This is a genomic window from Microbacterium esteraromaticum (assembly GCF_014084045.1).
In the GTDB taxonomy this organism is placed as follows: domain Bacteria; phylum Actinomycetota; class Actinomycetes; order Actinomycetales; family Microbacteriaceae; genus Microbacterium; species Microbacterium esteraromaticum_D.
Genome location: NZ_CP043732.1, coordinates 620,886 through 675,591, shown reverse-complemented (window position 1 = coordinate 675,591; position 54,706 = coordinate 620,886). Strand labels below are relative to the sequence as shown.

Sequence of the window (54,706 nt, the reverse complement as noted above, 5' to 3'; positions counted from 1 at the left end):
GTCGTCGATGACGCTGTCGCGCGGACGCGCGCGCTCGAACACAGTGGTGCCCATGGGTGTCGTCTCGTTTCAGTGGGACGCGGCGCTGCGGATCAGCGCGTACCCCAGTTGTAGAAGTCCTTGTGCAGACCGGCGTAGATGAGGCACTCGGTGTGCTCGACGCCCGGGATGGCGCGCACGCGGGTGGCGACGAGCTCGAGAAGATCCTCGTCGCTCTCGCAGACCGCCTCGGCGAGCACATCGAAGGTGCCGAGGGTCACGACGAGGTAGGCGATCTCGTCGAACTCCTTCACCGCCTCGGCGACCTCACGCGGGTCGCCGGAGGTGCGGATGCCGATCATCGCCATCCGTGAGAAGCCCATCTGGCGCGGGTCGGTGACGGCGACGATCTGGATGACCCCGGCGTCGGTGAGCCGCTGCACGCGCTGGCGCACGGCTGCCTCGCTGAGCCCGACGGCGCGTCCGATGTCGGCGTACGGGCGCCGGCCGTCCCGTTGCAGCATCTCGATGATCTGCTTCGAGACATCGTCCAGCGCGGGGGTCTTCGCCTTGTCGCTCATGTGCTGATCCTGGCATGCTGATACGGCTTTCGCAACCGTATTCGTAGAAGATCAGCGAGAAAACTTCTGAATCCGCAGGAACCCTGGTTAGATGGCCGCATGGCAACGACGCTGCAGAACCACATCGGCGGATCCCGGCGGGACGCCCACGGCACCGGCACCCTCGACCTCATCGACCCGGCGACCGAAGAGGTGTACGGGCGCATCCCATTGTCCGACCAGCACGACCTCGACGCGGCATACGCGGCCGCAGCCGCCGCATTCCCCATCTGGCGCGACAAGACGCCCGCCGAGCGGCAGCTCGCGCTGTTCCGGATCGCGGATGCCATGGCATCCCGCGCCGAGGAGTTCGCAGACCTGGAATCGAGGGACACCGGCAAGCCCCGCGCGACACTCGTCGTCGATGAGATCGAGCAGTCGATCGACCAGCTGCGCTTCTTCGCTGGGGCCGCCCGCAGCCTCGAAGGGCGCGCCGCCGGCGAGTACGCCGCCGGGCACACCTCGTACGTGCGCCGTGAGCCGATCGGCGTGATTGGCCAGGTCACCCCGTGGAACTACCCGCTCAACATGGCGGTCTGGAAGATCGCGCCCGCGCTCGCCGCGGGCAACACCGTCGTGCTCAAGCCCGCCGAGTCGACCCCGCTCTCGACGCTGCTGCTCGCCGAGATCGTCGCCGAGCACACCCCTGCCGGCACGCTGAACGTCGTGCTCGGCGCCCGCGACACCGGGGCAGCCCTCGTCGCCCACCCCGTGCCGCAGATGGTCGCCATCACGGGGTCGGTGCGCGCGGGCATGGCGGTCGCGTCGTCTGCGGCTGACGACCTCAAGCGCGTGCACCTCGAGCTCGGCGGCAAGGCGCCTGCGATCGTCTTCGACGACGCGTCTCTCGACAAGGCCGTGGAGGCCATCGTCACCGCGGCGTTCTTCAACGCCGGGCAGGACTGCACCGCCGCGACCCGCGTGATCGCGCATTCGTCGGTGCACGACAGGCTCGTGAGCGCCCTGGTCGAGCGCACCAAGACGCACGCGCGCACCGGCGGACCGCACGAGGAGGGCGTGCTGTACGGACCGCTCTCCAGCGCCGCGCAGCTGGCTCAGGTGCAGGGCTTCGTCGATCGACTTCCCTCGCACGCGAAGATCGAGACCGGCGGGAAGCGCCAGGGCGAGAAGGGATACTTCTTCGAGCCGACCATCGTCTCGGGCATGCGGCAGGACGACGAGGCCGTGCAGAACGAGGTCTTCGGTCCCGTGCTCACCGTGCAGTCGTTCGAGACCGACGACGATGCGCTCGAGATGGCCAACGGCGTGCGCTACGCGCTGGCCGCGTCGGTCTTCACCCGCGACCACGTCCGCGCGATGCGCTTCACTCGCGACCTCGACTTCGGCTGCGTGTGGGTCAACACCCACATCCCGTTCGTGTCGGACATGCCGCACGGCGGGTTCAAGCACTCGGGGTACGGCAAGGACCTCTCGCAGTACGGCTTCGACGACTACACGCGCATCAAGCACGTGATGACCGCGCTCGACTGATCCGTCTGCTGTCGTCCTCGCCCCTGTTGGCCGTCGTCGCCCCTGCTCAGCTGCGTGAATGAGCAGGGGCGGCGGCGCTGAACAGGGGCGAGGGTGACAGGGTCAGTCAGTCCAGGCGCTTCACGTGCCGCAGCTCGTGCAGCACGAGGCCAGGGCGCTCGTCGACCTTGCGGGCGCCGTCGGATGCCCAGCCGTGGCGTTCGTAGAACCCGGCGGCGCGCTCGTTGCCCTCGAGCACCCAGAGGTAGGCGATCTCGTGGCCGTCTGAGCGCAGGACATCCTCCACAGCGGTGATCAGCGCGTGGCCGACGCCGGTCGACCAGGCATCCGGATGCGCGTAGATGCCCCAGAGCTCACCCGACCCGGGCGCCTCGGCATCCCTCGCGGCGCCGAAGCTCGCCCAGCCGGCGACCGCGCCGTCGCGCTCGGCGACGATCGTCTGGGAGGGGCGGTCGGGTTCGGCGAGGATCCGCGCCCATCCGGCCTCGCGGTCGTCGATCGAGAGGTCGTCGAGCACGGCCTGCGGCATCAGTCCGCGGTATGCCTGCTGCCATGCGCGAACGTGCACGACGGCGATTGCGCCGGCATCGTCTGAGGTCGCAGGGCGGATGTCCATGGCTGCTCCTTCTCGGTGGCGTCGCTGCGGGTGGCGGCGGCGCGCGCTCGCTCGCGATCGGATGGTTCCGATCCGTCCGATTCTGCCGTGTCCGAGAGCTGAGGAGAGTCAGATGTCGCGGCGTGGACCGTCCGAGGGATGCACGGTGAAGACGTGCGGGGCGGCGAAGCCGGCATCCGCGAAGGCGCGCGCCACGGCATCCGACACCTTCTCGACATCGTCATGGGCGACCAGGGCGATCGCGGCGCCGCCGAAGCCGCCGCCCGTCATGCGGGCGCCGATGGCGCCCTGCGCGAGGGCCGTCTCGACCGCCAGGTCGAGCTCGGCGACCGAGATCTCGAAGTCGTCGCGCATCGAGGCGTGCGAGGCGACCAGCAGGTCTCCGATCATGCGCGGCCCGTGCTCGGCGAGCGTGCGGACGGTGTCGAGCACCCGCTGATTCTCGGTGATCACGTGCCGGACACGGCGCAACGTCACGTCGTCCATCAGCTCTGCCGCGCGCGGCAGGTCGGCCTCGCTCGCGTCGCGGAGCGACCGGATCCCCAGCAGCGCCGCCCCGCGCTCGCAGGCCTCGCGGCGCTCGCGGTAGCCGCCGGTGGAGTGCGAGTGCGTCACCTGCGTGTCGATCACGAGCACCTCGAGTCCCTCGCCGGTGAACCCGGTCGGCACCGACTCAGTCGCGAGCGAGCGGCAGTCGATGAAGGTCGCGGCGTCGGGACGGCCGAGCATCGACGCCATCTGGTCCATGATCCCGGTGGGAGCTCCGACCGCCTCGTTCTCGGCTCGGCGACCGACCTGGGCGAGGGCCACCGGGTCGAGGCCGAGCCGCCAGAGGTCGTTCAGGGCGGATGCCACAGCGCCTTCGATCGCGGCCGACGACGAGAGCCCGGCACCGACCGGCACATCGGACGCGATGGCGATGTCGACGCCGCGGGCCGGGGCGTCTCCCGCGGCCGCCAGGAGGGCCCAGGCGACTCCGAGCACGTACGCCGACCACTCGGGCACGGCCGGCTCCGCGCCGGGGGCGGTCGGGAACAGGGCGTCGAGGTCGGTCAGCGCGACCTCCACCCGCTCGTCCGCGAAGGTCGACGCGACCCGGATGCGGTCGTCGTCGCGCACTCGCGCGGCGGCGAAGGTGCGGTGCGGGATCGCGAACGGAAGCACGAATCCCTCGTTGTAGTCGGTGTGCTCGCCGATCAGGTTCACCCGGCCAGGGGCCGACCACACGCCTTCGGGCTCGCGTCCGGTCAGCTCGGCGAACAGGGCGCGGGCTGCATCGAGAGCGCTCATGCGGTGGCCTCGGGGACGGACGCGATCGCGTCGCGCAACCGCGACGCGGCGACCTCGGGGAGGATCTCGGCCGTCCAGCCGCCCATCGCCGCCTCGGATCCGGCGAGGAACTTCAGCTTCTCCTCGGCGCGCCGAGGGCTCGTCAGCTCCAGGCGCAGACGCACGGTGTCGCGACCGGCATGCACAGGGGCCTGGTGCCACGCGGCGATGTACGGCGTGGGGGTCGAGTACAGCGCATCCACCCCGCGCAGCAGTCGCAGGTACAGCGGCGCGAGCTCGTCGCGCTCGTCGGCGGTCAGCGCGGCGAAGTCGGGTGCATGCCGGTGCGGCATGAGCTGCACCTCGAGCGGCCATCGGGCGGCGAACGGCACGAAGGCCGTCCAGTGCTCGCCCTGAAGCACGACGCGGTCGGATGCGCGCTCGGATTCGAGCACGCGTGCCATCAGGTCGGGCACGGTGCGGTCGATGCTCTCGAGCAGCCTCTGCGTGCGCGGGGTGATGTACGGGTAGGAGTAGATCTGCCCGTGCGGGTGGGGGAGGGTGACGCCGATCGCCTCGCCGCGGTTCTCGAACGGGAACACCTGCTGGATGCCAGGCAGGGCCGACAGGGCGGCCGTGCGGTCGGCCCAGGCCTCGATGACGGTGCGGGCGCGGGTGGGGGTCTGGGTGCCGAACGATCCCTCATGGTCGGGGCTGAAGCAGACGACCTCGCAGCGGCCGACGCTCGTGCGGGAGCGGCCGATGCCGAGCTCAGCGAGGTCGTCGAGTCCGCGGGTGGGGTTCCTGGCCGCGGGCGCGCCGCCGATCGCCTCGGCGAGCGCGGGGCCGAAGGCGGGAGAGCGGTTCTCGAACACGGCGACGTCGTAGAGCGACGGCACCTCGGACGGGTTGGCCGGGCTCTGCGGTGCCAGCGGGTCGGCGTCGGCGCCCGGCATCATGACCCGGTTCTGGCGCGTGGTGGCGAACGTGATCCAGTCGCCGGTGAGGATGTCCTGCCGCATCGTCGCCGTCTCGGGCCGCTCATCGAGCACGCGCCCGTCGACCGCCCGTTCGGGGCCGAGGGCGGTGCCGGGATCGTCGTAGTAGAACAGCTCACGGCCGTCGGCCAGGCGCGTCTCGCGCTTGATGACGCCCGCACCGAGCTCGGTGGTTCGCAACTCAGGGGATTCGGCCGTGTTCACGTAAACACGGTAGCGCGCGAACCGTGATAACGTCAACATTCCGTAGAGGTGACCGAAAAACCAGGAGATCGGATGCCCAAGTCGAGGCGCGTGTCGATGTCGATGGTCGCCGAGCGCGCCGGGGTGTCGGGCCAGACCGTATCGCGCGTCGCGAACGACAGTCCCAAGGTCGACCCCGAGACCCGCGCCCGCGTCGAGAGGGCGATGGCCGAGCTCGGCTATCGTCCGAACCGCGCCGCCCGCGCGCTGCGCACCGGCCGCAGTCAGACCCTTGGTCTCGTCGCGCAGACGCTCGCGACGGTCGGCAACTCCCGCATGCTGCAGGCCGTCGCCGAGTCGGCTGCATCCCGCGGCTACGCGCTGACCGTCCTCACCCTCGGCACCGGCGCCGACATCGTCGACGCCTTCGATCGACTGCGCGATCAGGGCGTCGACGGCGCCATCGTGCTGAACGAGGCCACCGCCCTGGCTCGCGACGCGGCATCGGCGGGACTGAGGCTCGTGGTCATCGACTCCCCGCCAGACGAGCGCTTCACCGTGGTCGGCACCGATCACGCCGCCGGGGCCCGCTCGGCGACGGAGCGGCTGCTGGCTGCCGGCCATCGCACGGTGCACCACGTCGCAGGCCCCGCCGGCTCGTTCGCCGCCGCCGAGCGCGAGCGCGGCTGGCGTCAGGCGCTCGCCGCCGCAGGCATCGAGGCGCCCGTCGTCGCACGGGGCGACTGGAGCGGTGCATCCGGATTCGAACTCGTCAGGCGGATGCCCGCGGCCGACGTCACCGCGATCTTCGCCGCCAACGACCAGATGGCGCTCGGGGCGCTGCGCGCCCTCGCGGAGTCTGGCCGCCGCGTGCCTGACGATGTCGCGGTGATCGGGTTCGACGACATCGCCGACGCGGCCCAGTTCCAGCCGCCGCTGACCACTGTGCGACAGGACTTCGACGCTCTCGGCGAGCAGGCCGTCGGTCGACTGGTGGCGTGGATCGAGGGCGAGCGGCCAACCGACCTGCTGCTGGCACCGACGCTCATCGCCCGCACCAGCGCCTGACGCCGACCCGGTTCCAGATGGTCGTGCCGACCGACCGGATCGGGCACCCGGGTAGGCTGAGCGCGTGAGCCCCGACCGCAGATTCCCCCGTGCCGTGTTCGGCCGGGGCGACGAGCCGGATGTGCGGTTCTCGCTTGCCAACGAGCGGACTTTCCTGGCCTGGACGCGCACGGCGCTCGCTCTGATGGCGGGCGGCGTGGCGCTGGAGGCGCTGGCCCTCGACCTGTACGCACCGCTGCGTCTGGCCGCATCGCTCGTGCTGATCATCACCGGGATCGTGCTGCCGGTGATCGCCTGGTTCGAATGGGCGCGCGTGGAGCAGCGGATGCGCGAGGGGCGTCCGCTGCCGCATCCGCCCACCGGGATGGTGCTGGCGGTCGCCGTCGTCGCCGCCGGCGTGCTGGTGCTGCTCGCGATCCTGCGATGAGCCACCCCGAGCGAGGGACCGGCCCGTTCGACCCCGGGCTGCAGCTGGAGCGCACGTCGCTGTCGTGGCGCCGCACCGCGCTGTCGGTCGCGGTCGGCTCTCTGGTGTCGCTGCGGCTGCTGCCCGACTGGCTGGGCGGCGCCGGATGGGTGATCCCCGGGATGGTCGGGCTGCTGCTCGCCGCCGTGCTCTGGGCCGTGTCGAGGCGGCGTCACCACACGTTCATGCTCCGATGGTCCCTCGGCCACGAGCCGCGCGTCGGCGGGGCGCTGGCGCTGATGCTGATCGCCGCCGGCGTGGCATCCGCAGGTCTGCTCGGGCTGATCGCGGTGCTCTCCGCGCAGCCGGGATGAGTGATCCGTCGACGAGGCTCTGACCGCGCGCGGTCAGAGCGCGACGGTGCGGAATCCCGCGTTGCCCATCGATGAGTCGGGCGTGTTCTGCGAGCGGGCCGAGTTGCGGTAGCGGTTGCAGTACGAGATGTGGCACAGATAGCTGCCGCCGCGCAGGACGCGTGCCTGTCCGCCGGCCGGCCCTGCGGGCGCCTCGGCGGGCGAATCCCGGTAGTAGTGCGGGTCGAACCAGTCGGAGGTCCACTCCCAGACGTTGCCGACCATCTGCCAGAGGCCATAGCCGTTCGGCTCGAATGTGCGCACGGGCGCCGTCGTCAGCCAGCCGTCGTCGAGCGTGTTGGCACGGGGGAAGTCGCCCTGCCAGATGTTGGCACGCCATCCGCCCGCGTCGACCTCGTCGTCTCCCCAGGGGTACTTCCTGCGGTCCAGTCCGCCGCGGGCGGCGTACTCCCATTCGGCCTCCGTGGGCAGACGGCGCCCCGCCCACTCGCAGTACGCCTGTGCGTCGTTCCAGCTGACGTGCACGACGGGGTGGTCGTCCTGACCGTCGATGCCCGACCGCCGTCCACCCGGATGCCGCCAGTCGGCGCCCTTGACGCCGAGCCACCACGGGGTCCCCGGCGGGCGACCCATGACGTCGGCGTCGTCGGCGGCGAGGGCGAGGTGGAAGACGGCCGAGAAGCCGAAGAGCTCCGCCTCGGTCTGGTAGCCGGTCGCGTCGACGAAGCGGGCGAAGGCGTCGTTGGTGACGCTCGTCGCGTCGATCGAGAAGGCCTCGAGCGTCACGGGATGCTGCGGAAGCTCGCCGTCACCGGGATTCCGGTCGCCGGACGAGTCACCCATCACGAAGGTGCCCGCGGGTACGAGCACCTGCTCGACCGCGTGCTGTGCCGCACCCGCGGGTGCTGTCGCTCCGGGGCGCAGCGGGATCGAGCCGAACGTGCTGCGTGATGGAGTTCCGCACCCGCATGAGCAGTCCGCGTCCACGGTGATCCTTTCCCGGCGCCGCCGCGGCGCTCTGCTCCGAGCCTATCCGGCGGGCTCCAGCATCACCTTGATCGCACGGCGCTCGTCCATCGCGCGGTACCCCTCCGCGGCCCGGTCGAAGGGGATCGTCTCGTCGAACACCGCGCCGGGGTCGATCTCGTCGTTCATGATCGAGTCGATGAGGTCGGGCAGGAAGCGCCGCACCGGTGCGGGTCCGCCGTGCAGGTGGACGCCAGAGTAGAACAGCTCGCGGCCGTCGAGGCTCACGTCGTGCGACACCCCGACGAAGCCGACGTGGCCGCCGGCGCGAGTCGAGCGGATCGCCTGCTCCATCGCCTCCTGCGTGCCGACCGCCTCGATGGTGGAGTGCGCGCCGTACCCGCCGGTCATCTCCCTGATCGCCGCGACGCCGGCATCCCCTCGCTCCTCGACGATGTCGGTCGCGCCGAACCGGCGGGCGAGCGCCTGCCGGTCGGCGTGCCGTGACATCGCGATGATCCGCTCGGCACCCAGTCGCGACGCGGCGAGTACGCCGAGCAGGCCGACGGCCCCGTCGCCCACCACCGCCACCGTCTTGCCGGGCCCCGCCTCGGCGGCGACGGCCGCGAACCAGCCTGTGCCCAGCACGTCGGACGCGGCGAGAAGGCTGCGCCGTCGCTCGGGGGTGATCTCGCCGGCGACCTTCACGAGCGTGCCGTCGGCCCACGGGATCCGCGCGTACTCCGCCTGCGTGCCGATCGACCCCATGCCGACGACGTGGATGCATCGCGACTGATACCCGGCCAGGCAGATCTCGCAGGTGTTGTCGGATGCCATGAACGAGCCGACCACGAAGTCGCCGACCTCGATGTCGCGCACCTCGGCGCCGATCTGCTCGACCACGCCGATGTACTCGTGTCCCATTCGCACGGGTCGCTTCAGCGGCGAGATGCCGCGATACGGCCACAGATCGGAGCCGCAGATGCAGGCCGCGTCGACGCGGATGATCGCGTCCGTCGGCTCGACGAGCTGAGGGAAGGGGACCTCTTCCACCCGGACGTCGCCGGGCGAGTGCATGATGACTGCGCGCATGGCTCTACTCCATCACGGAGTCCGCGGGATGCGCGAGCGCGATCTGTCAGCGCGCCGGGTCTCGTGCGGGAGGTGTCGTCTCGAGCGGGGAGGCCGGATCGAAGACCGTGCTGCCGCCGTCCGGCCAGGTGATCAGGTCGCCGAGCACAGTGGGCGGATGCCCGGCGGCGGCGGGTTCGCCCAGCTGGATCCCGAACACATGCCACTCCCCGGCTGAGGGCGCGACCGTGATCCACGGCACCGCGGTGCGGCCCTCGAGCGGTGTCACGTCGTCCTGTTCGCGCACTCCGGAGCTCAGGGAGGCCGTGCCACCGAGTGCGACCACCCGCGAGGCCAGTCGGGCGCTCGTCGCCCATGCCTCCCCCGTCGCCGTCGCATCCGGCGCGGTGAGCGCCCAGCCGCCGATCCGCAGCACGTCGGTCGGCTCGAGCCCCTCGCCGTGCACCCTCACGAAGCGCACCTCCCAGGCGCCGCGCACGACCGACACGGTGTCCACCTCGGGCCCGAGCAGGGTGCGGCCCTCGTAGTCGCTCACGCCGTGGTCGGGGACGAACGAGAAGTCGACAGGCCAGTGCGCGCGAGACCGCGACGAGCCGGTGATCGTGGACTCATCCAGGGCGAGCACCGGCCCTGCGATGAAACCGGAACGGTGGCTGGGAAGCGCCTCGCGCAGCAGCGCGACCGTGCCGTCGAGGGGAGCGCTGACCGACGCCGCGTCGAGGGTCGGTGCGGTCGCGGTCGAGTATCCGAACTTGGCGTACACGGCCGCATCGGGTTGCGTCGTGCCCTCGACGCGGTGATCGGTGCCGTGATTCACGATCCGCACCACGCCATCGGCGGTTCCGGCCGCCAGCCAGCCCGGTGCGCTGATCGCCCGGGTGAAGGGCCCGCGGTCGATCGGAAGCGGTTGCTCCGGCGCCGTCCAGGCGGCGTGATCGGGGGGAAGGGCGATGCCGAGCATGCCTTTCGACGCCCAGTAGGGCGAACCGAGACCCGAGTAGTTCTGCGCGATTCGCCGCCACTCGCCATGCCATCCGAGAGTGAGGATCCCGTCGGCATCCGGAGCTCCGCGATCAACGAAGTGCCGCACCTGCCCGCTCGCCGCGCGCCGCAGCAGACCCGGGTCGTGCCGGGAGGTGCCGTGGAAGGCCGCTGCCCACGCGGGGGCGGCGGTGGCGAAGCGGTAGGTGAGGCTGCGGCCCTGGATCAGCGGCCCGCCGTCTGCGCCGATCAGGTGCAGCGCGTCATCGAGGTAGTCGTCGAGCCGCCTGCGGTAGCGCGCGACGCGCTCTGCGTACTGCGGGTCGCCCTCGACGAGCTGCGCCCAGATCATCGGGTAGAACGGCAGCGCCCAGCCGCAGTAGTGGTCGAAGTTGCGGCCGACTCCGTCGACGCTCCACCCACCGGGCAGGTCGAACGAGTCGAGCAGGGCGAAGTCGTCGGCGCGGTCCTCGAGCGAGAACGGGCCGCCGACGCTCTCGAGGAGGTGCGACACGATGATCCGGAACCACACCCAGTTGTTCGGCCAGTAGTGCGCGCCGATCGAGGTGGAGAGATAGTCGATGGTCTGCTCGCGAGCGCGCTCGTCCAGTCGTGCCCAGACCGTGTCGCGGGTGAGATGAAGGCCGACGGCGAGCGCCGCCGCCTCGACCTTCGCCTGAGGGTGCTCGTCGAGACGCGTCCACCGCTCGGGATGGTGCCGGTCGACGCCTGAGGCGATGCCCCGCGCGTATCGCTCGGCGAGCGGCTGAGTGCCCTCTGGTTCTCCGGCGATGCGGAATGCGGCGAGCATGAACGTGCGGGTGAAGCCCTCGAGGTGGTCGATGTCGCGGCCGAGTCCCCCCGGCGTGCCCGGATAGCGGATCAGCGACTGCGAGGGGCTCGCGTGCCTGGCTGCGCCGTCGAGTATCGCGTCGGCCACGGCGATCCAGTGATCGCGGGTCCAGCCGGTGTAGGGGGAGAGCGTGCGGTCGTCGTCGGGCAGCGTGATCATGCGCTGATCACGAGCTCTGCCTCGGAGACCGGATGCCCGGCCGGTGCGCCTGCGATGTATGCCGCCAGCTCGTCGAGGGCTGCATCGGCGAGGCGACGGCCCTCGGTTCCGAGCGACCCTGCGAGGTGCGGGGTGATCGCGACGTTGGGCAGCCGACGCAGTTCGGAGTCGGCGGGCAACGGCTCGGGCTCGGTGACATCGAGAAGGGCGTCGAGCCGGCCGGTGCGGCACTCTGCGAGCAGGGCGTCGTGGTCGAGCAGCGCGCCGCGGGCCGTGTTGATCACGGTGGCGCCGTCGGGCAGGGCGGCGAGCTGCGCGTCGGCGATCATGTGCCTGGTCGCGGGGAGCGAGGGGGCATGAAGCGAGAGCACGTCGACCTGCGGGAGCATCTCGTCGAGCGGCAGCAGCGTCCCGCCGGCCGCGGCCACGGCATCCGCGTCGGCGAACGGGTCGGAGACGAGGCAGCGGATGCCGTCGAACGGCCGCAGCAGCTCGACCACGCGGCGGCCGATCCGCGAGAAGCCGACGATGCCCACGGTGCGGTCGACGTTGCCGATCCGCCGTGCGGTCCAGGCGTTCCAGCCCGCGTCGTGCGGTGCCTGCAGGTGCGTGAAGGTGCGCTTGCCCGAGAGCAGGATGGCGCCGAGGGTGAACTCGGCCACCGGAACGGCGTTGGCGTCGGCTGCGGAGGTCAGCCGGATGTCGCGGGCCCAGAACTCGTTCGAGACGAGCCACTGCACGCTGCCCGCCGCGTGCAGCACGGCGCGCAGACGGGGCATCCGCGCCAGCCGGGCCGCATCCAGGCGGGGAGCGCCCCATGAGGTGACGAGCACTTCGGTGTCGGCGAGCAGCGGGTCGACGGACGGGTCGTCGAGGTCGGTGATCAGCATCCGTCCCGCCGTATCCGCCATCTCGGCGAGGCGCGCCTGACGCGTCTCGTCGAAGAGCAGGGCGAAGGCGTCGGCGTCCATCACGGCGTGGGCGCGGGGGCGTGCGGCGGTCATGAGAACGAGGGTAGTGCCGTGGAGGAATAGTTGACCGGAAGCAATGGTTGAGAAATATCAACTAATCATGTATCGTTGACGAAGATCAACCATCTTCCAGGAGCGTTTCCCCTTTGACTTCCACCCCATCCGCATCCGCCGAGGCAGTCCGTTCACCCCGAGAGGTCTTCACCGCCATCTCGGGGCTCATCGTCGGCATGTTCGTCGCCGTCCTCTCAGGCACGGTCGTCTCGACCTCCCTTCCCGTCATCGTCGCCGACCTCGGCGGAACCCAGGCGCAGTACACCTGGGTGATCACCGCCAGCCTGCTCGCGACCGCCGTGTCGACCCCGATCTGGGGCAAGCTCGCCGACCTGCTCGACCGCAAGGTGCTCGTGCAGCTCTCGCTCGTGCTGTTCACCGCGGGCACCGTGGCAGCCGGGTTCGCCCACGACATCGACATGCTCATCGCCATGCGCGTGGTGCAGGGGCTGGGCGTCGGCGGTCTGATGTCGCTGGTCATGGTCGCCGTCGCGCTGATCATCTCGCCACGCGAGCGCGGCAAGTACATGGGCGTCGTCGGCGGCATCATGGCTCTCGCCACGATCGGCGGGCCGCTGCTGGGCGGGTTCATCACCGACGTCTGGGGCTGGCGCGCGAACTTCTTCGTCGGCGTCCCCTTTGCCGTGCTCGCGCTCGTGCTGCTGCAGGTGACCCTGCATCTGCCCAGGCCGCAGACCGTGAAGGTGTCGATCGACTACCTCGGCATCGTCCTGCTCGCGGTGGGCGTCTCGGCGCTGCTGATCTGGGTCTCGCTGGGCGGTCAGCAGTTCGACTGGGACTCGGGCACGAGCTACGCGCTCGGCATCGGCTCCGCCGTGGTGCTGATCGCCTTCGTGGTGGTCGAGCTGCTGGTCAAGGAGCCGATCATCCCGCTCACCCTGTTCCTGAACCGCACCTTCACCCTCTCGGTGATCGCGTCGATCGCGATCGGCGTCTCCATGTTCGCCACCTCGGTGTTCCTGGCGCAGTACTTCCAGCTCGCCAGGGGTGCCACGCCGACCGAGTCCGGCCTGATGACCATCCCGATGATCGTCGGCCAGATGGGCGCGTCGATCATCATCGGCCAGCTGGTCAGCCGGTTCGGCAAGTGGAAGGGCTGGATGATGCTGGGCTCCGTGCTCACCGTCGCCGGCGTCAGCCTGATGTCGACGCTGCGCTACGACACCCCTTTCGTGCTGGTCGCGACGTACATGTTCGTGCTGGGCGCGGGGCTGGGCATGGTCATGCAGAACCTCACGCTGATCGTGCAGAACGACACCCCGCCGCAGCAGCTCGGCGCCGCGTCGTCGGGGGTCAACTTCTTCCGCACGATCGCCGGAACCATCGGCGTGACGATCATGGGCTCGATCCTCGCGACCAACGTGAGCGAGTACATCAAGAGCGGATTCGCGGGCTTCACCCCGGCCTCGGCCGATGAGGTCGAGGCGCTCAAGGCGCTCGGCTCGGGCAACGTGCCGAAGATCGCCGACCTGCCGGGCGCGATCCGCACCGTCGTCGAGTCGGCGTACGGACACGGCATCGCCGACGCCTTCATCATCGCCATCCCGCTCGCGGTGATCGGCGTGATCGCCATCGCGTTCATCCGCAACAAGCCGCTGTCGACCATGAACTCCGCAGAGCAGCTGCGCGAGCAGGCGGAGGAGTCGGCGATCGAGGTCGCCGGTGCCGAGGTCGGTGCGACCACGGGCAGCGTGCGGGTCGTGCGTTGAGATGACCGCGCAGCAGGCGGTCGATGCCCTGGGCGTCGATGATGCCCAGGGCGTCGACGATGCGCTGGCCGACTTCCAGGGTCACCTGAACCTCATCTTCGCCCGCGCGAGGACGCTCTGGAAGGAGTCCGCGGCCCGCGTGCATCCCGAGCTGCAGCCGTCGGGCTACAAGCTGCTGGCGTACGTCGCCCGCACGGGCGATGCGAATGCGCACCAGCTGGCCGAGCTGTTCGGCATCGACAAGTCGATGGTGAGCAGGCAGATCCGGATGCTCGAGGACTTCGGCCTCGTCGAGTCGCGCCCCGACGAGCGCGACGGGCGGCTGCGCGTGCTCACGGCAACATCCGAGGCGCAGCGCACGCTGGCGACGCTGCGCGCCGAGAACGCCGGACGCATGCGCGCGGTGCTCGCCGAGCTGACGCCCGACGAGGTCAGGGCGGCATCGAAGGCGTTCCGGCTGCTCGCCGAGATCTGACGCGCGGTCGTCCGCTCGTCCCTAGGGTGCGCTTGCCCGGGGCGTCCGCCTGAGATCCGGAACTTCGCCTGAGATCCGGAGGCCTGCACGGCGTTCGTCCGGGTTTCGGTCGGGCGTGCGGATTTGGGATGCCTGCGTCCCGGGGCCCGCGCTGTGCCTGCAGCCTTGCGTTGCGCCGGGGACTTCGCGCTGTGCCGGGGCCTCGCCTGAGATCCGGAACTTCGCCTGAGATCCGGACGTCTGCTCGGCGTTCGTCCGGCTTTCGGTCGGGCGTGCGGATCTGGGATGCTTGCGCCCCGGGCCCCGTGCTGTGCCCCTGGTCGCCTGAGATCCGGAACTTCGCCTGAGATCCGGACGTCTGCACGGCGTTCGTCCGGGTTTCGGTCGGGCGTGTGGAACTCGGAAGCCTGTGCCCCGGGGCCCGCGCTGTGCCTGGGGCCCGCGCTGTGCTCTGGGGCCCGCGCTGTGCCTGCAGCCCCGCGCTGCGTTGGGGACTTCGCGCGGTGCCGGGACCTCGCCTCAGATCCGGAACTTCGCCTGAGATCCGGAGGTCTGCACGGCGTTCGTCCGGGTTTCGGTCGGGAGTGCGGAACTCGGATGCCTGCGTCCCGGGGCCCGCGCTGTGTACCGGCGCCTGAGATCCGGAACCTCGCCTGAGATCCGGACGTCTGTCCGGCGTTCGTCCGGGTTTCGGTCGGGCGTGCGGAACTTGGATGCCTAGAGGTACGGCCCCGCCTGCGCGGCGCCCCGCCGTTAGGCTGGCGTGATGAGCGATGCACCGCCCGTGAGCGACGACGCCCTCGACGGCGACGCGCTCGATGAGGCCGTGCACCGCGTCGAGCGGGAGCTGGGGCGGCTGTTCGCGCGCATCAGGGTCGGGTGGCGTGAAGCTGCGGCGACCGTGCATCCGGATCTGCAGCCCCTCGGGTACCAGGTGCTCGCGGCGATTGTCAGCGGGCACGTGACCACGGCGGGCGAGCTGATCGAGCGGCTGCAGACCGACAAGTCCGCGGTGAGTCGGCAGGTGCGCCAGCTAACCGAGCTCGGCCTGGTCGACAGCATCCGGGACCCCGATGACCGCCGCGCGCGGCGCCTGGTCGCCACCGAGCTCGCGACCGAGCGCGTGACCGCCGCGCGGGCCGCGTACGAGGGGCGGCTCGCCGAGCGGCTGCGCCGCTGGTCGGCCGAGGACCTCGACCGCGTCGCCGATCTGCTCGACGAGCTGGGGCGCTGACGCGGTCGGTGTCACCGCGGTGACTGACTGAACCGCTGTCTCTGGTCGCCCCAGTCGGGAGCTGTCATCGACCGGGAAGCGCCGTCGGAGAGCGTCGAGCTGCCCCGTGAGCAGGACAGCGTGCTCTGCTGCAGCGCTCGCGACAAGCGCTGATCTGCGTCTCCCCAGCGGCTCTGCCCCTTCGTCGGAGGACGGAGGGGCAGAGCCGTCTCCTTCGTCATCCGGGGTTGCGGCGTTCGCATCCGCGTGCGATGCTGGGATTGGGAAAGCGCTTACCCGCGGCATTCGCAGCACCGCGTACCCGTTCCGACCGACTGACAGACAGGACCACCATGACCGACGTGCGTGAGATCGGCATCATCATGAACGGCGTCTCCGGACGCATGGGCTACCGGCAGCACCTGGTGCGCTCGATCCTCGCGATCCGCGACCAGGGCGGCATCGAGCTCTCCGATGGCTCGAAGGTGACGGTCAAGCCGATCCTCGTCGGCCGCAGCGAGGAGAAGCTCGCCGAGCTCGCAGCGAAGCACGGCATCGACGACTACACCACTGACCTCGACGCGGCGCTCGCCGACCCGAAGTGGGAGATCTACGCCGACTTCCTCGTCACCAAGGCGCGCGCCACCGCGATCCGCAAGGCCATCGCCGCAGGCAAGGCCATCTACACCGAGAAGCCCACCGCAGAGTCGCTCGAAGAGGCGCTCGAGCTCGCGCACCTCGCGAAGAGCGCCGGAGTCAAGACGGGCGTGGTGCACGACAAGCTCTATCTGCCCGGTCTGCAGAAGCTGAAGCGCCTGATCGACTCCGGCTTCTTCGGACGCATCCTCTCGGTGCGCGGCGAGTTCGGCTACTGGGTGTTTGAGGGCGACTGGCAGCCGGCGCAGCGCCCCAGCTGGAACTACCGCACCGAAGACGGCGGCGGCATCATCAGCGATATGTTCCCGCACTGGAACTACGTGCTCGAGAACCTCTTCGGCGAGGTGAAGAGCGTGTACGCGCAGGCCGCCGTGCACATCGCCGACCGCTGGGATGAGAAGGGCGAGCACTACACCGCCACCGCCGAAGACGCGGCATACGGCATCTTCGAGCTCTCCGGCGGCGTCATCGCCGAGATCAACTCGTCGTGGACGGTGCGCGTGAACCGCGACGAGCTCGTCGAGTTCCAGGTCGACGGCACGCACGGCTCAGCCGTGGTCGGCCTGTTCGGATGCAAGATCCAGCCTCGGAACGCTACGCCCAAGCCGGTCTGGAACCCCGACCTCGAAGACACGCACGACTACGACGCCGACTGGCAGAAGGTGCCCACGAACGACGTCTTCCTCAACGGCTTCCGCCAGCAGTGGGAGGAGTACCTCGAGTCGTACGTGCTCGGCACCGACTACGCATTCGACCTGCTCGCCGGCGCGCGCGGCGTGCAGTTCGCCGAGGCGGGCCTGACCTCCAGCGCCGAGGGCCGCAAGGTCGCGATCGAGCCGCTGAGCATCTGATGACCGCGCTTCGCCTGCTCTCGGCATCCGGAGATCTCTCCGACGTCGCGCTCAACGACTCGGGCGCGTATGCGCGCCCGACGTCGCCGCTGCGCTCCCGCGTCGCCTACGCGGCCGCGCACGTCGTGCCGAAGCCGCACGCCGACAACACCCCCGGCCGGCCGGCCGACATCGACTGGGACGCGACGCTCGCTTTCCGCCGCAACGTCTACTCGTGGGGGCTGGGGGTGGCGGATGCCATGGACACTGCCCAGCGCAACATGGGCCTCGATGCGGCGGCGACGCGAGAGCTGATCGCGCGCAGCGCCGAGGTCGCGCGCGAGGAGGGCGGATCGGTCGTCGTCGGCGTCAACACCGACCACATCGCCGAGACCCACATCTCGCTCGACCAGGTCGTCGACGCGTACGTGTCGCAGCTCGAGTTCGCCGAAGAGCAGGGTGCCGCGCCGGTGCTCATGGCGTCCCGCCACCTCGCCCGCGCCGCCGCCTCGCCCGACGACTACCGCCGCGTCTACCGCGCGGTGCTGTCGAAGGCGACCACCCCGGTCGTGCTGCACTGGCTCGGCACCGCGTTCGACCCCGAGCTCAAGGGCTACTTCACTTCGACTTCGCTCAGTACAAGCGGCGCGGACGACTGGCAGACGGCATCCGAGGTGCTGCTCGACATCATCGCCGAGGACCCGTCGAAGATCGCCGGGGTCAAGATGAGCCTGCTGAACGCAGAGAGCGAGATCTCGGTGCGCGAGCGCCTTCAGTCCGATGAATCGACGCAGGGCGTGCGCATGTTCACCGGCGACGACTTCAACTACGTCTCGCTGATCGACGATTCCGAGCGCGGGCACTCCGACGCGCTGCTCGGCGCGTTCGCCGCCATCACGCCGGTCGCGTCCGCCGCGATCCAGGCGCTCGACGCCGGAGATCCCGAGGCGTACCGGCGCATCCTCGGCCCGACCGAGGAGCTCAGCAGGCAGGTGTTCGCCGCACCCACGTTCTACTACAAGACGGGCGTGGCCTTCCTCGCATGGCTGAACGGCCACCAGCCGGCCTTCCAGATGGTCGGCGGCCTGCACTCCGCGCGCAGTCTGCCGCACCTCTCGCGCATCGTGGAGCTGGCGAACTCGTCGCTCGCCCTCGAGAACCCCGAACTCGCACGGGAGCGCTGGCACGGCATGCTCCGGGTGAACGGATTCGAGCTGTGAGCGCCGCGGACTCCGCACAGATGTCGGCGCAGCGCACGGATGTCGGTCCGGATGCCGTTGTTTCCCCCGGCATCCGTGATCCGCGCCGACATGTGTCGGCGGATCCCCGCCTCTCCATCAACCAGGCGACGATCAAGCACGCCGACCTCGCCACCGCTCTGCGGGTGACGGCGGATGCCGGCATCCAGGCCATCGGACTCTGGCGCGAGCCGGTGAACGAGGTCGGGCTCGACACCGCCGCGAAGATGCTCGCCGACTCGGGACTGCGCTTCACGACCCACTGCCGCGGAGGGTTCTTCGCCCTTCCTGCCGGGCCCGAGCGCGACGCCGCCCTCGACGACAACCGTCGCGCGATCGACGAGACCGCTGCGCTCGCCGCGGCGGGCGCCGACGGCTCGACGGCCGTGCTCGTGCTCGTCGCGGGCGGCCTGCCGGAGGGATCGCGCGATCTCGATGGCGCGCGCGAGCGGGTCCGGGATGCCATCGGCACCCTCGCGCCGTATGCGCAGAGCGCCGGGGTGACCCTGGCGATCGAGCCGCTGCATCCGATGTTCGGCTCCGACCGGTGCGTCGTCTCGACGCTGGGTCAGGCGCTCGACATCGCGGCGGACTTCGCCCCCGGCGTCGTCGGTGCGGCGGTCGACACCTTCCACATCTGGTGGGACCCGCAGGTGCACGAGCAGATCGAGCGCGCCGGACGCGAAGGCCGCATCTCGACCTACCAGGTGTGCGACTGGAAGACGCCGCTCCCCGCCGACGTGCTGCTGTCGCGGCACTACATGGGCGACGGGATCATCGACTTCGCCTCGCTGACACGTGCCGTCGTCGCGACCGGATACGACCGCGACATCGAGGTCGAGATCTTCAACGCCGACATCTGGGCCGATGCGCCCGACGTCGTCGTCGCGCGCACAGCCGAGGCGTTCGCCGCGACCGTCTCGCCTCACCTCCCCGGTCGTTGAGCCGCAGGCCGGCCGGTTGACCACAATGGAGACATGCCCATGATCAGACCCGGACTCTGCTCGGTGACCTACCGCCGGCTCGCACCAGAGCGGGTGGTCGAGCTCACGAGGGATGCCCGGCTCGAGGTCATCGAGTGGGGCGGCGACGTGCACGTGCCGCCGGGTGACGTCGCGCGCGCGGCCGAGGTGGCGGCGGCGACGACGGATGCCGGACTCGCGGTGTGCTCGTACGGCTCGTACTTCCGCAGCGGCGCCGACGAGCCCCTCACGCCGATCCTCGACAGCGCCGAGGCGCTCGGCGCAGACCGTGTGCGCATCTGGGCCGGGAGCGTCGACTCGCGCGACGCGACGCCCGAGCAGTACGCGCAGATCGTCTCCCGGCTCCGGGATGCCGTCGACGAGGCCTCGGAGCGGGGCATCGCCCTCGCCCTCGAGTTCCACCGCCGCACGGTCGCCGACACCCCCGAGGCCACGCTGCGCCTGATCGGCGACGTGCCCGGCCTCACGACGTACTGGCAGCCGACCGTCGACGCCCCCGACCGGGTGGCGCTCGCCGAGTTCGACGCGCTCGCCGCGCACACCAGCGCCGTGCACGTCTTCTCCTGGTGGCCGTTCGACCAGCGCCTCCGGCTCGACGAGAGGGACAGCCTCTGGCATCCGCTGTTCGCCGCGGCGGCCGCGCAGCCGGCGCCCCCGCGCGACGCGCTGATCGAGTTCGTGCCCGACGACGATCCTGCCGTGCTCGCCTCCGAGGCGGTGACCCTTCGTCGCTGGATCGCCGGTGGATAGGCTTCCGACATGACCGACGCATCACCGCGCACCTCACCGCCCACGCTGCACGATGTGGCGCGCGCTGCAGGAGTCTCGCTCGCGACCGCTTCGCGGGTGCTGAACGGGTCGGAGCGCAAGGTCGCCGAGTCGTTCCGCGAGCGCGTCGAGAAGGCCGCCGACGAGCTGGGCTACACGGCGAACGCGTCAGCGCAGGCGACGGCGCGTGGAACCTCCGCCGCCATCGCCCTGCTGGTCGCCGACATCGCCGACCCCTACTTCGGTCAGATCGCGGCCGGGGTGGCGAGCGGTGCCGATGCCGAAGGATTGATCGTCACGGTCGCGATCACCGAGCGCGACCCCGATCGCGAGGCCAGGATCCTGCGGGCGCTGCGCGGGCAGCGCCCACGAGGGGTGATCCTCGCGGCATCCAGGACCGACACCCCCGACGCCCGCACCATCGCCGAGCTCGCCGCGTTCGGCCCGCTCGGAGGGCGCACCGTCACCTTCGGGGAAGGTGGCGACCGCAGCATCCGGATCGACAACCGCGGTGGAGCCGAGGGGCTCGGCCGAGCCATGGCGCAGCGCGGCTACCGTCGCGCGATCGCCATAGCGGCAGCCGATGGCGTGCGCACCTCCGACGACCGTCTCACCGGCTTCACCGCGGGATTCGCCTCCGGCGGCGGTGAGGTCGAGCGGATCTACCGCGGCACCTTCGAGCGCGAGTCGGGTGCCGAGTCGATGACGGCCGCGCTGGCCGACGGGGTGGATGCCGGAACCCTCGTCTTCGCCCTCAGTGACATCGTCGCGGTGGGCGCCATGACGGCCATCCGCGACGGTGGACGCAGCGTCGGCGACGACATCGCCGTGTGCGGGTTCGACGATGTGCCCGTCAGCCGCGACGTGACCCCTCGCCTGACGACGGTGCGGGTGCCGCTCGGCGACCTCGGCCACGAGGCGTTCAGGGCGACGGTGGATGCGGAGTGGCAGCAGCCCGCGCTCGACCTCGAGGTCGTCGTGCGCGAGAGCACCCCAGGGGTCTGATCCGCCACGCGAACGCGCCGGGCGTCAGCCGCCGAGGGCCGCGCTGACGACGGCTCGCGCCTCCTCCTGCACCTGCGCGAGGTGCTCAGGGCCCTTCAGGCTCTCGGCGTAGAGCTTGTAGACGTCCTCCGTGCCCGACGGGCGGGCGGCGAACCAGGCGTGCTCGGTCTGCACCTTCAGCCCGCCGATCGCCGCGCCGTTGCCCGGTGCGTGCGACAGCTTCGCGGTGATCGTCTCGCCCGCCAGGTCGGTCGCGCTCACGGCATCCGGGGCCAGCCTGCCCAGCGTCGCCTTCTGCTCCGGCGTCGCCGGGGCGTCCACCCGCTGGTATGCCGACGCCCCGAACGCCTGCTCGAGCTCACGGTAGCGCTCCGACGGGGTCTTGCCGGTGACCGCGATGATCTCGGCCGCGAGCAGGCAGAGCAGCAGGCCGTCCTTGTCGGTCGACCAGGCCGTGCCGTCCTTGCGCAGGAACGACGCGCCCGCCGACTCCTCGCCGCCGAACGCGACCGAGCCGTCGAGCAGACCCGGCACGAACCACTTGAACCCGACCGGCACCTCCAGCAGGCGACGGCCGAGCGACTCGGCGACGCGGTCGATGATCATCGACGACACGAGCGTCTTGCCGATCGCCGCATCGCGGGGCCACTCGGTGCGGTGCGAGAACAGGTAGTCGATCGCGACCGCCAGGTAGTGGTTGGGGTTCATCAGCCCGGCGTCGGGGGTGACGATGCCATGCCGATCGGCGTCGGCGTCGTTGCCGGTGAGCACGTCGAAGTCAGAGCGCTTGGCGACCAGGGATGCCATGGCGCTGGGCGACGACGGATCCATGCGGATCTTCTCATCCCAGTCGAGGGTCATGAAGCGCCACGTCGGGTCGACCTCGGGGTTGACGACGGTCAGGTCGATGCCGTGCATCTCGGCGATCAGAGCCCAGTACTCCACCGATGCACCGCCCATCGGGTCGGCGCCGATGCGAACCCCGGCGCGCTTGATCGCGTCGAGGTCGATGATGGTCGGAAGATCGCGCACGTAGGCGTCGCGGAAGTCGTACTCGCCGATCGAGTCGCCGTCGATGTCGGCGTAGCGGATGCGCTTCACGCCGTCGAGACCGGATTCGATGAGCTCGTTGGCTCGCTGCGCGATCCATCCGGTGGCATCGGTGTCGGCCGGTCCGCCATGCGGCGGGTTGTACTTGAACCCGCCGTCGCGAGGCGGGTTGTGGCTCGGGGTGACGACGATGCCGTCGGCGCGCCCTGCGTCGCCGAGGGCGCGGCCGCGGTTGTAGGTGAGGATCGCGTGGCTGAGCGCCGGGGTCGGCACCCACGAGTCGCGCGAGTCGGTGCGCACGTCGACGCCGTTCGCGATGAGCACCTCGACGGCGCTGCGCTCGGCGGGCAGCGAGAGAGCGTGCGTGTCTCGGCCGAGGAACAGCGGTCCGGCGATGCCCTGCTCGCGGCGGTAGTCGACGATCGCCTGGGTGGTCGCGAGGATGTGATCCTCGTTGAAGCTGCTGCTCAGTGACGAGCCGCGATGCCCGCTGGTGCCGAACACGACCCGCTGCGCGGACACCGACGGATCCGGGTGCCGGTCGTAGTAGGCGGCGATCAGCTCGTCGACGTCGATGAGGTCCTTTTCCTCCGCAGGGAGGCCAGCTCGGCTCGTCATGGGGATAGTCTGCCCCGCCGGGGCCCCGACGCGCACCTTCCGAAGCGCCGGGACGCTGCCGCGCGGGGAGCGCAGTCGTCGAGAACAGGCTGGTTCGCGAGGACAGGCTGGATCTCGGGCATCCGTCCTGTTCTCGGCAACCGTCCTGTTCTGGGCGACGGTGCGCGTGCGGGCGACGGGTCTCGGATGCTGAAACAGGCCCGGTGGACGCCGAAGGGCCGGGGCTAGGCTGTCGAGGTGACCGAACGCCGCACCTACAGCTATCTGGGCCCCGCAGGAACCTTCACCGAAGCAGCGCTCGACCAGGTGCCCGAGGCCCGCGGTCACGACTGGAAGCCCGTGCACAACGTCGGCGAGGCACTCGCCGACGTGCTCGAGGGGCGCAGTCACGCGGCGATGATCGCGATCGAGAACTCGATCGAGGGCGGGGTGTCGACCACGCTCGACGCCCTCGCGACGTTGCCGGGGTTGCGGATCATCGGCGAATACCTCGTCAAGGTGAACTTCGTGCTCGTCGGCAAGCCGGGAACGAGACTCGAAGACGTCGACGTCATCGCCGCGCATCCCGTCGCCTACGCGCAGTGCCACGGCTGGCTCGGTGAGCACCTGCCCAGGCACGCTCATGTCCCTGCGGCGAGCAATGTGGCATCCGCTCTCGGCGTGCTCGACGGATCGTCGCCCGCCCAGGCCGCCATCGCCGCGCCCGGCATCGTTCAGCATCACGACGTCGAGGTGCTTGCAGAGCAGATCGGCGACAACGAGAACGCCGTGACCCGCTTCGTGCTCGTGTCGAAGCCCGCCAAGCCCGGCGAGCCGACCGGAGCCGACAAGACCTCGCTGATCGTCGAGCTGCCGGACGATCGCCCCGGAGCACTGCTCGACATGCTCGAGCAGTTCTCGACGCGCGGCATCAACCTGTCGCTCCTGCAGTCCCGTCCGGTCGGAGACGCGCTCGGCCGGTACCGCTTCGTGGTGGATGCCGACGGGCACGCCTACGACGAGCGCATGGCCGACGCGCTGCTGGGCATCCGCCGGTTCAGCCCTCACGTGGTCTTCCTGGGCTCGTACCCCCGCGCAGACCGCAAGATCGTGCACTACCCCGAGCGCTACGCCGACGGCGTGTTCGTCGAGGCGCGCGACTGGCTGCGCGCCCTGATCCACGGCGAGCCCGAGGCGTAGCGGGCGTCGGCCTCGCCTCCGCACGCCCATCCGGCGACTCCTAGTCCGGATGGGAAACGCTGGTGAGCCGGCTTCTGCACCGGCGTTTCCGATCCGGCGACTCCTAGTCCGGATGGGTAACGCCGGTGAATGGCATCCCGTCCCCAGCGTTTCCCATCTGCTCAGCCCCGGCCGCATCACGAGGAGCGCGACAGAAGCGCGCGACGGATGCGCGAAAGCGCCGACGCGGCGCCATCGTCCAGGTCGAGCTGGGTCAGCCGGATGACGATCCAGCCGCGATCCTCCAGATCGCGATGCCGCTGGATGTCTCGACGCCACTGATCCCTGCTGCTGCGATGCCCGTCGCCCTCGTACTCGATGGCGATCTTCAACGCGGGATAGGCGAGGTCCGCGCGCGCGATGACTCGGTCGCGGTCGGTGATGTCGTACTGGATGACAGGTTCCGGAAGGCCGGCCCGCGTGATCAGCAGCCGAGTCTCGGTCTCCTTCGGCGACTCGACACGCGGTCGTGCCCGGCGGAGCGCCGCCCGGATCGTCTCGCGTCCGGGAAAGCGACGCCAGGCGGCGATCCGGTCTTCGATCTCCGCAATCGTGTACACCGGTCGACCGACGAGAAGATCCGGATAGTTGTCGGCCGGGGTGAGCAGGGCATCGAGCATGACGACCGCCTGGTCTTCGGTGAGCTCTCTCGCGCAGGTGAGCACCGCTGCAAGCGGGTCGACCACGCGGATCCGTCCTATCCGGTGCGTCTGGGCCAGGTGCAGCGACAGGCGCCGGCCCTTCACTCCGCGCGATCCAGGCGGCGTTCGATCGTGCGGAACCGCCACTTCGACCTTCTCGTCGATCGACCACTTCTGCGGCAGCGGCAGACCCCAGATGCGCGCTGCGGTGCGTCCGACGAAACGGTGGCCGGGCTTCATCCGCGGCTGATAGCACTCGATGCGCCGGGCGAAAGTCGTCGGGGCCTCCAGGGTGCGCACGCCCCGAAACGGGCGATGCAGGTCAGGGGTGTCGCGGCGCCAGCGCGTGACACCGGCTGCAGCGGCGTCGCCGATCGCGAACGTCGAGCCGAGGCGGGTGGGCAGAGATGTCCGGTGTCGCATCCAGCCATGCTCTTCGGCCGCCGTCGTCCTGCAGGGCCCCGTATCCCGGAACGGGGGACAATCTCGCTGGTCGTGGAATTGTGCAGAACGAATCGGCCCGTTCGGCCCTTGCGGCGAACGGATGGGAAACGCTGGTGAGCGCGCGCGGATACAGGCGTTTCCCATCCGGTCAACGGCTGACGGATGGGAAACGCCGGCAGGGATGCCGTGGAACCGGCGTTCTCCATCCGCCGGGGCGGGCGGGGCCCGGCGGGGCCACGGGGCGGGGCGGGGGCCGGGGGAGCGGGCCCGGACGACGCGAGCGTCGGGGCTAGGCGGCGAGCAGATCCAGCGTCTGGGTGCGTCCGGGGGTCGCGTCGAGGGGCTCGCCGTCGAACGACCCGGCGACGGGCGAGACCATGATCTCGTCGACACCGTGCTGCGCGGCGAACGCGGCCAGCGCCGAGCGCACGTCGGCGCCCGAGCCGATGAGCCAGCGCTGACGCATCGCGTCGATGAGGGCCTGCTCCTGGGCATCCGGATGCTCGGCCATACCCCGCTGGGCCTCCTCGACCGTCTCGAGCACCTGCATCGGCTTGCTGCTGCGCAACCGGGCCATCGCGCGCAGCTGCGGCAGGGCGCGAGCCTCGGCCTCCTCGGCCGAGGGTGCGGCGACGACGTTCGCCGTCAGGAACGTCAGCGGCGACTCGAGCGTCTCGGAGGGGCGGAACTGCGAGCGGTACAGGTCGAGCGCGCGCTCGAGTCCTGTGCCGGCGAAGTGGTTGGCGAACACGTACGGCAGACCGTGCGCGGCGGCGAGCTGGGCCGAGTAATCGCTCGACCCCAGCAGCCAGATCGCGGGAGATCCGGATGCCACGGGCGTGGCCTTCACCCCGTACTCGCCCCCGCTCGTGAAGCGCACCGTCGCGCCGTCGGGCTGAACCATCGCGGCGATGTCCTGCACGTGCGACGGGAAGCGCTCGACGTCTCCAGTCGTGCCGGACTGGCGCAGCAGGTGAGTGATCACGGGGTCGCTGCCCGGCGCACGCCCGATGCCGAGGTCGATGCGTCCCGGTGCGAGCGCCTCCAGGGCGGCGAACTGCTCGGCGACGATGAGCGGGGCGTGATTGGGCAGCATGACGCCGCCCGACCCCACACGGATCCGCTGGGTGCGCGCGGCGGCTGCGGCGATGAGAACAGGGGGAGCGGTCGACGCCACAGACGGCATGTTGTGGTGCTCGGCGAACCAGTAGCGCGTGAGCCCGAGCGCGTCGGCATGCTGTGCGAGCGCCATCGACGAGGCCACCGCCTGCGCGCTGGTCTGTCGGGAGCGGACGGGAACGAGATCGAGCACGGAGAGCGCGGGAGTAGTCATCACTTCTGCACAACCGCTGAGGCCGCCGCGGCATTCCGCCAGGGCCTTGACCCGCGCGGCGCGCGAGCGTATCCCGGAAATGCGATGTGGAGCTTCGAGGACCGCGCCGACGCCGGCTGGCAGCTCGCCAGGCGGCTGACGCAGCGCGCCCCCGAGGATGCCGTCGTGCTCGGGCTGCCGCGCGGCGGTGTGCCCGTCGCGGCGCCGGTCGCGTCGGCGCTCCACGCGCCGCTCGACGTGCTCATCGTGCGGAAGGTCGGGGTGCCGGGGCACGCCGAGCTCGCGATGGGAGCGGTCGGCGAGGGCGGCGCCGCGGTTCGCAACCCCTCGGTCATCGACATGGCGGGGGTCGACGACGCCATGCTCACCGCGGCAGAGGAGCGCGAGCGAGCGGAGGTCGAGCGCCGCTCGCAGATGCTGCGCGCGGGAAGGCCCGCCGAGCCGATCGACGGGCGGGTCGCGATCGTCGTCGACGACGGCATCGCCACCGGCGCCAGCATGCGCGCGGCGTGCCTGATCGCGCGCGCCCGCGGTGCCCGGCGGATCGTCGTCGCGGTGCCCGTCGCGCCACCCGATCTGCTCGACGGCTTCGGCGCGGACGTGGGCGCGGAGGTCATCGCGCTGTGCACGCCGGAGAACTTCATGGCGGTGGGCATGCACTACGTCGACTTCCGGCAGACGACGGACGACGAGGTGATCGACCTGCTGCGCGCGGCGCACCGCTCGCGCGGGTGACGGCCGCGCCCGACACGAGCGAGGGACCCCGGATGCTGTGGGCGTAGCCTCCTGGGATGGAGTCCAGCATCTTCTTCATCGTGGTCGGAGCCGTGGCGGTCGCAGCCGTCGCCCGCTGGAAGGGCTGGCCTGCTCCGCTGCTCGTCACCGTCGTCGCACTGCTGGCGTCGTTCCTCCCCTTCGTGCCTGATGTCGCGATCGACGGCCATGTGCTGCTCAACATCGTCCTGCCGCCGCTGCTGTACTCGGCCGCGCTCGACGTGTCGTTCCTGAGCTTCAAGAGGGCCATGCCGCAGATCAGGCGGCTGGGCGTCGGTCTCGTGGTCGTCACGGCGGGTGTGGTCGGCCTGCTGGCGTGGTGGATCATGCCGGAGCTCACCCTGCCGGGCGCACTGCTGCTCGGCGCGATCGTCGCGCCTCCGGATGCCGTCTCCGCGGCCGCCATCGGACGCAGGCTCGGTCTGCCCAGGCGGGTCATGACCGTGCTGTCGGGGGAGAGCCTGATCAACGACGCGACCTCGCTGACGATGTACCGGGTCTTCGCCGCCATCGTCGCCGGCGCGACCGTGACTCTGGCGGGCGGGGTCGGGCAGTTCTTCGTCGCTGTGCTCGTCGGGGTCGCCGTCGGACTCGCGTTCGGAGCGGTGATGCATCGGCTGCGCATGCGCGTCGCCGATCCGGTCGTGAACGGAACATTCGGGCTGCTCGCCCCGTTCGGCGCGTACGCGATCGCGGAGCAGCTGCTCGGCTCGGGAGTTCTCGCGGTGGTCGCGATGGGGCTGTTCGTCGGCTTCAACGCACCGAAGACCAGCTATGCGACCCGTCAGCAGGAGGCACCGCTCTGGCTGTCGGCCGACTTCCTGCTGGAGTCGTTCGTGTTCGCCTACATCGGGCTGCAGCTGCCCAGGGTGCTCGCCGACCTCAACGACGGCGAGGTGGGAGTCGTCGTGCTGCTCTCGGCGGTGGTGCTTGTGGCCGTGCTTCTCGTGCGCCCTCTGTTCGTCTATCCGGCTCACGCGTGGGGGCAGTGGTGGACACGGAGGCGGCTGCGCCGGTGGAAGCGCGTCATCGCCATGCATCCGGATGCCGTTGCCGCGCGGGGGCGCGGTCGGCATCCGCTCAGCGAGGAGCAGCTGCGCCGCCGACTCGCCGAGACCCGGCTGTCATGGCGTGACAACGCGGTGATCTCGTGGGCCGGCATGCGCGGTGTGGTCACGCTCGCCACTGCGCTCGCCGCGGCCGACCTGGCAGGCATCGACGGCGCGGCGGCCCACGCGATCGTCGTGGTCGCGTTCGTCGTGACCGTGGGGACCCTGCTGCTCCAGGGGCTGACGCTGCCGTGGCTCATCCGCATGCTCGGCGTCGTCGACGACAGCGAGCAGCAGGAGGATGCCAGAGAGCTGGCGGCGGTGCACGAGCGCAGCCGCGAGGCGGGGAAGGCGTACCTGCGTGCGATGCGCCGCGAATGGGCCCAGGAGCACGGCGAGGAGCAGCTGCCGGCCTTCGACGCCTACGCGAAGCGACTGGTGCGGGTGCAGTCCGACGCCGAGCAGACGGGGGTCGAGCAGCAGCTGCGGCCCACCGCCGAGCAGTTCACGACCCTGGCGAAGGGGTGGCTCGCGGTGCGCAGGCAGCTGCTGCTCGAGGAGCGCGCGGCAGGCAACCTGAGCGAGGAGGTCATGCACGAGCTGATCGCGGCGATGGATGCCGAGGAGCTGGCCCTCGACACCAGGGTCGCGCTGCGCACCTGACCCCGACGCACGCGGCGGCCCGCCCGTGTGCGGATCAGGCGGCTGCCGGAGCCGCGTCCTCGCGGTTCATGTGGAGGGCGGCGAGGATCTGCCGGCGTGCGCTGTAGCTCGAGCCGCTGAGGTTCTCGAGCGCCAGGATGTCGTCGCGATCGAGTCGGTCTCGCGCGGCTTCGCGCAGCAGGTCGTCCTTCGTCGCGGGGTACTCCATGCCGGCGAGGAATCCCTTGAGCGCGGCTGAGGGGGACATGCGGTCTCCTTTCCAGGACGAAGGCGGGAGCGCCCTCGTCGGGCGCCCCCGCTGGTGGATCAGGCGCTGATCGCCTCGCGGTGATCGGTGGACTCGACCTCGATGCGACGCGGCTTCGCGCGTTCGCTGACCGGGATGATCACCGAGAGCACTCCGCTGTCGTACGACGCGGTGATGCGGTCGAGGTCGACGCCGTCGCCGAGGGTGAACTGGCGCAGATACGTGCCGGTTCCCCGCTCGCGGGCGATCCAGCGCATCCCCTCGCCGCTGTCGGCGGTGCGCTGGGCGCGGATCGACAGCTGCGAGCCGTCGAGATCGACGTCGATCGAGCCGGGATCAGCACCCGGGATGTCGGCATGCAGAACATAGCGGTCGCCGTCGCGGCAGAGGTCGACGGGCATCACGCGCGGGGCGCGAACGGAGTCCAGCACGCTCGCGGCGAAGCGATCAAGCTGACTGATCGGGTCGAAGGTCATTGCCATGGTGTTCTCCTCTCACTATGGGTCGCCAGATGGCGACTCTGATCGAGGATGCAGGTAATCTGCATCCGGGGATGTATATTTATACCTCCGAAAATCTACAGATCTCAAGACCCGAGAACGGATGCCCGATGACCGATCGCGATCCCGCCACCCCGCTGTACGGGATCGCCGTCGCGGCCGATCTCGCCGAGGTCCCCGAGGCGACGCTTCGGCTGTACGAGCGCCGCGGACTGCTCACGCCGTTCCGCAGCGACGGCGGGACTCGGCGATACAGCGACGACGACATCGACCGGTTGCGTCGGGTCGCTGAGCTGCGGGATGCCGGGGTGAACCTCGCCGGGATCGGCCGGGTGCTCGAGCTGGAGGACGAGAACGGCGATCTGCGACGCGAGCTGGAGGAGGAGCGCCGCACGCGCTGACGCCGGTGGGCCCGGCGGCGGCTCCCCGGCATCCGGATGCAAGAGAGCGCCCCGCCCCCGGAGGGGCGAGGCGCTCTCTGCAGCGGAGAGGAGGTCAGCGTGCGCCGGCCGTCTCCTTCGCGGAATCCGGCTCAGCAGCATCCGCCTCGTCGATGTCCTCGGCGAAGGGCAGGCCGTTGCGGGGAGCGTTGTAGAGCTCCTCGTCGAGGATGCCCTCGCGCTTGGCGACGATCGTCGGGACGAGCGCCTGACCCGCGACGTTGACCGCCGTGCGCCCCATGTCGAGGATCGGGTCGATGGCGAGCAGCAGCCCGACGCCCTCGAGCGGCAGACCGAGGGTCGACAGGGTGAGCGTCAGCATCACGACAGCGCCGGTGGTGCCCGCGGTCGCCGCCGAGCCGACCACCGAGACGATGACGATCAGCAGGTACTGGATGAAGCTCAGCTGGATGTCGAAGAACTGTGCGACGAAGATCGCGGCGATGGCCGGGTAGATCGCGGCGCAGCCGTCCATCTTGGTGGTCGCGCCGAGCGGCACGGCGAACGAGGCGTAGCCGCGGGGCACACCAAGGTTGCGCTCGGTGACGCGCTCGGTCAGCGGCAGGGTGCCGATCGACGAGCGGCTGACGAACGCCAGCTGCACAGCGGGCCAGACGCCCGAGAAGTACTGCTTGATCGACAGGCCGTGGGTGCGGACGAGGATCGGGTAGACCACGAACAGCACCAGGGCGAGCCCGATGTAGATCGCCGCGGCGAACCAGGCGAGCGAGGTCAGCTTGTCCCAGCCGTACTTGACGACGGCGGCGCCGATGAGGCCGAAGGTGCCGATCGGGGCGATGCGGATGATCCACCACAGCACGCGCTGGATGACCTTGAGCAGCGACTCGGTGAAGGCGAGGAAGGGCTCGGCCTTCTTGCCTGCCTTGAGGGCGGCGATGCCGACCACGGCGGCCACGACGATGACCTGCAGGATGTTGAAGCCGACGCTCGACGCGTAGGTGCCCTCGACGGCGCCAGGGGAGGTCGAGACGGTGAGGCCGAGGAAGTTCTGCGGGATCAGACCGAGCAGGAAGTTCCACCACGTGCCGACCGTGTAGGGGTCGCCGGTCTCGAGGCCGGCGCCCGCCTTCGCGCCGGGCTGGATGACCAGGCCGAGCACGATGCCGATGACCACGGCGATGAAGGCGGTGATGCCGAACCACAGGATCGTCTGACCCGCCAGGCGGGCGGCGTTCTGCACGCGACGCAGGTTCGAGATGCTCGCGACGATGGCCGTGAAGATCAGGGGGACCACGGCCGCGCGCAGCAGTGTGACGTACGAGCTGCCGATGCGGTCGAGCGTGTCGGACAGGACCGTCGGGGACTCGGGGCCTGCGCCCAGCGAGACGGCGATCAGGCCGACCCCGATGCCCAGGATGAGGGCGGCGATGATCTGGAACCCGAACGAGGTCAGCAGCTTGCGCGCTGGGCTTCGGGTGTCGGGCGCCTTCTGGGCGCGCGCGGTCGAGGATGAGGTGCTCAAGGGGACTCCAATTGTCTGCGCGGAGTGCGCGTCACGTGGAGTAAACGCTAAGCGAATCTTCGTATTCCCCGCGAGAACATGACGAAGGATGACGGGTGGGCCCGATGCCGCATCCGGTCAGGATGCTCAGGCCCGGCGGCGGCGGTCGACCTCGGGCGTGCTGATCATGTCGACCGAGACTCCGTCGAGCAGCATCCCCGGTTCGATCCTCAGCGCGTCCGCGATGCGCACGAGGGTCGGGATGCCCATCATCGATCGCCCCTTCTCGTAGGCGCGGATGTTCGACGAGTCGATCTGGGTGAGCACGGCGAGCTCGTCCTGCGTGATGCCTCGCCGCCGACGCAGATCGGCGATCAGCTCGCCGATTCGGGCGGCGGCGGGGGACGAGACGCGGGGCACCAGACGAGAGTCGTGAAAGCCGGCGACATGTGCCCGGGTCTGTACACGCGGGTGAAAGTACCCAATCAAGTTCCGGCCGGTGCTCGAGTGGCGCGGGCCGCGCTCGGGTCAGCCGCGCTCGGACAGCACCAGCAGGTCGCCGACCTCGCACTCCAGCGCCTCGCACACGGCGCGCAGGGTCGAGTACCGGATCGCCCGAGCCCGGTCGTTCTTGAGCACCGACAGATTCACGATGCTCACCCCCACCCGTGCACTCAGCTCGGTCAACGTCATCCTGCGCTCGGCGAGCAGCTCGTCGAGCCGGCAGTGGATGCCGGTGAACTCGTCATCAGCCTCGGCGGGAGTCACACCAGCCCCTCCGTCTCGCGCTTCAACAGCTCGCGCTCGCTCTGCACCTGCGCGCCGTACCGGAAGATCGCAGACAGCGCGAACAGTCCCACCGCCACGGCGAACGGCCAGAGCTCGATGCGCAGCCCGAAACGGATCGGTGTAGCGGTGGCATCCCAGTCCAGCGAGCGAGCGGCGAGAGTCATCCCGATCTGCTGAAGCAGATCGCCCAGCACGGCAGCCGCCATGACCACGAGCGCCATGGCGCCGAACGTCCGGGAGACGCTGGGGTGGAACGGCTCGCGCTCGCCTGCTCGCCGCGCTGCGTTGTGGATCGCCCACGCGACGGCCGCGGATGCCAGCAGGCCCAGCACCGTGCCGACGTAGATCAGCAGCCGGATGCCGAAGGGGATCGGGCCCACCTGCGAACCGCAGAGCATCATGCTCGGCTCGTCGACGCAGGCGCTCGAGGCGAGAGCCTCTTCCTGGCTCTGCACATCGGTGTTGACGGAATCGGAGAGGAAGACGCCAGGTCCCGCCAGTATCTGCACCCCGCTCACGACCACCCCGACCGCCATCAGCCACACGTACAACAACGACGCGTTGCGCGTGACGTCGAGCGCCAGAGTCGTGCTGCCGTGCTTCCGCGCGCGCCATACGGAGATGCTCACGACCAGCCCTGCCAAGACCGCAATGAGCAGCAGCAGCGACAGCCCGGAGGCGAGATCCTCGGTCGACAGGTGCATCAGACCAGTCCTTCCGTCTCGCGCTGCAGCCGGTCGCCGACCACGAAGACCGTGCCGACCACCGCGACCGCGAACGCCGCCAGCACGAAGGTGAACGGCTCGATCGACATGACCGCGGTGTCGAACGGTCCGTCGACCGCCTGCGCCATCGCCGCGTTCGAGAGCATGTTGTCGAAGAACCGCGACGACGCGGCCCCGACCAGGCCCACTCCGCCGCCGATGGCCACGATGCGGGTGTTGGCCTTGCCGAACACCCGTCCGCGCAGAATGTTCCGGCTGAGAGCGATGAGGCAGAACACCACCACCGCCACGGTGATGCCCAGAGCGAGCTGACCGAGCACCCCGGAGATGACTCCCATGGTGCCGAGCCCGTCCACCGAGATGATCCCGCGATCCAGCTCGACAGGCAGGCTGGTGGCGCTGATCCGGGCATCCACCGTCGTGTCGATGAACTCGACCGCGACTCTGACCTGACCGCCGCTGACCAGCTCGGCGATCCGGGCGGCGACGTTCCATGCCGTCCACGCGGCGATCGCGACTCCGGCGACGACGAACATCGCCAGGCTGATCGTGTCGCCCCTGCTCAGTGTGCGCTCCACGGCGCCCTCCCTGGCCTCCATGGCATCCCTCCGCGGCTCATATCGATGATCGTTGTTATCGACTCTCGTTAACATAACGAGAATCGATAAGGGTGTCAATCGGGGATCGCAGAAGCGTATGCCGACGGCGAACACGGCCGTTCGACCCCGCTGCGGTCGTTACTCTCGATGTACACGGCGCCACCGCCGCTTCGCCCCGCGCGAAAAGGAGTCACAGCATGTTCGAGAGATTCACCGACCGAGCCCGCCGCGTGGTCGTCCTCGCCCAAGAAGAGGCGAAGATGCTCAACCACAACTACATCGGCACCGAGCACATCCTGCTCGGTCTCATCCACGAGGGCGAGGGCGTCGCAGCCAAGGCCCTCGAGAGCCTCGGGATCTCGCTCGACGCTGTTCGCGAGCAGGTTCAGGACATCATCGGCCAGGGCCAGCAGCAGCCGACGGGCCACATCCCGTTCACCCCGCGCGCCAAGAAGGTGCTCGAGCTGAGCCTGCGCGAGGCGCTGCAGCTCGGCCACAACTACATCGGCACCGAGCACATCCTGCTCGGCCTCATCCGCGAGGGCGAGGGTGTCGCAGCCCAGGTGCTGGTCAAGCTCGGCGCCGACCTCAACAAGGTCCGCCAGCAGGTCATCCAGCTGCTCTCCGGCGCTCCCGGGCGCGAGACCGCCTCGGTGGGTGCGCAGGCGAATGAGGGCCCCGCCGCCGCACAGGGCGGGTCGCAGGTGCTCGACCAGTTCGGCCGCAACCTCACCCAGGCCGCTCGCGAGGGCAAGCTCGACCCGGTCATCGGCCGCGAGAAGGAAGCCGAGCGGGTCATGCAGATCCTCTCGCGCCGTTCGAAGAACAACCCCGTCCTCATCGGCGAGCCCGGCGTCGGAAAGACCGCCGTCGTGGAGGGGCTGGCGCAGGCGATCGTCAAGGGCAACGTCCCCGAGACGCTGAAGGACAAGCAGCTCTACTCGCTCGACCTCGGCTCCCTCATCGCCGGCTCCCGCTACCGCGGAGACTTCGAGGAGCGCCTGAAGAAGGTCACCAAGGAGATCCGCACCCGCGGCGACATCATCGTCTTCATCGACGAGATCCACACCCTCGTCGGCGCGGGCGCCGCAGAGGGCGCGATCGACGCGGCCAGCATCCTGAAGCCGCTGCTCGCCCGGGGCGAGCTGCAGACGATCGGCGCCACCACCCTCGACGAGTACCGCAAGTACTTCGAGAAGGATGCCGCCCTCGAGCGTCGCTTCCAGCCCGTCCAGGTGAACGAGCCGACCCTCCCGCACGCGATCAACATCCTCAAGGGACTCCGCGATCGCTACGAGGCGCACCACAAGGTGCAGATCACCGACGGCGCGATCGTCGCCGCGGCGAACCTCGCCGACCGCTACGTCAGCGACCGGTTCCTGCCCGACAAGGCGATCGACCTGATCGACGAGGCAGGTGCGCGCCTGCGCCTCAGCATCCTCTCCTCGCCGCCCGAGCTGCGCGAGTTCGACGAGCGGATCGCGAAGGTCCGTCAGGAGAAGGAGGCCGCCAGCGAGGAGCAGGACTTCGAGAAGGCCGCCTCGCTGCGCGACCAGGAGAAGGAGCTGCTCGGCGAGCGTCTGCGTCTCGAGAAGCAGTGGCGCTCCGGTGACGTCGCCACCCAGGCGGTCGTCGACGAGGGCCTGATCGCCGAGGTGCTCGCCCAGGCCACCGGCATCCCGGTGTTCAAGCTCACCGAGGAGGAGTCGAGCCGACTCGTCTTCATGGAGAAGGCGCTGCACCAGCGCGTCATCGGCCAGGAAGAGGCGATCGCCGCGCTCAGCCGCACGATCCGCCGCCAGCGCGCCGGACTCAAGGACCCGAAGCGCCCCAGCGGCTCGTTCATCTTCGCCGGCCCCACCGGCGTCGGAAAGACCGAGCTCGCCAAGGCTCTTGCCGAGTTCCTGTTCGACGACGAGGCCGCGCTCATCTCGCTCGACATGTCGGAGTTCGGCGAGAAGCACACCGTCTCGCGCCTGTTCGGAGCCCCTCCCGGATTCGTCGGATTCGAAGAGGGCGGTCAGCTCACCGAGAAGGTGCGCCGCAAGCCGTTCTCGGTCGTGCTGTTCGACGAGATCGAGAAGGCCCACCCCGACATCTTCAACTCGCTGCTGCAGATCCTCGAAGAGGGTCGCCTGACCGACGGTCAGGGACGCATCGTCGACTTCAAGAACACCGTGATCATCATGACGACCAACCTCGGCTCGTCGGCGATCGCGGGTGGCCCGGTCGGCTTCCAGCTCGAGGGCAACTCGCAGACGACCTACGAGCGGATGAAGGGCAAGGTCGATGAGGAGCTCAAGCGCCACTTCAAGCCCGAGTTCCTCAACCGACTCGACGACATCATCGTCTTCCCGCAGCTGAACAAGGACGAGCTGCGCCAGATCGTCGGCCTGTTCACCAAGCAGCTCGGCGACCGCCTGCTCGACCGCGACATGACCGTCGAGCTCTCGGATGCCGCGAAGGACAGGCTCATCGAGATCGGCTTCGATCCGGCTCTCGGCGCGCGCCCGCTGCGTCGCGCCATGCAGCGAGAGATCGAGGACCAGCTCTCCGAGCGCATCCTGCACGGTCAGCTCAACACCGGCGATCACGTGAAGGTCGATGTGGTCGACGGCGCGTTCGCCTTCGAGCACGCTCCCCGCGGCGAGAAGGTGTCGGTCGGCGTCAACACCGGCGGCGGCATCTCGACCACGCCCGACCTCGCGGCCGGCTGAGTCGGATCGGAGAAAGGCCCGGATGCACGGCATCCGGGCCTTTCCCATGTACCGGGGCCGTCCGGCCCTACGCTGGAGGGGTGAGCGACTTCCTCGTCCGCGCCGCGCGCAGCACCGACATCCTGAGCATCCACGCCCTGCTGGAGCCGCTCGTCGACCAGCGCATCCTGCTCGGCAAGGATCTCGCCGTGCTCTACGGCGCCGTGCAGGAGTTCGTCGTCGCAGAGGCCGACGGTGAGCTCATCGGCTGCGGCGCCCTGCACGTCATGTGGGAAGACCTCGGAGAGGTGCGCACCCTGCTCGTGCGCGACGACTATCTGCGCCACGGCGTCGGCCGCGCCATCGTCACCGACCTCGAGCACCGGGCCCGCCAGCTCGGGCTCACCCGCCTTTTCTGCCTCACCTTCGAGACCGATTTCTTCTCGCGTCGCGGATTCGAGCCGATCGGCGAGCAGGTGGTCGATGCCGACGTGTATTCGCAGCTGCTGCGCAGCGGCGATGCGGGTGTCGAGGAGTTCCTCGACCTCGCCCACGTGAAGCCGAACACGCTCGGCAACACGAGGATGATCAAGCACCTGAATTAGCCTGGAAGCATGCCCCGTCAGTCTGCCGCCGTCTACCGTCGCCGCCGGCTCGCGGTGCTGCTGATCGCCGTTCTCGTGCTGGCCGCTGTCGGAGGCGGCGTATGGCTGGCGATCGCCCAGCCGTGGTCGGCTTCGGCGCCGGCCGCCGACGACCGGGGCGTCGCTGACCCCACCCCGGATGCCGATGAGCCGACCGCCACGGCCGATGAGAGCACGACCCCCAGTCCCGACCCTTCCGAGACACCGGGCATCGTCGCATGCACCGACGCGGACGTCAGCGTCGCCGCTGTGACCGATGCAGACGCCTACCCGGCGGGCGTGCTGCCTCAGCTGTCGATCTCGCTCACCAACACGAGCGGTCAGGACTGCACGATGAACGTCGGCTCCAGCACGCAGACGTTCACGGTCACCAGCGGAGCCGACGTGTGGTGGCGCTCGACCGATTGCCAGTCGGAGTCGAGTGACCTGATCGTCACCCTCGAGGCGGGCAAGTCGGTGACCAGCGCGGCCCCGGTCGTATGGGACCGCACACGCTCGTCGGCGGAGACCTGCGACGAGAAGAACCGACCCCGCGCTCCAGGGGGAGACGCCTCGTATCACATCGCTGTCTCAATCGGCGGCTTTGCGAGCGAGAAGGCCAAGCAGATCATCCTTCGCTGAGCGAAAAGATCTGTCGCAATCGGGAACGCCAAATGGCCGTCAGGGGCTGACACGACCGATATTTTGGGATACCATGGGTGACAGGTTCTCAGATCTGATGCGGTAAAGCCATCCCCAGTGGTGTCGATACCAGCGTCCCCAGCGCTTCGACAAATCACCGTGTCCGAGAACCGGAGGGCCCTCTCGAGTTCCCCAGTCCCCAATGGAGGATTCGAGAGGGCCCCACTCATAGGCTGGTGTCATGGCGAAGAAGAAGTCTGGCAGCAAGAAGCCCGCACCCGAGGACTTCCGCTCCGAGGCCCTCGCTCAGGCGCTCGAGAAGCAGGACATGGCAGCCGTCGCCCTCGCGCTGCGCAACGGCAACACGGTCGTGCCGCTGATCAAGCCAGGCGCTCGCGACAATCCCCTCGACAGCGGCGAGGTGTGGACGTATCGCGACGCGAGCACCGGCGACGTCGCGCTGCTGCTGTTCAGCGACGCGAAGAACAAGCCGGCGAACCTGCCCCCCGGCGTCGGCATCTACTCGCCGACCTGGCTGAAGTCGTTCCTGGCCACGCATCGCGACACCATCACGACCGTGTTCCTCGACATCGCAGGCCCGCACCCCATGCAGGCCCCTCCCGCCGAGCTGCTCAAGGCGCTCGAGGCGTGACCTACCGGGCCGTCTTCGACGCCGAGGTCACCTTCTCGAACGAGGGAGGGCTGCAGGCGCAGGGCTTCCGGGTCGACGTGCCAGGGCCGGACGTGACGGATGCCGAGATCGCGCGTCTCTGACCCCGGTTCCTGAGCGAGCGAAGCGAGACGAAGGACGCTCGACCTGCTGATGGCCGACAGCGTCACAGTGCGCAACGTGCGCATCATCGAGGAGGAGCACAAGGGAACCCGCGGCGGCCCGAGCGACCCCAGGCGGGCGTCCGGGCTCTGAGCCACCCGATCAGAACGGCGGGATCGCGGCCTCGGGGCGCCGTTCCGTCGTGCGCGAGCGGATGTCGCTCAATGCGGAGCGCAGGGTCTTCGACCGGTCGTCGACCACCTGCTGATAGCCCAGGCGCGCCGCCTCCCCGCGCCGCTGTGCGGCCTGAGTCACCGGACGGATCTCGCCCGCCAGCGACAGCTCGCCCACCGCGGCGATCGTGCGCGGCACCGACCACTGCCGGATCGACCCCGCCACGGCCACCGCGATCGCGAGGTCGGCGGCGGGCTCGGTGAAGCGCACCCCGCCCACCGTCGACACGTAGACGTCGAGTTTCGACGTCGCGATGCCGGCCCGCCGCTCGAGGATCGCCAGCACCATCGCGACGCGCGATGAATCGAGACCGTGCACCACGCGGCGCGGATTCGGCGCGTTCGACTCGATGGTCAGGGCCTGCACCTCGACCGGCAGAGCGCGCCGCCCCTCGAGTGCGATCGCAACACAGGTTCCGGGCTCCGCCGCTCCCTGCGACAGGAACAGCCCGCTCGGGTCGGGCACCTCGGCGATGCCCGCGCCGGTCATCTCGAAGCATCCGACCTCGTCCGTCGGGCCGAAGCGGTTCTTCAGCGCCCGGACGAACCGCAGCGCCGTCTGCCGGTCGCCCTCGAAATGGCACACCACATCGACCAGGTGCTCGAGCACCCGCGGGCCGGCGACCTGACCGTCCTTGGTGACATGGCCGACGATGATCACCGGCAGCCCGCGGTCCTTCGCGACGCGGATGAGGGTCGCCGCGACCTCGCGCACCTGGCTCGGCTGACCCGCCGCACCGTCGATGAGCCCTGAGGCGACAGTCTGCACCGAGTCGACGATCACCAGATCGGGCTCGACCTCGTCGATGTGGCCGAGGATCGTCGCAAGATCGGTCTCGCTCGCCAGATAGAGCTCATCGTGCAGCGCGTTCGTGCGCTCGGCTCGCAGCCGCACCTGCGCGGGCGACTCCTCGGCGCTCGCGTACAGCACCCTCCGGCCGGTGCGCGCAGTGGACGCGGCGACCTCCAGCAGCAGAGTGGACTTGCCCACCCCCGGCTCGCCGCTCAGCAGGATCGCCGCACCAGGAACGATGCCGCCGCCCAGCACGCGGTCGAACTCGCCGACACCGCTGCTGCGCCGCGGCGCGTCGGCTGTCGTGATCTGCGTGATCGGGCGCGCGGCACGACCGGCGAGGGGAGCCACCGCCTCGGTCTGCTTCACCAGGCCCGTCTTCGCGCCCTGCTCCTGCACGGTGCCCCACTGCTGGCACTCGCCGCACCGACCGACCCATTTCGCCGTCGTCCAGCCGCACTCCGAGCAGACGAAAGCGGGAGGGGCGGGTCTGCGGGATGCCATGGACCAAGGCTAGCTGCGGGGGCGGACGTTGCTCTGCTTGACGGCTTGTGGGTGGCGGGCTTCGGGGCGTTCCTTTCGCTCGCAGAGCGGGTGCCCCTCCCGCTTCGCGGGTCCCTCCTCGATGCTCGCTCCGGGAACGCCCCGAAGCCCTCGGCCTCATGTGCGGCTGCTGGCATCGGTGAGGGAGAGGAGGGCGAGCGGAGGGGTGTCAGTGGGAGAACGCGGAGTGCGCGTTGGCTAGGCGGTGGCGGCCACGGCTCGGGTGAAGGGGGTGCTCGGGGAGGCGAGGACGTCGGGGAGCGGGCCCTCTTGGGCGATGCGGCCGTGCTCGAGGATCAGGAGGCGGGTGGCGAGGTACTGGGCGTCGGCGAGGGTGTGGGAGACGATGACCGTGGTCGTGCCGTGCAGATGCTCGCGGACGACCTCGCGGAGCTGGCCGGCGGCCTGCACATCGAGGGAGCTGAACGGCTCGTCGAGGAGCAGCAGCCGAGGACGGGCCGCGAGGGCGCGGGCCAGGGCCACCCGCTGCCGCTGACCGCCGGAGAGCTGATCAGGGCGACGGTCGCCGAGCCCGGAGAGCCCGATGCGGGGCATCCACTCCTCGGCGATCGCCGCCGACTCGTCGCGTGACGAACCAGCAGAGCGAGCGGCGAAGGCGATGTTCCCCACGGCTGTCATGTGCGGGAACAGCAGCGGATCCTGGCCGAGCAGGCCGATCGCGCGCCGCGACGGAGGCGTGTGCCGGCGGGTGTCGGCCAGCACCTCTCCATCGATCGACACATGACCCGCGTCGAGGCGGGTGAGGCCCGACAGGGCATCGAGCAGCGTCGTCTTGCCCGCGCCGCTCGGACCCATCACGGCGACCACCTCGCCCGGCTGCAGTGACAGCAGCACGTCGAGAGAGGCATGCGCGACGACGACATGCGCGTCCACAGCGCCCGTCACTTCAGCGCCCGTCGCTTCAGCGCCCGTCGCTTCAGCGCCCGTCACTTCAGGGCCCCCGGCCGCCAGGCCCGCACCAGCAGCAGCACGACCACCGCGGTGGCGAGCAGCAGGATCGACAGCGCCACCGCCGTCTCGCGCCCTGTGCCTGCGCCATTGAACGCCGTGTAGATCGCGAGCGGCATGGTCTGCGTCACGCCAGGGGCGTTGCCGGCGAACAGCGCCGTCGCGCCGAACTCGCCGATCGCCCGCGCGAAGCACAGGATCACCCCCACGACGATCCCCGGCGCCGCCAGTGGCAGGGTCACGTGCCACAGCACGCGCCAGGGTCGCGCGCCGAGTGTCGCCGCGGTGCGCTCGTAGCGGCCGCCCACGCTGCGGATCGTGCCCTCGACGGCCAGCACCAGGAACGGGAGCGCGACGAAGGCCTGAGCCAGCACCACGGCCGCAGGCGTGAACGGGAGGGTGACGGCGAAGGCATCCGACAGCAGCCGGCCCACCGGGCTGGTGCGCCCGAACAGGAAGAGCAGAGCCACGCCGCCGACCATCGGCGGGAGCACGAGCGGCACCGCCACCAGGGCGCGAAGCAGCGCCGACACCCGCGGTCCCGACCTCGCCATCAGCAGGGCCAGCGGCAGTCCGAGAACGAGGCACAGCGCCGTGGCACCCAGCCCGCTCAGCACAGAGAGGCGCAGTGCGTCGACGGCCGCCGGCGAGGTGACGTCCTGCCAGAGAGTCGCCCACGAGGCGCGGCCGATGAGCGCCGCGAGCGGCAGGATCAGCAGAGCCACCCCGAGCACGGCGGGAGCCACCAGGGTGAACGGGGTGCCGGTGCCCGTGTCGCGGCGGCTCACGGCGCCCCGAAGCCCAGGCCATCGAGAACCCGCCGCGCCTCGGGGCCGCGCACGAACTCGGCGAACGCGACCCCTGCCTCGCTCGCCCCGTCGAGGGCGGTGACCGGGTACCGGTTCACGGCGTCTTCCCACCCCTCGGGGCGGAAGCTGCACACGTCGGCCGCTTCGCACGGCCCGTCCGACGGCGGTGCATCCGTGGCGTACACGAGTCCGGCATCCGCCTCGCCTGCGGCGACCTTCTGCAGCACGGCGGTGACGTTCTGCTCGAGGCTCGCGGGCGTCACCGTCACCCCGGCCGCATCGAGCAGCGTCGTCGACGCCTTGCCGCACGGCACCTCCGGTGCACACAGCACGATGACGGCGTCGGCCAGGTCGTCGGGCGAGGTCACCTCTGCCGGGTTGTCGGCGGGGGTGATGACGACCAGGGTGTTGGTCGCGAAGATCTTCGGCTCGGAAGCAAGGCCGGAGTCGGTGAGAAGCCGCATGCTCTGCTCATCGGCGGTCGCCAGCACGTCGGCGCGGGCGCCCTCCTGCAGCTGGGTGACCAGGGTGCTCGAGCCGTCGTAGACGATCGGCTTCACCTCGACTCCGGGATGCTGCTGCTCGAACAGCTCGGCGATGTCGTCGAAGGCGGTGCGCAGCGAGGCTGCGGCGAAGACCGTGACCTCGCCGGAGAGGCCCGTGCCCGACGTCTCCGCGCCGGCGCTGGCGTCCCAAGGGCGGCCGTGGTCGGCGGATCCTGCGGGGCCTGCGGTGCATCCGGCGAGCAGCAGTGCGCCGAGCATCACCGCGCCGAGCGTGACGGCACCGCGCTTGGCCGCGCCGCGCTTGGCCGCGCCGAGCTTGGCCGCGCCGAGCTTGGCCGCGCCGAGCCGGGCGAGGCCGCCGGCCCTCACGGGTGCATCCCCTGCGGCGCCTCGACGATCACGTTGGTGGCCTTGATCACCGCGGTCGCCAGCGATCCGGGTTCGAGGGAGAGCTGATGCACAGCCTCGGCCGACAGCAGCGACACGACGCGGTGGGGGCCGGCCTGGATGTCGACCTGCGCCATGACGCCGTCCACCTGCACGCGCGTGACCAGGCCGGTGAACCGGTTGCGGGCGCTGGAGAGCGGGTCGCCGTCGCGCCCGGGCGACTCGGCTGCGCGCTGCGCGTGCGCGGCGAGTGCCGTGCCGGGGACGCGGGCGGGCGAGTCGCCCGTGACGGGCAGGGCGCCCTGGTCGATCCAGCGTCGCACGGTGTCGTCGCTGACGCCGAGCAGTCTCGCGGCGTCGGCGATGCGGTAGGAGGTCATAGCCATGAGACTAAGCCGGGTTGATTCCGCATTTCCAGAGGATTCCATTTCTTTTCTCCGCAGATGCGGAAGGCCCCGGCAGGGTTTCACGATGCGGATTACCAGGCCCCGCGGCTGGCGCGTGCGGCCGCCGAACCGTAGCCTCGGAACCATGCCCCTGCCGCCTCTCGTCGAGCCCGTCGCCGCCCTGAGCGACGCCGAGAGCGCACGCACCGCCCGCCATCAGGTCCTCGCAGGCCTCGGCGAGGTCGGCCAGCGGCGTATGCGCGCGGCGCACGTCGCGGTCGTCGGAGCGGGGGGACTGGGCGCACCGGTGGTCCTCGCGCTCGCGGCGGCAGGCGTGGGCGAGATCACGATCATCGACGACGACGACGTCGAGCTGTCCAACCTGCAGCGGCAGATCATGCACCGCCACGGCGACGTCGGCCGGCCGAAGGTCGACAGCGCGGTCCGCGTCGCCGCCGACCTGTCGCCCGAGACGGTCGTGCACGCGCGGCGCGCCCGCCTGGTGCCGGGGAACGCCGCCGAACTGCTCGCCGCAGCCGACCTCGTGATCGACGGAACCGACACCTTCGAGACCCGGCTCGTGGTCGCGACCGCGGCCGAGCAGCTCGGCATCCCGCTCGTGTGGGGTGTGATCCAGGAGTTCGCGGCGCAGATCACCGTCTTTTGGTCGGCTCCGCCCGAGGGCGCGGATGCCGTGGTGCTGAGCGACCTGTATCCCGAGGGCAGCGTGGGCGAGCTGCCGACGTGCGCCGCCGTCGGGGTCTTCGGCGCGCTCTGCCTGCAGGCGGGTTCGATCCTCGCCATGGAGGCGATCAAGCTCATCACCGGCATCGGCGACCCGCTGCTGGGCCGGGTGCTCGTGATCGACGCTCTGCGAGCCAGGGTGAACGAGGTGCCGCTGCGCCCGTCGCGGGCGAGTGCGCCGGCGGCGCCGGTCGACCGGGCTGCGCACATCACGGTGGCGGAGCTCGACGCCGAGGTCGCCTCGGGTGCACGGCTGCTCGACGTGCGGGAGGATGCCGAGATCGCGACGGGCATGATCGCCGGCGCTCGGCACGTGCCGCTCGCGCAGGTGCTCGCAGACCCGGCCTCGCTGGGCGCAGATCGCGTTGTCGTCATCTGCCAGGTCGGCGCCCGTGCCCGTCGCGCCGCCGACGCGCTGCGCGCCGCCGGTGCGGACGCGGTCGTGCTGGCGGGCGGGATGGATGCCTGGAACGCGGTGCACTCCGAGCGCCCGCACGCTCGGGAGGAGAACTCTCGCACGGGAGGAGAGCTCTTCGAGCAGGGTCCTCCCGTGGCTGCGAAGTCCTCCCGAACGGGAGCTCGAGAGAACGAGACGACCTTATGAGAACCGTCGAACAGCAGCTCGAGCTCGTCCTCGCACAGGTGCGGCAGCGCACGCCGGTCACCGTGGGGATCGATGACGCGCAGGGGCTGACCCTGGCATCCGATGCCCGCGCGGTGACCGCGGTGCCCTCGTTCGACAACTCCGCCATGGACGGCTTCGCCGTGCGCTGGGCGGATGTCGCAGAGGCCGCGCCCGAGCATCCGGTGACCCTCAGAGTGATCGCCGACATCCCGGCGGGCAGCTCCGCCGACCCGGCCATCCGCCCCGGCGAGGCCGCGCGGATCATGACCGGGTCGCCGACGCCGACGGATGCCGACGCGATCGTCCCCTTCGAAGACACCGCCGGCGGGCTCGACGACTCGCTGGACACCGCCGTCGTGCAGCGGGCCCCGAGAGCTCAGGGGGCGCACATCCGCCGCGCCGCCGCCGATACCGCCGCAGGCGACATCGTGCTCGCCGCAGGAACGCTGCTCGGGCCCCGGCAGCTCTCGGCTCTGGCCTCCGCAGGCATCGCCCATGTCGAGGTGGCACCCCGGCCGCGGGTCGCGATCGTCTCCACCGGCTCGGAGCTCGTCGCGGCCGGCAGCGCACTGCGGCGCGGGCAGATCCCCGAGTCGAACGGCATCCTGCTCGCGGGGCTCGCATCGGAGGCGGGTGCCGAGGTGGTGCTGCGCCGCGTCGTCGACGACGAGGGCGACGGTCCGGCCGCCGCGGTGGCCGAGGCCAGAGAGCTCGACGTCGACGTCATCGTCTTCTCGGGCGGCGTCAGCGCGGGTGCATACGAGGTCGTCAAGCAGAGCCTCGGCGAGAGCATGGAGTTCGCGAAGATCGCGATGCAGCCCGGCAAACCGCAGGGCTTCGGCTCTGCCGACGGGATGCTGATGTTCGGCCTCCCGGGGAACCCGGTGAGCGCGGCGGTGTCGTTCGAGGTGTTCGTGCGGCCTGCGCTGCTGCGCATGCAGGGGCGCGCCGGCATCCACCGTCCGCAGCGGCTGCTGCCCGCCGCGGTCGACTGGAGCACCCCGCCCGGGCGCCGTCAGTACCTGCCCGCTGTGATCGACCGCACCGACCCCGCGCGACCCGTCGTGCGCCCGGCGACGGCCGGCGGGTCGGGTTCGCACCTCAGCGTGGGGCTCGGCGCGGCCGAGGCCTATGCCATCGTCCCCGCCGAGACGGAGCGCGTCTTCGCCGGCGACCTCATCGAAGTCATGGAGCTGTGATGACCTTCACCCATCTGGATTCCGCCGGCCACGCCCGCATGGTCGACGTGACCGAGAAGACCCCGACCGTTCGCGCGGCGACCGCGAAGGGCTTCGTGCGCTGCGCGGCGTCGACCGTCGAGCTTCTGCGCGGCGGCTCGGTGCCCAAGGGAGACGTGCTCGCCGTGTCGCGCATCGCCGGCATCCAGGCGGCCAAGCGCACTCCCGAGCTGCTGCCCCTCGCACACGTGATCGGCGTGCACGGCGCAGTCGTCGACCTCGCTGTCGAAGACGAGGGAGTGGCGATCGAGGCGACCGTGCGCACCGCCGATCGCACCGGCGTCGAGATGGAGGCCCTTACCGCAGTCTCGGTGGCAGCCCTCTCGGTCATCGACATGATCAAGGGCGTCGACAAGTCGGCGTCGATCGAGAACCTCCGCATCACGGCCAAGGAGGGTGGCCGCAGCGGATCGTGGCGGCGCCCGGGCGAGGACGGCTGACGATGGCGACCGTGCGGTTCTTCGCCGCGGCTCAGGAAGCGACAGGGCGCGACTCCGTGACGACGGATGCCGAGACCCTCGGCATCCTGAAGCAGCAACTGCTCGCCGAGCACCCCGCGCTCACCGGCATCCTGCCCCGCTGCGCGGTGCTGGTCGACGGCACCCGCGTCGACGACGCTTTCGCGCTCGCCGGCGCGACCACGATCGACGTCCTGCCGCCGTTCGCCGGCGGCTGACCCGCGCTCGAGCGGACTAGCCGCCGATGCCCTTCCACGCGGTGGTGCCATCGGCCTCGACCTGACGCTTCCACACGGGCAGCTCGCGCTTGATGGCCTCGATCACCTCGCGGCACACGACGAACGCCTCATCGCGGTGCGACGACGCGACGGCGATGGCGACGGCGGCCTCGCCGACGTCGAGACGACCGACGCGGTGGCTGACCGCTACCAGGGCATCCGTTCCCTCGGACGCCGCCTCCGCGATGCGGTGCAAGGTAGGTTCGGCGTCGGGGTGCGAGGTGTACTCCAGCGCGACGACGGCGTCGGCGGCATCCGGATCGTGGTCGCGGACGCGACCGACGAAGGTCGTGACGGCGCCGGCGGTGGTGCTGTCGACGGCGGCGATGTGCTCGTCGAGCGACAGCGGCTGGTCGGTGATGCGCGCGAGGCGGACGGTCATCGGTGGTCCTCTCCGTTGAGCTGGCCGAGCACGTGCCCTGCGACCGAGAGCACGATCGGCATCCCCTCGGCGACGGCCTTCGGGGAGCCCGGCAGGTTGACGATCAGGGCGTCGCCCACGGTGCCGGCGAGCCCGCGGGTCAGCATCGACATGGGCGTCGCAGCGAGACCCGCGCGCCGCAGCTCCTCGGCGATGCCTGGCAGCTCCCGCTCGATCACGCGGGCAGCGCCCTCTGGCGTCTGGTCGCGCGGGCTGATGCCGGTGCCGCCGCTGGTGACGATCAGCCGGATGCCCGTGCCGAGCAGCTCACGTAGAGCCTGCTCCACGGCATCCGCGCCGTCGGGCACGATCCGCGCGTCGTCGCAGGTGAAACCCGCATCGCGAAGGGCTGTGACCGCGACGGGACCGGCGGTGTCGTCGCGTACGCCCGCGGCCGACCTGTCTGAGACGGTGACGACGGCGGCGGCGATCATGCTCCCCACACTAATCCGCGACGGGGTTATTCACGGCCGGTCTCCGCGCAGTGGAATCGCGAGCCTGGGATCATGGATGCATGACGATCACCGGGGTCGCCTACGGACCGATCTCCAGCTATTCGCGCGTGCGCATCCTGCATCTCGTGCAGGAGAGGCCCGAGCGCACGATCGGCGAACTCTGCGACGCCACCGGACTGCACGCGAACACGGTGCGCGAGCATCTGCACCGGCTGATCGAGGGCGGCTACGTCATCCAGACGACCGAGCACCGCACTGTCCGCGGGCGTCCGCGCACCCTGTACAGCGCGGCGACCGGAGCGCCGGAGGCCTCGAGCCCGATCGCCCGTGAGAAGGTCGCGGGCGCCGCGCGCCGCGGTGACGTGATGCGCAGCATCCTGTCGGAACCCGCCTCCGATCTGGGGCGGGAGGCGACCCACCAGCTCGACGCGCTCGTCGAGCATCTCGAGGAGAGCGGCTTCGAGCCGATCGTCGACGAGCGCCGGATGACGGTCGATCTCACCCCGTGTCCGCACGCAGCCAGCGCACCGGAGCACCGGCCCCTGCTCTGCCAGGTGCACCTCGGCCTGATGCAGGGCGTGCTCGCGCAGGCCGGCGGGCCGATCGCCGCGGAGTGCGTGCAGGCTGCGCGGCGCCCCGAGGAGTGCACTGTGCAGCTGACAGTGGCCGGGCAGCTGCGGATCGTCGCCTGAGCCCCGCCGCGCATTCCCACGGCAGGCGTTCGCGGCGACCGCGCACGCCTCAGCTGTACAGCGACTCGGTGGGCTCCATCACGATGCCGTGCGCCTCGAACGCCTGGCGGCGCTCTTCGATGCGGCGGTGCATCTCGGCCTGCGCGTCGGCCACGAGGGCGGCGGGCAGGGCGACGGATGCCGGATGCGGGTCGGCGCGCCCCGCCGCGAGGTAGGCGTCGAGCTCGGGCCCTGACGTCCACGAGCAGATCAGCGAGTAGCGCGGCTCGGGTCCGCGATGCCACACCGCGTGCCAGAAGCGCTGCGTGTCGACGATGATGCGGGAGCCCGCGTGCAGCGGCAGCCTGATCTCGGTCGACGGGTCGAAGCGGTCTGAGCGCAGGATGAGCAGCGAGTCGGGATCGTCGGTGAGGTTCAGCCACGCCCGCACCACCCAGCCGGTGCCCTCGGCGTTGAGCCGGTTGTTGTCGTCCTGGTGCAGGTTGTAGATCGCGTCGGCGTAGGTGTTCGGCTGCAGTTCGATGACCCGGCAGCGGCCCACGTTGGCGCCGGGCTCGAGGGCACGGGCCTGCAGCGTCGGCGCCTTCGCGACCTGGGAGGGGATCCACACGCCGTCCTTGTCGGTACGGGGCGGGGTGTGGTTCCAGAACCCGTTGCACTCGACGTCGCCGGCGTGGCTCGTCAGCGGGGCGAAGCGGGTGATGCCAGAGGAGCGCCAGCCGACGTACTCGAGGTCGCGCCACTCGGCGGGGTCGCCCGCCTGGTCGTGGCGGTCGAGCACCACGTAGCCCGTCTCGCTCAGTGCGGGGGAGGTGAGGAATCCCATCGCGCGTCTCCGTTCCGGCATCCGTACTCACGTCGATTCTAATCCGCGCCGTCATCGGCCGACTCGCGAGCGGCCGGGGAAAACCCTCTCCGCCTACTCTGGAGAGATGACCAGACCCCACGGTGCGCTGCTCGTCGGCAGCGTGAACTACGACGACGCCGAGAAGACCCTGCGCACTGCGGCGGAGGTGCTCGGCCCGCGGCTGAAGCGCATCCCCGACGGCGAAGTGGGGTGCCGCTTCCACTGGATCATGTTCCAGCCCGACGTGCTCGGTCAGGCCGAGGGGATCGAGCGCATCGGCGCCGAGCCGGTGTGGCTGCGCGACCTCGACGCGCGCCCGCTGCGCATCGCCGACGGCGTCGACCCGGCGGCGCTCCGGCTGCCGCCGCTCGGCTACGCCGCCGCGGCCATCGAGTCGTATGAGATCTTCCGCAGACTGCGCGCTGAGGGTGCGATCGCCGACGGCGTGCGGTTCCAGGTGTCGCTTCCCACGGTCGTCGCCGTCGTCGGGTCGTTCTTCTTCGGCGAGGATCGGGATGCCGTGGAGCCGGCCTACACAGCGGCGCTGCTGCGCGAGCTCGAGCAGATCGCCGCCGCGATTCCTGCCGAGGACCTCGCTGTGCAGTGGGACGTCGCGAGCGAGATCGGGATCATCGAGCGCGCCTCCGGCTACGGCAGGACGATGGAGGCCTGGTGGGACGGGGATCCGTTCGAGGGTCTGGTCGCCAGGCTCGCCGCCCTGGTGGATGCCGTGCCCGCCGGCGTCGAGGTCGGCGTGCACCTCTGCTACGGCGATGCGGGGGAGCGGCACTTCACCGAGCCGACCGACGCGGGGACGCTGGTTCGCTTCGCCAACGCTGTGATCGCCGCGGCGCGGCGCGGCCTCACCTGGCTGCACCTGCCCGTGCCGATCGAACGGGATGACGAAGCGTACTACGCGCCGCTGGCGGACCTCGCGCCCGTGGCGGAGCTGTATCTGGGGCTGGTGCACAGGGAGGACGGCGTCGAGGGGGCCGAGCGGCGCATCGCGGCAGCCTCGAAGGTCGTGCCCGCTTTCGGCGTGGCGACCGAGTGCGGCATCGGGCGGGCTCCGGCAGGGACCACCGAGGAGATCCTCGCGACCCACGCGGCGGTGTCGACCGGCTGGTGAGCACTCCGGCCGTTGAGCGAGCCACCCCCGGTCGTCGAGCGAGCGAAGCGAGTCGAAGCGTCGCGAGGTCCTTTTCGCAACTCAGTACGGCGTCCTCATCCGCCTCCGCGACGCGCCCGACATGCACGCCCTCGCCCTCGATTCGCGCGGTCGACCTCCGTACCGTAAACTTGTCCGCGGTGACGTGTCCGAGCGGCCGAAGGTGCAACTCTCGAAAAGTTGTGTAGGGTAACCCCCTACCGTGGGTTCAAATCCCACCGTCACCGCCAAATCGAAGGCCCCGACTCTCCTAGAAAACACTGGGGAGTCGGGGCCTTCGGCCTAGCTGGCGCGGAAATCCGACTCCAATCCGACTCCCGTCGAAACGCAGTGCGCACAACGCGCGGGCGGAGATCCGAGAGAATGTCCGCAAGCGCACTTCAAGGACGGCGAGATGACAGAAGAGCAAGGCCCGCACGAGGACACAGCGCATGAACTCCGTCAGTCGACCAATGCGATCGATATGGACATCGCCTCCATCGAGGACCCTAACCTTCGACGTCGGATTGCGGCGGCCTTTGAGCGCCTCCGCAGCAAGGCCGAGTATGGCCTCGTCTTCGAGCGACACAAGCCAGAGTCTGTCGTGCTTCATGGTCAAACAGTCCGGGAAGACCGCTACGCCACGCTGCGCTCGGATCCTGGCCCGCGGAACGCGTACCGGGTCCTGGCGATCGACGGGGATACTGCGACGCTCCAGCCGGTCGATGAGCACTTCCGCTCCGTTGGCCAGCAGACCACGGGGATGCTGGACGAATTGGTGCCTGTTGCCCGCTTCGGCGATCCGATCTTTCCTGGCCTAATCAAGTCAAGCGAGGACGTGCTGGGCGCAGTCGACGGAAACGGCAACCCCACCAAGCCGTTCCACACCGTCGTCAACGGCGAGAACTTCCATGCCCTAGAAACTCTTCTTTACGCGTACGAGGGGCAGGTCGACTGCATCTACATCGACCCGCCTTACAACTCCGGAGCCAGGGATTGGAAGTACAACAACGACTATGTCGACAAGGACGACGTCTATCGGCATTCGCTCTGGCTCTCGTTCATGGAGAAGCGTCTCAAGCTTGCGCAACGGCTGCTGAATCCGAAGGAATCAGTGTTGATGGTTGCCATCGATGACAAGGAGGGTGCTCGCCTCGGTCTACTCCTCGAATCGATATTCCCGACTGCCGGGATTGAGATGGTCACCACCGTGATCAATCCGAGGGGGAAGTATCGGACTGGGACTTTTGCGCGGTCTGACGAGTACGTCTACTTCGTGACACTTGGGTCAGCCACGGTAGCTGGTGAACCCGACCCGGACTACGCCGAGGGAGCCCTTGTACCGTGGCGCACGCTGCGCCGAAGCGACTACTCTTCCAGGCGCGGAAGCAAGAAAGGCGGAACCGGTCAGTTTTATCCGATTTACGTCAACCGCGACGGGCGGATCGAGCAGGTCGGTGAGCCCCTGGCCCACGGAGTCCCGCGGAGCAAGTCTCCAAAAGTTCGCGGTTGCGTTGCAGTATTCCCGATCCGCGATGACCCGGATCAGACGGAGATGAACTGGGGGCTCACAGCCCCGGAACTCCGAGCCCGACTTAGTCGAGGGTATGTCCGGGTTGGAAAGGCTACTCCCGGCAAGCCGCAGACCTACGAGATCTCGTACTTGACCTCCGGAAAGGTGTTGGACGTAGAGACGGGCCGCGCAGCGATCGTGGGAAGCAACCCCGATGGAAGCGTCCTAGCTCGGTATGTCACCCACAAGGTAAAGATGCCCACCTCAACATGGGTCCGCCCATCCCATAACGCGGAGGTTCACGGCACCGAGCTGCTTAAAACCCTGCTTGGAGGCGAGAAGCGGTTCGATTTCCCTAAATCGCTGTACGCGGTTGAGGACTGTCTCAGGTTGTTTGTTGCCGACAAACCCGACGCGCTCGTCATCGACTTCTTCGGTGGTTCCGGAACCACCGCTCACGCACTTATGCGCCTGAACAAGGATGGAGGGAGAAGGCGCTCCATCCTGGTGACAAACAACGAGGTTTCAGCAGGTGAGCAGGAGAGCTTGCGTGCGCGGGACCTCTATCCCGGAGATGCCGAGTGGGAAGCGCTTGGCATTTGCGAGTATGTGGCGAAGCCTCGCCTTCGGGCAGCGGTGACTGGACGGACTCCGGCAGGTGCCCCCATCACGGGTGAGTACAAGGTCAATGGATTTGAGATCCTCCATCCTGGACCGATGTCCGAAGGGTTCGAAGAGAACGTACGTTTCTACAACTTGACGTATCTCGACCCCGAGACCGTCGAGGCGAAGCAATCGTTCGAGCAGGTCGCGCACCTCTTGTGGCTCGTCGGTGGGGCCGAGGGACCGGTCATCGAAACTGAGCCTCGCAGCGGCTGGGCTTTGCCCGACGGGGCGACGTACGGCGTGCTGTTCCGCAACAAGGGGCGGGCTGGCTTCGCGGAAGCGCTTTCGACACGAACCTCTGCGGGAGATCCGCCGAGACACGTCTTCATCATCGCGGACTCCGCGGATGAATTCCACCGGAGCGTCGACGAAGTGGGGGCGGACCCTGCGCACACGACGCGGCTGTACCGGCACTATCTCAAGAACTTCCGCACCAACGTGATCGACTTGAAGGACCAGCTGTGAAAGTCCCACTGAAGAAGTTTCAAAAGAAGGCTGTTCGACGGCTCCTGAAGGCTCTTGACGATGCTTACAACGTGTGGGCGGAGGACGACGATCACACAGCAGTGATGCTCATCGCTCCGACAGGGGCAGGTAAAACCCTGGCAGCGACTGAACTGATCGAAGGGCTCCTAGACGGGAGCAACGAAGCACAGGAGCGCCCGACTCTTCGAGTGTTGTGGCTCACCGACAGCCCTTCTCTGAACCGGCAGTCGGCCGACAAAATGGATCGCTACGGGGACCAACTCTCTTACGGTAAGAACCTCGTAGTCGTTGATGACGCGTACGACGAAGAGGTCCTCGCGGCGGGCACGGTGACGTTCGCTCACATCCAGCAGCTCACGTCGTCCGCCTCGTCGTGGTGGCCGAACGAATCGAAGGGCAAGAAGAACGCGCTGTGGCACGCGATCGCGAGGACGGTAAATGACCACGGTAATGACTTCCTACTTGTGATCGATGAGGCGCACAAGGGGATCGGAAAGGAGAGGTCGAACGGTGATCGCGACACGATCATCAAGACGTGCCTCGAAGGCGGCATAAACCTCTACGACGGCGCACCGCATCCAGCTGCGCCGGTCGCTCTTGTAATGACTGCTACGCCCGACAACTTCAAGAAGGCCCTGGTTGCCTCTGACCGGCTCACGCCCGAGCATCGCGTGACAGTGCAGGAAGTCCAGGATGAGGGCCTTCTGAAGCGTCGGGTCCAGGTCGAGTTCTCCGAGGAGAACCAGAAGGCTCACCACACGCTCCTGGAATCGGGAACCGAAGATCTGCACAGGTCGCAGGTCTGGTGGAAGGAAGCCGAGGACGAAGGTTTCCAGCAAGTCACCCCCGTGCTGGTGGTGCAGGTGGAGAACTCTGTTTCTAAAGCCGAGTTGGGGGAGCGGCTGAAGACCATCTCCGACAAGTGGGTGGAACTGACCGGCTCCGCGCTGCCCGACTATGCCTTCGCGCACGCCTTCGGCGACGACGGCAACATCCGAGTCGGCGACACGACACTGAAGAAGGTCGCAGCCGAGCAGATCGAAGCCGACACCTGGATAAGAGTTGTCTTCTTCAAGGAAGCGCTCACGACCGGCTGGGACTGCCCTCGGGCCGAGGTCATGGTGTCGCTGCGCCCGGCAAAGGACGCGACGACTATTGCGCAGCTCGTGGGCCGCATGATCCGGACCCCCGGGGCGACGCACGCTCCAGACCCTCGGCTGGAGAGCGTGATGCTCTACCTCCCTTACTACAGCCAAACCGAGGTGAAGAAGGTCGTCGACGAGATTGCGAAGGACACCGAGGGAACCCTGGGCATCGATCTCGCGAGCGAACCGACAGAGAAGAACCCCGCTCTGGCGGAGGAAGTTTTCGACAAGATCAATGGGCTTCCCAAGTACAGCAAGCCCAAGCAGGACTACCCGGATGACGTTGAGCGCGCATCCGACCTCGCGGAGAAGCTGGTCGACCGAGGGATCGTCAGCGTAAACGAAGACGAGGCGACACCGGAGGACGTCCTGCGCGGCCTTCTGGTCGCGGAAATGAAGCGCATCGACGGCGCCCATAAAAAGCAGGTTGATCAACGCGTGAAGGACCTCCTAGAGATCGACACCCTTCGCCGGGACTTCCAGTACGCGGGAACGGAGACAGACCATGAGGACGAGGGTGATATCCGAAGCAAAACGGTGCACTTCCGCGACTTGGATGGCTACTTCGAAGATGCGAAGCGCAGACTGCCCGGCGGAACCGGCACTTGGTACTACTCTGCGCTGATCGCTGACGGCAGTCCCGGTAAGAAGGCCAAGATGCGCGTTGCGGCTCTCGCCGAGATCGCCGACGTCAAGAAGCTGCTCAACACGGTCGCCGAAGGTCAGATCGAAGAGATGCAAAAGGACTATGAGGACCGCGTCGAGACTGCCGGACTCTCCGAGCAATTCAAGAGCATCTGGTTCCCACCTACGAAACCGGTCGACGCCAAGCTTCTGCTCGCCAATCCAGGTCGAGTTGCCACGCAGCGCGCCCGCAAGAAGGGTACCGAGGTCGAAATCACCAATTATCCGCTGGCCGAAAAGCACGTGTGGGCGTTCGAGCGCGGGGCGCGTGGGTATACCCGGGTAGCGGCAATAGCTGGGAGGCTGCTGCGCTCGACCTAGAGCTGGAGCCCTCGCGCAAGGTTGTCGGCTGGTACCGCAATCCCGGGTCAGGCAGAGCAGCTCTATCGGTCCCCTACTACAAGGGCAGCGGTGCTA

General features: G+C 69.6%; 57 protein-coding genes and 1 tRNA gene (2 of these 58 only partly in view). 31 read left to right on the top strand and 27 right to left on the bottom strand.

Annotated elements, in window-relative coordinates; translation table 11 throughout:
* Both FVO59_RS03350 and FVO59_RS03345 read right to left on the bottom strand, forming a co-directional pair.
* Window positions 1-54 carry the start of an NAD(P)/FAD-dependent oxidoreductase gene (locus tag FVO59_RS03350; protein ID WP_182254629.1) on the bottom strand. It extends 1,344 nt beyond the left edge of the window, so the window shows 54 of its 1,398 coding nt (coding positions 1-54); it begins with the start codon at window positions 52-54; its stop codon lies off the left edge, out of view.
* Between the two features lie 38 nt (window positions 55-92).
* Window positions 93-560, bottom strand: a complete 468-nt coding sequence (locus FVO59_RS03345) for an Lrp/AsnC family transcriptional regulator (protein WP_182254627.1) — start codon at window positions 558-560, stop codon at window positions 93-95.
* Window positions 561-659: 99 nt separating this feature from the next.
* Here FVO59_RS03345 and FVO59_RS03340 point away from each other — a divergent pair, with 99 nt between their 5' ends.
* Window positions 660-2,090: a gamma-aminobutyraldehyde dehydrogenase gene (locus FVO59_RS03340; protein ID WP_182254625.1), complete on the top strand. Its 1,431-nt coding sequence runs from the start codon at window positions 660-662 to the stop codon at window positions 2,088-2,090.
* Window positions 2,091-2,196: 106 nt separating this feature from the next.
* On the opposite strand, the gene FVO59_RS03335 is transcribed toward FVO59_RS03340, so the two are convergent.
* The 3 genes from FVO59_RS03335 to galT all read right to left on the bottom strand — a co-directional run bounded on the left by FVO59_RS03335 (window position 2,197) and on the right by galT (window position 5,177).
* Complete coding sequence (locus FVO59_RS03335) at window positions 2,197-2,706, bottom strand: GNAT family N-acetyltransferase (RefSeq protein WP_182254623.1); 510 nt, start codon at window positions 2,704-2,706, stop codon at window positions 2,197-2,199.
* A 108-nt stretch (window positions 2,707-2,814) separates the two neighbouring features.
* Entirely contained in the window at window positions 2,815-3,996 is a 1,182-nt protein-coding gene (galK, locus tag FVO59_RS03330) for a galactokinase (protein ID WP_182254621.1), read from the bottom strand.
* Window positions 3,993-5,177, bottom strand: a complete 1,185-nt coding sequence (galT, locus tag FVO59_RS03325) for a galactose-1-phosphate uridylyltransferase (protein WP_259363410.1) — start codon at window positions 5,175-5,177, stop codon at window positions 3,993-3,995. Before galT ends, galK begins: the two co-directional genes overlap by 4 nt.
* Before the next feature lie 72 nt (window positions 5,178-5,249).
* On the opposite strand from galT, the gene FVO59_RS03320 reads away from it, so the two are divergent.
* From FVO59_RS03320 to FVO59_RS03310, 3 genes are all read left to right on the top strand, one after another.
* Window positions 5,250-6,224 (top strand): LacI family DNA-binding transcriptional regulator, encoded by a 975-nt coding sequence (locus FVO59_RS03320; RefSeq protein ID WP_259363409.1) that lies wholly within the window; start codon window positions 5,250-5,252, stop codon window positions 6,222-6,224.
* A 64-nt stretch (window positions 6,225-6,288) separates the two neighbouring features.
* Window positions 6,289-6,651, top strand: a complete 363-nt coding sequence (locus tag FVO59_RS03315; RefSeq protein WP_182254617.1) for a YidH family protein — start codon at window positions 6,289-6,291, stop codon at window positions 6,649-6,651.
* Complete coding sequence (locus FVO59_RS03310) at window positions 6,648-7,004, top strand: DUF202 domain-containing protein (protein ID WP_182254615.1); 357 nt, start codon at window positions 6,648-6,650, stop codon at window positions 7,002-7,004. The genes FVO59_RS03315 and FVO59_RS03310 overlap by 4 nt, the downstream gene beginning before the upstream one ends.
* A 33-nt stretch (window positions 7,005-7,037) precedes the next feature.
* On the opposite strand, the gene FVO59_RS03305 is transcribed toward FVO59_RS03310, so the two are convergent.
* Genes FVO59_RS03305 through FVO59_RS03290 form a run of 4 tightly spaced genes read right to left on the bottom strand, consistent with a single transcriptional unit; the run spans window position 7,038 to window position 12,059 of the window.
* Window positions 7,038-7,991, bottom strand: coding sequence for a formylglycine-generating enzyme family protein (locus tag FVO59_RS03305; protein ID WP_430736330.1), 954 nt, complete (start codon window positions 7,989-7,991; stop codon window positions 7,038-7,040).
* A 42-nt stretch (window positions 7,992-8,033) separates the two neighbouring features.
* The gene (locus FVO59_RS03300; protein ID WP_182254613.1) at window positions 8,034-9,062 is read right to left on the bottom strand and encodes a zinc-dependent alcohol dehydrogenase family protein; all 1,029 of its coding nucleotides are present in this window, start codon (window positions 9,060-9,062) and stop codon (window positions 8,034-8,036) included.
* Window positions 9,063-9,108: 46 nt separating this feature from the next.
* Window positions 9,109-11,055, bottom strand: coding sequence for a DUF2264 domain-containing protein (locus FVO59_RS03295; protein WP_182254611.1), 1,947 nt, complete (start codon window positions 11,053-11,055; stop codon window positions 9,109-9,111).
* Complete coding sequence (locus FVO59_RS03290; protein ID WP_182254609.1) at window positions 11,052-12,059, bottom strand: hydroxyacid dehydrogenase; 1,008 nt, start codon at window positions 12,057-12,059, stop codon at window positions 11,052-11,054. Before FVO59_RS03290 ends, FVO59_RS03295 begins: the two co-directional genes overlap by 4 nt.
* Window positions 12,060-12,172: 113 nt before the next feature.
* Between FVO59_RS03290 and FVO59_RS03285 the strand changes: the two genes are divergently transcribed.
* From FVO59_RS03285 to FVO59_RS03250, 8 genes are all read left to right on the top strand, one after another.
* Window positions 12,173-13,810, top strand: coding sequence for an MDR family MFS transporter (locus FVO59_RS03285; protein WP_259363408.1), 1,638 nt, complete (start codon window positions 12,173-12,175; stop codon window positions 13,808-13,810).
* Between the two features lies 1 nt (window position 13,811).
* Entirely contained in the window at window positions 13,812-14,285 is a 474-nt protein-coding gene (locus FVO59_RS03280; protein WP_182254607.1) for a MarR family winged helix-turn-helix transcriptional regulator, read from the top strand.
* A gap of 766 nt (window positions 14,286-15,051) precedes the next feature.
* Complete coding sequence (locus FVO59_RS03275) at window positions 15,052-15,519, top strand: MarR family winged helix-turn-helix transcriptional regulator (RefSeq protein ID WP_182254605.1); 468 nt, start codon at window positions 15,052-15,054, stop codon at window positions 15,517-15,519.
* A gap of 332 nt (window positions 15,520-15,851) precedes the next feature.
* A complete protein-coding gene (locus FVO59_RS03270; protein WP_182254603.1) occupies window positions 15,852-17,006 on the top strand; it encodes a Gfo/Idh/MocA family protein in 1,155 nt (384 codons plus the stop codon).
* Window positions 17,006-18,205, top strand: a complete 1,200-nt coding sequence (locus FVO59_RS03265; protein WP_182254601.1) for a dihydrodipicolinate synthase family protein — start codon at window positions 17,006-17,008, stop codon at window positions 18,203-18,205. Before FVO59_RS03270 ends, FVO59_RS03265 begins: the two co-directional genes overlap by 1 nt.
* Window positions 18,206-18,297: 92 nt before the next feature.
* Window positions 18,298-19,167: a sugar phosphate isomerase/epimerase family protein gene (locus tag FVO59_RS03260; RefSeq protein ID WP_182256462.1), complete on the top strand. Its 870-nt coding sequence runs from the start codon at window positions 18,298-18,300 to the stop codon at window positions 19,165-19,167.
* Between the two features lie 33 nt (window positions 19,168-19,200).
* A complete protein-coding gene (locus FVO59_RS03255; RefSeq protein WP_259363407.1) occupies window positions 19,201-19,956 on the top strand; it encodes a sugar phosphate isomerase/epimerase family protein in 756 nt (251 codons plus the stop codon).
* 9 nt (window positions 19,957-19,965) lie between these two features.
* Entirely contained in the window at window positions 19,966-20,979 is a 1,014-nt protein-coding gene (locus FVO59_RS03250; RefSeq protein WP_182254599.1) for a LacI family DNA-binding transcriptional regulator, read from the top strand.
* Window positions 20,980-21,003: 24 nt separating this feature from the next.
* Here FVO59_RS03250 and pgm read toward each other — a convergent pair whose 3' ends face one another.
* Window positions 21,004-22,647, bottom strand: coding sequence for a phosphoglucomutase (alpha-D-glucose-1,6-bisphosphate-dependent) (gene pgm / locus FVO59_RS03245; RefSeq protein ID WP_182254597.1), 1,644 nt, complete (start codon window positions 22,645-22,647; stop codon window positions 21,004-21,006).
* Window positions 22,648-22,884: 237 nt separating this feature from the next.
* Between pgm and pheA the strand changes: the two genes are divergently transcribed.
* The gene (pheA, locus tag FVO59_RS03240) at window positions 22,885-23,826 is read left to right on the top strand and encodes a prephenate dehydratase (protein ID WP_182254595.1); all 942 of its coding nucleotides are present in this window, start codon (window positions 22,885-22,887) and stop codon (window positions 23,824-23,826) included.
* Between the two features lie 176 nt (window positions 23,827-24,002).
* On the opposite strand, the gene FVO59_RS03235 is transcribed toward pheA, so the two are convergent.
* Together FVO59_RS03235 and FVO59_RS03230 are read right to left on the bottom strand one after the other, a co-directional pair.
* Entirely contained in the window at window positions 24,003-24,929 is a 927-nt protein-coding gene (locus FVO59_RS03235; RefSeq protein ID WP_182254593.1) for a putative endonuclease domain-containing protein, read from the bottom strand.
* Window positions 24,930-25,239: 310 nt separating this feature from the next.
* Window positions 25,240-26,283 (bottom strand): LLM class flavin-dependent oxidoreductase, encoded by a 1,044-nt coding sequence (locus FVO59_RS03230; protein WP_182254591.1) that lies wholly within the window; start codon window positions 26,281-26,283, stop codon window positions 25,240-25,242.
* Window positions 26,284-26,367: 84 nt separating this feature from the next.
* On the opposite strand from FVO59_RS03230, the gene FVO59_RS03225 reads away from it, so the two are divergent.
* The gene (locus tag FVO59_RS03225) at window positions 26,368-27,018 is read left to right on the top strand and encodes a phosphoribosyltransferase (RefSeq protein WP_182254589.1); all 651 of its coding nucleotides are present in this window, start codon (window positions 26,368-26,370) and stop codon (window positions 27,016-27,018) included.
* A 56-nt stretch (window positions 27,019-27,074) separates the two neighbouring features.
* A complete protein-coding gene (locus FVO59_RS03220; RefSeq protein WP_182254587.1) occupies window positions 27,075-28,769 on the top strand; it encodes a cation:proton antiporter in 1,695 nt (564 codons plus the stop codon).
* A 34-nt stretch (window positions 28,770-28,803) separates the two neighbouring features.
* Here FVO59_RS03220 and FVO59_RS03215 read toward each other — a convergent pair whose 3' ends face one another.
* Window positions 28,804-29,016, bottom strand: a complete 213-nt coding sequence (locus FVO59_RS03215) for a DUF2795 domain-containing protein (protein WP_182254585.1) — start codon at window positions 29,014-29,016, stop codon at window positions 28,804-28,806.
* Window positions 29,017-29,075: 59 nt separating this feature from the next.
* Entirely contained in the window at window positions 29,076-29,498 is a 423-nt protein-coding gene (locus FVO59_RS03210; protein ID WP_182254583.1) for an Hsp20/alpha crystallin family protein, read from the bottom strand.
* 128 nt (window positions 29,499-29,626) lie between these two features.
* Between FVO59_RS03210 and FVO59_RS03205 the strand changes: the two genes are divergently transcribed.
* Entirely contained in the window at window positions 29,627-29,917 is a 291-nt protein-coding gene (locus FVO59_RS03205) for a MerR family transcriptional regulator (protein ID WP_182254581.1), read from the top strand.
* Between the two features lie 94 nt (window positions 29,918-30,011).
* Here the strand turns inward: FVO59_RS03205 and FVO59_RS03200 are convergent, their stop codons facing one another.
* From FVO59_RS03200 to FVO59_RS03180, 5 genes are all read right to left on the bottom strand, one after another.
* Window positions 30,012-31,439: a dicarboxylate/amino acid:cation symporter gene (locus tag FVO59_RS03200; RefSeq protein WP_182254579.1), complete on the bottom strand. Its 1,428-nt coding sequence runs from the start codon at window positions 31,437-31,439 to the stop codon at window positions 30,012-30,014.
* Between the two features lie 126 nt (window positions 31,440-31,565).
* Complete coding sequence (gene relB, locus FVO59_RS03195) at window positions 31,566-31,838, bottom strand: type II toxin-antitoxin system RelB family anti-toxin (protein ID WP_182254577.1); 273 nt, start codon at window positions 31,836-31,838, stop codon at window positions 31,566-31,568.
* A gap of 108 nt (window positions 31,839-31,946) precedes the next feature.
* Complete coding sequence (locus FVO59_RS03190; protein WP_182254575.1) at window positions 31,947-32,186, bottom strand: helix-turn-helix domain-containing protein; 240 nt, start codon at window positions 32,184-32,186, stop codon at window positions 31,947-31,949.
* The gene (locus FVO59_RS03185) at window positions 32,183-32,911 is read right to left on the bottom strand and encodes a hypothetical protein (protein WP_182254573.1); all 729 of its coding nucleotides are present in this window, start codon (window positions 32,909-32,911) and stop codon (window positions 32,183-32,185) included. The genes FVO59_RS03190 and FVO59_RS03185 overlap by 4 nt, the downstream gene beginning before the upstream one ends.
* Window positions 32,911-33,510, bottom strand: coding sequence for a DUF2975 domain-containing protein (locus FVO59_RS03180; protein ID WP_182254571.1), 600 nt, complete (start codon window positions 33,508-33,510; stop codon window positions 32,911-32,913). The genes FVO59_RS03185 and FVO59_RS03180 overlap by 1 nt, the downstream gene beginning before the upstream one ends.
* A gap of 218 nt (window positions 33,511-33,728) precedes the next feature.
* On the opposite strand from FVO59_RS03180, the gene FVO59_RS03175 reads away from it, so the two are divergent.
* The 5 genes from FVO59_RS03175 (at window position 33,729) to FVO59_RS16355 (ending at window position 38,266) form a co-directional block, all read left to right on the top strand.
* On the top strand, window positions 33,729-36,248 hold the full coding sequence (locus FVO59_RS03175; RefSeq protein WP_182254569.1) for an ATP-dependent Clp protease ATP-binding subunit: 2,520 nt from the start codon (window positions 33,729-33,731) through the stop codon (window positions 36,246-36,248).
* A gap of 80 nt (window positions 36,249-36,328) precedes the next feature.
* Complete coding sequence (locus FVO59_RS03170; protein ID WP_182254567.1) at window positions 36,329-36,832, top strand: amino-acid N-acetyltransferase; 504 nt, start codon at window positions 36,329-36,331, stop codon at window positions 36,830-36,832.
* A 9-nt stretch (window positions 36,833-36,841) separates the two neighbouring features.
* Window positions 36,842-37,492 carry a hypothetical protein gene (locus FVO59_RS03165; RefSeq protein ID WP_182254565.1) on the top strand — a complete coding sequence of 217 codons (651 nt, stop codon included), beginning with the start codon at window positions 36,842-36,844 and terminating at the stop codon, window positions 37,490-37,492.
* A 241-nt stretch (window positions 37,493-37,733) separates the two neighbouring features.
* Window positions 37,734-38,144: a dehydrogenase gene (locus tag FVO59_RS03160; protein WP_182254563.1), complete on the top strand. Its 411-nt coding sequence runs from the start codon at window positions 37,734-37,736 to the stop codon at window positions 38,142-38,144.
* Window positions 38,141-38,266 carry a hypothetical protein gene (locus FVO59_RS16355; RefSeq protein WP_259363404.1) on the top strand — a complete coding sequence of 42 codons (126 nt, stop codon included), beginning with the start codon at window positions 38,141-38,143 and terminating at the stop codon, window positions 38,264-38,266. The genes FVO59_RS03160 and FVO59_RS16355 overlap by 4 nt, the downstream gene beginning before the upstream one ends.
* Before the next feature lie 160 nt (window positions 38,267-38,426).
* Here FVO59_RS16355 and radA read toward each other — a convergent pair whose 3' ends face one another.
* The 5 genes from radA to FVO59_RS03130 form a co-directional block, all read right to left on the bottom strand.
* On the bottom strand, window positions 38,427-39,794 hold the full coding sequence (gene radA, locus FVO59_RS03150; RefSeq protein ID WP_182254561.1) for a DNA repair protein RadA: 1,368 nt from the start codon (window positions 39,792-39,794) through the stop codon (window positions 38,427-38,429).
* A gap of 237 nt (window positions 39,795-40,031) precedes the next feature.
* Window positions 40,032-40,739 (bottom strand): ATP-binding cassette domain-containing protein, encoded by a 708-nt coding sequence (locus FVO59_RS03145; RefSeq protein WP_182254559.1) that lies wholly within the window; start codon window positions 40,737-40,739, stop codon window positions 40,032-40,034.
* A gap of 41 nt (window positions 40,740-40,780) precedes the next feature.
* Window positions 40,781-41,590 carry an ABC transporter permease gene (locus FVO59_RS03140; protein WP_182254557.1) on the bottom strand — a complete coding sequence of 270 codons (810 nt, stop codon included), beginning with the start codon at window positions 41,588-41,590 and terminating at the stop codon, window positions 40,781-40,783.
* Window positions 41,587-42,486 carry a molybdate ABC transporter substrate-binding protein gene (modA, locus tag FVO59_RS03135; RefSeq protein WP_259363402.1) on the bottom strand — a complete coding sequence of 300 codons (900 nt, stop codon included), beginning with the start codon at window positions 42,484-42,486 and terminating at the stop codon, window positions 41,587-41,589. Before modA ends, FVO59_RS03140 begins: the two co-directional genes overlap by 4 nt.
* Window positions 42,483-42,884, bottom strand: a complete 402-nt coding sequence (locus FVO59_RS03130; protein WP_182254550.1) for a TOBE domain-containing protein — start codon at window positions 42,882-42,884, stop codon at window positions 42,483-42,485. The genes modA and FVO59_RS03130 overlap by 4 nt, the downstream gene beginning before the upstream one ends.
* Before the next feature lie 151 nt (window positions 42,885-43,035).
* Between FVO59_RS03130 and FVO59_RS03125 the strand changes: the two genes are divergently transcribed.
* From FVO59_RS03125 to FVO59_RS03110, 4 genes are read left to right on the top strand one after another with little or no spacing between them, the layout of a single operon-like run.
* Window positions 43,036-44,238 (top strand): ThiF family adenylyltransferase, encoded by a 1,203-nt coding sequence (locus tag FVO59_RS03125; RefSeq protein WP_182254548.1) that lies wholly within the window; start codon window positions 43,036-43,038, stop codon window positions 44,236-44,238.
* A complete protein-coding gene (locus FVO59_RS03120; protein ID WP_182254545.1) occupies window positions 44,235-45,458 on the top strand; it encodes a molybdopterin molybdotransferase MoeA in 1,224 nt (407 codons plus the stop codon). The genes FVO59_RS03125 and FVO59_RS03120 overlap by 4 nt, the downstream gene beginning before the upstream one ends.
* Window positions 45,458-45,937 carry a cyclic pyranopterin monophosphate synthase MoaC gene (gene moaC / locus FVO59_RS03115; protein WP_182254543.1) on the top strand — a complete coding sequence of 160 codons (480 nt, stop codon included), beginning with the start codon at window positions 45,458-45,460 and terminating at the stop codon, window positions 45,935-45,937. Before FVO59_RS03120 ends, moaC begins: the two co-directional genes overlap by 1 nt.
* Window positions 45,938-45,939: 2 nt before the next feature.
* A complete protein-coding gene (locus FVO59_RS03110) occupies window positions 45,940-46,173 on the top strand; it encodes a MoaD/ThiS family protein (protein ID WP_182254541.1) in 234 nt (77 codons plus the stop codon).
* A gap of 16 nt (window positions 46,174-46,189) precedes the next feature.
* Here FVO59_RS03110 and FVO59_RS03105 read toward each other — a convergent pair whose 3' ends face one another.
* Window positions 46,190-46,615, bottom strand: a complete 426-nt coding sequence (locus tag FVO59_RS03105) for a molybdenum cofactor biosynthesis protein MoaE (RefSeq protein WP_182254539.1) — start codon at window positions 46,613-46,615, stop codon at window positions 46,190-46,192.
* Window positions 46,612-47,088 (bottom strand): MogA/MoaB family molybdenum cofactor biosynthesis protein, encoded by a 477-nt coding sequence (locus tag FVO59_RS03100; RefSeq protein WP_182254537.1) that lies wholly within the window; start codon window positions 47,086-47,088, stop codon window positions 46,612-46,614. Before FVO59_RS03100 ends, FVO59_RS03105 begins: the two co-directional genes overlap by 4 nt.
* Window positions 47,089-47,168: 80 nt before the next feature.
* Between FVO59_RS03100 and FVO59_RS03095 the strand changes: the two genes are divergently transcribed.
* Window positions 47,169-47,801, top strand: a complete 633-nt coding sequence (locus FVO59_RS03095; RefSeq protein ID WP_182254535.1) for a helix-turn-helix transcriptional regulator — start codon at window positions 47,169-47,171, stop codon at window positions 47,799-47,801.
* A 49-nt stretch (window positions 47,802-47,850) separates the two neighbouring features.
* Here FVO59_RS03095 and FVO59_RS03090 read toward each other — a convergent pair whose 3' ends face one another.
* Entirely contained in the window at window positions 47,851-48,627 is a 777-nt protein-coding gene (locus FVO59_RS03090; protein WP_182254533.1) for a hypothetical protein, read from the bottom strand.
* A gap of 106 nt (window positions 48,628-48,733) precedes the next feature.
* Here FVO59_RS03090 and FVO59_RS03085 point away from each other — a divergent pair, with 106 nt between their 5' ends.
* The 5 genes from FVO59_RS03085 to FVO59_RS16790 all read left to right on the top strand — a co-directional run.
* Window positions 48,734-49,777 carry a uroporphyrinogen decarboxylase/cobalamine-independent methonine synthase family protein gene (locus tag FVO59_RS03085; RefSeq protein WP_182254531.1) on the top strand — a complete coding sequence of 348 codons (1,044 nt, stop codon included), beginning with the start codon at window positions 48,734-48,736 and terminating at the stop codon, window positions 49,775-49,777.
* Between the two features lie 178 nt (window positions 49,778-49,955).
* A tRNA-Ser gene (locus FVO59_RS03080) sits at window positions 49,956-50,046 on the top strand.
* 164 nt (window positions 50,047-50,210) lie between these two features.
* A complete protein-coding gene (locus tag FVO59_RS03075) occupies window positions 50,211-52,439 on the top strand; it encodes a site-specific DNA-methyltransferase (RefSeq protein ID WP_182254529.1) in 2,229 nt (742 codons plus the stop codon).
* A complete protein-coding gene (locus tag FVO59_RS03070; RefSeq protein ID WP_182254527.1) occupies window positions 52,436-54,610 on the top strand; it encodes a DEAD/DEAH box helicase in 2,175 nt (724 codons plus the stop codon). The genes FVO59_RS03075 and FVO59_RS03070 overlap by 4 nt, the downstream gene beginning before the upstream one ends.
* Window positions 54,535-54,706 carry the beginning of a hypothetical protein gene (locus FVO59_RS16790; protein WP_524538372.1) on the top strand. Its footprint extends 305 nt past the window's final position, so 172 of the gene's 477 nt are visible here — the first part of the coding sequence; its start codon is at window positions 54,535-54,537; its stop codon lies beyond the right edge, outside the window. The genes FVO59_RS03070 and FVO59_RS16790 overlap by 76 nt, the downstream gene beginning before the upstream one ends.

What these genes read in the sequence shown, in the direction of transcription:
- moaC (WP_182254543.1), top strand. Translation starts at nt 45,458, where the DNA reads ATGACCTTCACCCATCTGGATTCCGCCGGCCACGCCCGCATGGTCGAC.
- FVO59_RS03090 (WP_182254533.1), bottom strand. Translation starts at nt 48,627, where the DNA reads ATGGGATTCCTCACCTCCCCCGCACTGAGCGAGACGGGCTACGTGGTG.
- FVO59_RS03295 (WP_182254611.1), bottom strand. Translation starts at nt 11,055, where the DNA reads ATGATCACGCTGCCCGACGACGACCGCACGCTCTCCCCCTACACCGGC.
- FVO59_RS03340 (WP_182254625.1), top strand. Translation starts at nt 660, where the DNA reads ATGGCAACGACGCTGCAGAACCACATCGGCGGATCCCGGCGGGACGCC.
- FVO59_RS03255 (WP_259363407.1), top strand. Translation starts at nt 19,201, where the DNA reads ATGCCCATGATCAGACCCGGACTCTGCTCGGTGACCTACCGCCGGCTC.
- FVO59_RS03105 (WP_182254539.1), bottom strand. Translation starts at nt 46,615, where the DNA reads ATGACCGTCCGCCTCGCGCGCATCACCGACCAGCCGCTGTCGCTCGAC.
- FVO59_RS03250 (WP_182254599.1), top strand. Translation starts at nt 19,966, where the DNA reads ATGACCGACGCATCACCGCGCACCTCACCGCCCACGCTGCACGATGTG.
- FVO59_RS03225 (WP_182254589.1), top strand. Translation starts at nt 26,368, where the DNA reads ATGTGGAGCTTCGAGGACCGCGCCGACGCCGGCTGGCAGCTCGCCAGG.
- FVO59_RS03095 (WP_182254535.1), top strand. Translation starts at nt 47,169, where the DNA reads ATGACGATCACCGGGGTCGCCTACGGACCGATCTCCAGCTATTCGCGC.
- FVO59_RS03265 (WP_182254601.1), top strand. Translation starts at nt 17,006, where the DNA reads ATGACCGCGCTTCGCCTGCTCTCGGCATCCGGAGATCTCTCCGACGTC.
- FVO59_RS03185 (WP_182254573.1), bottom strand. Translation starts at nt 32,911, where the DNA reads ATGCACCTGTCGACCGAGGATCTCGCCTCCGGGCTGTCGCTGCTGCTG.
- FVO59_RS03215 (WP_182254585.1), bottom strand. Translation starts at nt 29,016, where the DNA reads ATGTCCCCCTCAGCCGCGCTCAAGGGATTCCTCGCCGGCATGGAGTAC.
- FVO59_RS03205 (WP_182254581.1), top strand. Translation starts at nt 29,627, where the DNA reads ATGACCGATCGCGATCCCGCCACCCCGCTGTACGGGATCGCCGTCGCG.
- FVO59_RS03210 (WP_182254583.1), bottom strand. Translation starts at nt 29,498, where the DNA reads ATGGCAATGACCTTCGACCCGATCAGTCAGCTTGATCGCTTCGCCGCG.
- FVO59_RS03300 (WP_182254613.1), bottom strand. Translation starts at nt 9,062, where the DNA reads ATGCGCGCAGTCATCATGCACTCGCCCGGCGACGTCCGGGTGGAAGAG.
- FVO59_RS03120 (WP_182254545.1), top strand. Translation starts at nt 44,235, where the DNA reads ATGAGAACCGTCGAACAGCAGCTCGAGCTCGTCCTCGCACAGGTGCGG.
- FVO59_RS03290 (WP_182254609.1), bottom strand. Translation starts at nt 12,059, where the DNA reads ATGACCGCCGCACGCCCCCGCGCCCACGCCGTGATGGACGCCGACGCC.
- pgm (WP_182254597.1), bottom strand. Translation starts at nt 22,647, where the DNA reads ATGACGAGCCGAGCTGGCCTCCCTGCGGAGGAAAAGGACCTCATCGAC.
- FVO59_RS03130 (WP_182254550.1), bottom strand. Translation starts at nt 42,884, where the DNA reads ATGACCTCCTACCGCATCGCCGACGCCGCGAGACTGCTCGGCGTCAGC.
- FVO59_RS03085 (WP_182254531.1), top strand. Translation starts at nt 48,734, where the DNA reads ATGACCAGACCCCACGGTGCGCTGCTCGTCGGCAGCGTGAACTACGAC.
- FVO59_RS03320 (WP_259363409.1), top strand. Translation starts at nt 5,250, where the DNA reads ATGCCCAAGTCGAGGCGCGTGTCGATGTCGATGGTCGCCGAGCGCGCC.
- radA (WP_182254561.1), bottom strand. Translation starts at nt 39,794, where the DNA reads ATGGCATCCCGCAGACCCGCCCCTCCCGCTTTCGTCTGCTCGGAGTGC.
- FVO59_RS03220 (WP_182254587.1), top strand. Translation starts at nt 27,075, where the DNA reads ATGGAGTCCAGCATCTTCTTCATCGTGGTCGGAGCCGTGGCGGTCGCA.
- FVO59_RS03110 (WP_182254541.1), top strand. Translation starts at nt 45,940, where the DNA reads ATGGCGACCGTGCGGTTCTTCGCCGCGGCTCAGGAAGCGACAGGGCGC.
- FVO59_RS03230 (WP_182254591.1), bottom strand. Translation starts at nt 26,283, where the DNA reads ATGACTACTCCCGCGCTCTCCGTGCTCGATCTCGTTCCCGTCCGCTCC.
- FVO59_RS03160 (WP_182254563.1), top strand. Translation starts at nt 37,734, where the DNA reads ATGGCGAAGAAGAAGTCTGGCAGCAAGAAGCCCGCACCCGAGGACTTC.
- FVO59_RS03335 (WP_182254623.1), bottom strand. Translation starts at nt 2,706, where the DNA reads ATGGACATCCGCCCTGCGACCTCAGACGATGCCGGCGCAATCGCCGTC.
- FVO59_RS03075 (WP_182254529.1), top strand. Translation starts at nt 50,211, where the DNA reads ATGACAGAAGAGCAAGGCCCGCACGAGGACACAGCGCATGAACTCCGT.
- FVO59_RS03345 (WP_182254627.1), bottom strand. Translation starts at nt 560, where the DNA reads ATGAGCGACAAGGCGAAGACCCCCGCGCTGGACGATGTCTCGAAGCAG.
- FVO59_RS03100 (WP_182254537.1), bottom strand. Translation starts at nt 47,088, where the DNA reads ATGATCGCCGCCGCCGTCGTCACCGTCTCAGACAGGTCGGCCGCGGGC.
- galK (WP_182254621.1), bottom strand. Translation starts at nt 3,996, where the DNA reads ATGAGCGCTCTCGATGCAGCCCGCGCCCTGTTCGCCGAGCTGACCGGA.
- FVO59_RS03310 (WP_182254615.1), top strand. Translation starts at nt 6,648, where the DNA reads ATGAGCCACCCCGAGCGAGGGACCGGCCCGTTCGACCCCGGGCTGCAG.
- FVO59_RS03280 (WP_182254607.1), top strand. Translation starts at nt 13,812, where the DNA reads ATGACCGCGCAGCAGGCGGTCGATGCCCTGGGCGTCGATGATGCCCAG.
- FVO59_RS03125 (WP_182254548.1), top strand. Translation starts at nt 43,036, where the DNA reads ATGCCCCTGCCGCCTCTCGTCGAGCCCGTCGCCGCCCTGAGCGACGCC.
- FVO59_RS03175 (WP_182254569.1), top strand. Translation starts at nt 33,729, where the DNA reads ATGTTCGAGAGATTCACCGACCGAGCCCGCCGCGTGGTCGTCCTCGCC.
- FVO59_RS03270 (WP_182254603.1), top strand. Translation starts at nt 15,852, where the DNA reads ATGACCGACGTGCGTGAGATCGGCATCATCATGAACGGCGTCTCCGGA.
- FVO59_RS03165 (WP_182254565.1), top strand. Translation starts at nt 36,842, where the DNA reads ATGCCCCGTCAGTCTGCCGCCGTCTACCGTCGCCGCCGGCTCGCGGTG.
- FVO59_RS03235 (WP_182254593.1), bottom strand. Translation starts at nt 24,929, where the DNA reads ATGCGACACCGGACATCTCTGCCCACCCGCCTCGGCTCGACGTTCGCG.
- FVO59_RS03275 (WP_182254605.1), top strand. Translation starts at nt 15,052, where the DNA reads ATGAGCGATGCACCGCCCGTGAGCGACGACGCCCTCGACGGCGACGCG.